Source organism: Rhizobium sp. C4 (assembly GCF_021026315.1).
Taxonomy (GTDB): Bacteria; Pseudomonadota; Alphaproteobacteria; order Rhizobiales; family Rhizobiaceae; genus Ensifer_A.
In genome coordinates this window covers 566,098-621,793 of the sequence record NZ_JAJNCX010000001.1, presented here as the reverse complement: position 1 = coordinate 621,793, position 55,696 = coordinate 566,098, and the positions used below count along the sequence as shown (strand labels likewise).

Below are 55,696 nucleotides of genomic sequence, written 5' to 3'. Positions count from 1 at the left end.
AAAGCGCATGGACGGGATGCGCTGGCGCGATGCCGTCATCGGCGGCCTCGTCACAGGCTCCTATCTGAGCGTCGTGCTGGTGCTGCACACGCTGGTGCATTCGGTCGTCACAACGATCCTCGTCGCCGTTGCCGGCTTCGCCTATCTCATGGCGTCGCGCATCAAGCCCTGGCCGGCGCTCACCTGGATGATGGGCCTTGCCGGCGTTGTCGTGCTCGCCCGCATCGCCTGGCAACCAAGCCTTGTCGGCGACATGACGCTGTCGAAGACGCCCTTCTTCAACCAGCTTCTGCCGGGCTATGGCATTCCGGCCCTGCTGGCCGGTCTCGGCGCCTATATGATCAAGGACGGACCTTCGATCCGGGCGCGCAATTTCCTGCAGGCGCTCGCCAGCCTTCTCGGCCTGATGACGGTGGCGATCCTGACGCGCCATGCGCTGAATGGCGGGTCGCTGGCCGGCAACGATCCGACGCTCGGCGAACAGTCGATCTATACGCTGATCGCCGTTGGCGGTTCGGCCGTGCTGATGACGCTCGACATGAAGAGCCCGTCGCCGGTCTTCAGGGCAGGCTCGATGATCGTCGGCACGATCTCGCTTCTGTCGGCACTCTTCGCGCATCTGATGACGCTGAACCCTTACTTTACCGGCGAGCTCACCGGCGAATGGCCCTTCTTCAACCTGCTGCTGCTCGGCTATCTCCTGCCGGCGCTCGGTTATTTCGGGCTGGCTTACTATGCGCGCGGCAAGCGGCCGGAGCCTTATGTCTACGGCCTTGCTGCCGGGGGCGCGGTCATGGCCTTTGCCTGGGTGACGCTTTCCGTCCGCCGGCTGTGGCAGGGGCCCGGGCTTGCTGACTGGAAGGGCTTCGAACAGGGCGAAATGTATGCCTATTCCGTCGTCTGGCTGATCCTTGGTGTCGGGCTGCTGGTCGCCGGCTCGCGCTTCCAGGCGAAGAGCCTGCGTCTGGCGTCTGCCGTGCTGGTCTTCGCCTCGGTGCTCAAGGTCTTCCTCATCGACATGTCGAACCTCGAAGGCATCTTCCGTGCAGCCTCATTCATCGGGCTCGGCGCGGTGCTGATCGGCATCGGGCTCTTCTATCAGAAGGTGCTGCGGACCATGGAAAAGCCGGCTGTCGGAAACGGGCCGGAGACCGGCCAGGAAGGCGGCCCAGAAATCGGCCAAGAAACCGGGTTGTCAGCGGAGGCGCCGGGCGATACCTCTTCCTGACACCCCTCAGGAGAGACCATGTCCAGCCTTGCCGATGCCTTCAAGCCGCATGAGAGCCTTGCGGCCCAACTGATTCCATATGCATGCGAATCCGATGATGGTTCGCACGATATCGCCCATATCCTGCGCGTCTTCCGCAATGCCATGCGCATCCATGCGGAAGAGGGCGGCAACGGCGCCGTGCTGGCGGCGGCTGTGCTGCTGCATGATTGCGTGTCGGTGGAAAAGAACTCGCCGCTGCGCAGCCAGGCCTCGCGGCTGGCGGCCGAAAAGGCCTCCGGCCTTCTGGCGGACCTGAGCTGGCAGGCGGACGAGATCGCCGCCGTGGCGCACGCGATCACCACGCATTCCTTCTCCGCCGGCATCACGCCGGAGAGCATCGAGGCGAAGATCCTGCAGGATGCCGACCGGCTGGATGCGATCGGCGCGATTGGCGTAGCGCGCTGCTTCTATATCGGCGGGCGGATGAATTCCGGCCTGCATGACGTGGCCGACCCGGGGGCCGAGACGCGCGAGCTCGACGACAAGCGCTTTGCCATCGACCATTTCCCGATCAAGCTCTTCAAGCTGGCGGATGGCTTCCAGACCGTAACAGGCCGCCGCATGGCTGCCGAGCGCCACGACCGCCTTGTTGCCTTCTACAATGACTTCCTCGAGGAGATTGCCTGATGCGCATCGAAAGCATGCATATCTATCCGGTGAAGAGCATGCGCGGCATTCCGGTCGAGCGCACGATCCTCACCGCCTCCGGCCTGCTGGGTGACCGCCGCTTCATGGTCGTGGACCCGGACGGGCAATTCATCACCCAGCGTGAATGCCCGCTGCTGGCGCAGATCCAGCCGCTGCCGCAGGCGGGCTATCTGCTGCTGCGCAAGGGCGACGAAGAGGCCATGGTGGCGATCCCCTCCGGTCCGCGCATGAAGGTCGCCGTCTGGCGCTCCATTGTCGATGTTGCCGTGGCAGCTGATAGCGTCAATGAAACGCTGTCGCGCTGGATTGGCCGCGACGCGAAGCTGGTCTTTGCCGATGCGCAGGCGGAGCGCGTCGCCAATCCCGAATGGGCGGGCGAGGACGTGCCCATGGGATTTGCCGATGGCTATCCCGTTCTCGTGACGACGACCGGCTCGCTCGCCGCCTTGAATCGCTATCTCACCGAACAGGGCCAGGTCCCTGTCGGCATGGACCGTTTCCGCCCCAACATCGTCATCGACTGCGAGGACGAATGGGCAGAGGATATGTGGAGCGCGATCGAGATTGGCGGCGAGCGGCTCGATCTCGTCAAGCCCTGCGAGCGCTGCGTGATGACGACGCAGGATCAGCGGACGGGCGAGCAGGGCAAGGGCGATCCCATGCCGGCGATGCGCCAGCTGCATTTTTCCACCGACCGCCGCGCGCCCGGACCGATCTTCGGCTGGAACGCGGTTCCGCGCGGCCAGGTTGAGTTGCGTGCGGGCGACAAGGTCGCGGTCGTGGAGACCCGCGGCGAGGCGTGGCCCTTCAAGCTGCGGTGAATCGTTTCATTCCGCGCGGGCCGGTCTGCGAGGCCCGCAAGGCCGCTCGCGGCTGCGAAAAAAAAGCTCCATATCCGGTGTGCGCCGCAATAAAGAAGTATGGCGATTTGGAGATTCTGATTTCCCTAATTATGGCAGGCGGAACAGAATTTGTCTTCAATCCGTAATATTCGCAGATGGAAAAAATTTTATTCTAAATTTCACATTGGACCCGTTGACGAAAGCGGGGTCGAATCCTACCTTTTGGCCACGCAAGTCGGAGTGGTTCGGAAGAGCCCTTGAGCGGCTTGCGGACCGTGATCCTGAGGGGCCGGTCAAGCCGTTTGGAGGAATGTATGGTGTTCGACAACAACGTTCGTGATGTTCTCTCCTGGCGTGTATCCCGCGTGACGATGATCTCTGGCGCGAGGTGTCGCCAGCTTTGCCGCCAGCTTTGCCGAATGTGACCCGGGTCGCCCGGTTCGTCTGCAATTCAATTCGCAAATGAAGACTTGAGATCAAGCAGCGTTCTGCTGCGGGAGAATACCTATGAACAAGCAGGTCATTGAGCACGCCGGTATTCCGGTGGGGATCGTGATTCCCGATGGTGATGCGATGAAGTTCATCGCCGTCAAATTCCCGGTCATCGATCTGGATGGAGCCCGCTATCGCGACGCCGAAGAGGCACGCCGGGCCATCCGTCGCCACATCGAAAAGAGCCCCGCCGCTTACATGTAAGCGACGGGTTCCACAGATCATGTCACGCAAGGTCGATCGCCCGAAAGGGCGGTCGGCCTTCTTGTTTGCAAAGCAGCTGTTCGATGATTGGCAATTTTTGACAACGCGTGTAGAATGCGCACACGTCAACCTTTCGAGGTCATGTCATGCCCACGATGAATGTCTCCCTCACCCCCGAATTCGTCCGCTTCATCGAAGGCGAAGTGGAAAGCGGTGCATATGCCTCCGCCAGCGAAGTGGTGCGCGATGCGCTCAGGCTGCTGCAGACGGGGCGGGAGGAGCGGGCGCTCCGGCTGGCGCAGTTGAGAAGTGCCGTTGAGTCGGGTCTCGGCCAGATGGAGCGGGGCGAGTTCTCGACGCGCTCGCTCGATGACATCTTCAACGACGTGGCTTCCGAGGTAGAGCGTTGACGATCCGCCTAACCCGTGACGCGGACGCGGATATCGCCGATATCCTCCGCTACACGCGCGACGAATTCGGCCTCCCCCAGACAGCAAGATACAGGGACTTCATTCGGCGCGCCTTCGGGATGATCGATGATGATCCGATGCGGCCGGGAAGCCGCGTGCTGGAGCAGTTCGGTCCCCATGTGCGCATGTTTCATCTCGGCAGCGCCGCCGGGCGCAGGAGTGGTGCGGCGCATATCGTGGTCTACCATATCGGCGAGCAAAGCGGACAGGGATGGAGGATCACGGTGCTACGCATCCTGCACGAACGCATGGAGCCTGACCGCCACCTGAGCGACCTGCCGTAACCGTCGCGCCTATTCCCCGAAGCTGAACACGAATGGCTTTTCGCCGACAAATTCGGCCCCGCGACCGATCGCCCGGACGGCCTCGACAAGCCGGCCTTCGCGGCTGAGAAGTCCATCCGCGATTTCGATCAGCCGTGTGTTGGGGCTCGCCTGGGGCGAGGCAGCGCGCAGCGTGCGGGTAAGCTCCGCATCATCGAGATCGGGCCGGACGGCGAGGGCTGCAATGAGGGCCGCCGCCGGCGAGCGCGAGACGCCATACCAGCAGTGAACGAGAAGCGGCGCGGACTGGTCCCAGCCGCGCGCGAAGTCGATGATCGCCGCCACATGCTCTTCCTGCGGATGCACGAGGCCGCGCGCCGGGTTTGCCACATCGTTGACGCCGAGCTTCAGATGCCGGCTGGCATCGATCACGCCGGGGCGGTGGAAATGCTGGTTCTCGGCCAGCAGCGAGATCATTTCCCGCGCCTTCATCTTCACGGCGACTTCGGCGATGCGGGAGAGGGGGGAAACGGCAATTACCGGCACGGGTCTGGCCTCACTTGCCGCGCATTGCGCAGATCGCCTCGAAGCGCGCGGCAAACAGCGTCTGCGCCTCCGTGGCGGGCAGCGGATCGAGGATCAGCATGTCGGCGGTGATGTCGCGCGGCTGACCGAAGAACCTGCGCGCTTCCTCGGAGGTGAAGCCGGCAAGCGTCGTCGCCTCGAAATAGGCCGACACGGTATCTGCCTTTTTGATGGCCGCCTTCAAAGGACGCGCGGTCTCCGCCGGCAGGCCGAAGGCCATGTGGATGGCGCCCTCCAGCCGCTTTTCCACCACCTTGTAGCCGCCGCCGACTACCGCCTTGAACGGCGAGATCATGTCGCCGATTACATATTCCGGCGCGTCATGCAGCAGAGCCGTCAGCAGCTCGTCGGCGCTGGCCGCCCTGTTCTGCCGATGGAAAATGGCTTCGACGCAGAGCGAATGCTGCGCCACCGAAAACGCATGAGCGCCGCGCGTCTGCCCGTTCCAGCGCGCCATGCGGGCAAGCCCGTGCGCAATGTCGACAAGTTCCACGTCGAGCGGCGAGGGGTCTAGCAGGTCGAGTCTCCGACCCGAAAGCATGCGCTGCCAGGCGCGAACATCCTTCTCCGCCGCCAAGGCTCAGTCCTCGCTCTCGGCCGTGATGAATTCGAGGCCGGACCAGGCTGGAAGCGTCACCGTCACCGGCGTCTCGCCGGCAAGGATCGGTGTTCCTGCAGCGAGCGCTGCACCTGCGCGGTCGATGCGGATGATGGCAAGCCCGGTCCGGCCCGTGACCGTGCCGAGCGCGCCGATGACCTTTCCGCCGGTGCGGATCTCGGTTCCGGTGGCGGGGAGCGTCGTGTCGGACGAAACCGTCACCAAGCGCCGCCGTGCGGTGGAGCGATGCTGCATGCGCGACACCACTTCCTGGCCGACATAGCAGCCCTTCTTGAAGGAGACGCCGCCGGATTTGTCGAAAAGGATATCGTGCGGAAAGGCGTCCTGCAGGGCAAAGTCCGCGCCCGCTTCCGGAACGCCGGCCTCTGCCCGCAGCGCATCGTATCCGTCAGGCGCGCCGCTGCCGCCGGGCAGGCGATAGAGATCGATGCCGGCCTTGGCGAAGCGCAGGTCTTTGACCGAGCCTGCCAGCTGTGCCTCGGCCCAGACGACGGTTGCGCCGGTCTCGGCCGGTTTGCCGATATCGACCTTGGCGCGCAGCTTGTACATGGTGAGGCGCTTGACCAGCGTATCCACCATCTCGGCATCCGTCTCGATCAGAAAGCCGTCGTCCGTCTTCGAGATCATGAAGAAGAACATGATCTTGCCCTGCGGCGTCAGGAGAGCGCCGGGCGCGGCCGCGCCCGCTTCAAGATGGTCGAGATCGGTGGTGATCAGCCCTTGCAGGAAGTCGGAAGCCTCAGGCCCCGAGACTGCGATCCAGCCGCGTGTCGCAAGGAACGCGCGGGCCATGTCAGTTGCCGGACAGGAACTGCTTCAACTTGCCATCGGCAGCAATGCCCACGCGATAGAAATTGTAGCTGCCATATTCCTGCATGTCGGCGAAGTCGCCGGCGGTGACGAGACGCATCAGGTCGACCTTCTCGGCCGGTGTCAGCGCGGTCAGCTGCTTTTCGGTGAAATAGGGCCAGACATACATGTCGTTGGCCGTGCCGGCACCGACATGGGCGTAGCCGGTCGACAGCACGTCGAGCATGATGGAGAGCACTTCCAGCCCATCGCCATCGCCCGACATGTCCTTGAGTGCCGATTCGGGGTCGGCATTGGTGTTGTCGGGGCCGAGATCGGCCTGGCTGGCCTTGAGAAGGGCGGCAACCTTCTTCACGTCGCCAGCGCTTGCGGCGTCAACGATCTCCTGGCGCGTCTTCTGCACGGCGGCGGGTGCCTTGGTGATGTCGAATGAAATCTCGGCCGGCACCTTGCTCTTGGATGCGTCAGCGCCCGCGGCGGGGGCCGTGCTGGAGGCGGCCGGCTTGTTGTCGGTTGCGGCAGGTGCTGCCGGTGCAGTGGCTGCCGGCGCGTTGGCGGCCGGCGGCGTCTGCTGGAGATCGCTCAGCGCATAGGCGGGGGCGCCAAGCGCCAGCCATGCGGGGACGAGTGCTGCTGCGAGAGAGGACTTGAGAATACGGGAGCGTCGTGTGCGACCGGATGCGATCTGCATGGGAATGTCCTATCTGAATCGAGGCCTTCTGGGAGCGTAAGGCCCTTGTATGTTATCGCCGGATTGTTGCTGCGCTATTGCAGCGTGCGCTCGGGCGAGAATTCGCCGGCAAGCATGCGCTCGCGCAAATTCTCCAGCAGGGCTTCCGCACCGCTTTCGCCAAGCAGCCGTACCGTCTCGCGCATGGCAAGAGCGATGGCGGCGTCGGCGATGATTTCCGGCTCGATGCCGTCTGCCATGCCATCTGCCCAGGCCTCGTTCTGATACTCGAGCGCTGCCTGCATTTTTTCGTGGACGATCATGTCGTCAAGTTCGGAAAGGCTTTGTTCCATTTCGCAGTCCCTGGCGGCAGGGTGCATTCCTTACCGCTCTCTTAACAACATTAGCAGCCTTTTTCCTATACGACACGGCTTGCCACGAAAAGAGGTGAATTATTCGTTAATTTCCATATCTCGTGGTAATTTCGGTCGCGAGTGTTGCTCCTTCGATACGGTATTGCTCCGCCGTTGTGCGCAATTGCGCACTGCAGGTTGTCTGGATCGCCGAGAACGTGCGGTATCCGCGATTATAGGCGGCCGTCAGCTTTTCGCGCCGCGCCGGCTCGTCCTTGGCGTCGCTGTCGAGCAGTTGGCCCATCATCGCCTTCCATTGCGGCTCGCTGTCGCGTTCGCACAGGTTGCGGATGAAATCGAGGCTGCCGAGGATCTCCGAAAGCTGCACCAGCTTGTCGTCATAGGGGGCCGGCTTGAATGTCGCGGCAGGCGCCGTCTCGGACTTTTCGGTCTTGATCTGCTGGATCGATCCCGCAGCCAGCAAGGGATGAGGCTGAGAGAGAGCAACAAGGACAATAGCGAAAGACAAACGGCGCTTCATGAGGCCATCTACAACGCCGAATCATGCACTATTGCAAGTTAAATCTCGGGCACCATTGTGCCGAGCCGCCAGACCTCCAGCCGGGCGATGCAATCGGCAACGCTGTCGGGCACGGCAATCGTCGCAAGCTCCGCCGCCGAATACCACCCGGCCTCCAGCGCATCCTCCAGCGCCCTGACATCCCGGATATCCTCGCAGTTCACCAGAAACACCGAGAGGAAAAAGCCGCCGCCGCTCCTGCCGGGGAGTTCATAGGTGGCAAACAGGCGCGGGTTATAAGCCTTCAGGCCGGTTTCCTCCTCCAGTTCCCGCAGCGCCGTTTCGGCCGGCGTTTCGCCGGGCTCGGCCCGTCCGCCCGGAAAGGCGAAGAGGTCCTGCGCCGGCGGATTGGCGCGGCGGATGAGAAGATAACGGTCGCCATCGATGACGATTGCGGAGGAGGCGGGTTTCAATTGTGTAGTCATGCCGCCTATATTGGTCGTCTGGAAGGCGGGCATGCAAGGCCCAGGGAAGCGGAAACATGTGCGGACGATATGCGCTGACAGTTACGGCGGACGAGGTGCTGGAATTCTTCTCGATCGCATTGATCGAAGATTTCCCTGCCCGCTTCAACATTGCGCCGACCCAGCCGATCCTCATCGTTGTGGAAGCGGAAGGCGGCGGCGTGCCGGGCTCCAACCAGCCGAAGCGGCGCGCGATGCTCGCCCGCTGGGGCTTCATGCCCGGCTGGGTCAAGGACCCGCGCGAGTTTCCGCTTCTGGTCAATGCGCGCTCGGAGACGGCCATTGAAAAGGCCTCCTTCCGCGCCGCCATGCGCCACCGCCGCGTTCTCATCCCGGCGTCGGGCTTTTATGAATGGCATCGCCCGGAAAAGGGATCGAAGCAGAAATCGCAGGCCTATTGGGTGCGCCCGAAACACGGCAAGATCGTAGCATTCGCCGGGCTGTTGGAGACCTGGGCCTCCGCCGACGGCTCGGAAGTCGACACCGCCTGCATCCTGACCGCGCCCGCCAACCCGTCCTTCGCGCCGATCCACGACCGCATGCCGGTCGTCATCCCGCCGGAGGAGTTCTCTCGCTGGCTCGACTGCAAGACGCAGGAACCGCGCGACATCGAAGACCTGATGGTGAGCCCGCCGGAAGACATCTTCGAGGCGATACCGGTCTCCGACCGCGTCAACAAGGTCGCCAATACCAGCCCGGACATCCAGGACCGCGTCCAGCCTTCCGCAGACGTCGCCCAACCGAAGCCACCAAAAACCAAGGCCGCCAGACGCGAAAGCGACGGCGGCCAGATGGATTTGTTTTGAAGTCTGCGAACTTTGACAAACTGCGCGCTTCAGGCTAGTATTATCACACTACTCAACCTTGAGAGTGTTGATTCAGTTCGGCATCGATCAGGGTGAAAAGACCGGCCTTGGCCGGTTTTTTCGTATCCGGAGTTTGGGCGTGAGAACCCATTGCTTTGTCGACGGTTACAATCTCTATTACGGTCTGGTTGCCGGCACGCCATATAAGTGGCTCGACCTTCCAGCGCTCTTGCGTCACATCCTGCGTGTTCAAGACCCGGGTTTCGATCTCGTTCAGATTTCCTACTTCACGGCGCCTGTAAAGCCGGCTCTTGCGTCGCGCGGTGAAGCGTCACTTCATGCGCAGCGCGCCTATCTGCGGGCCTTGCTGGCAAAGGGTGTTCTTGTCCACGAAGGGCGGCATCAGCTGGAGCCTGCCCGTGCACCCGCCTTTCAGTCCGATGCGCCGGCATCGCGGCTGAACATGACGGACATCTGGAAGCTGGAAGAAAAAGAGACGGATGTCAGCCTTGCAATCGAGATGTATCGCGCGGCGTCCAGATCAGGGGCGATGCCGGAGGCCGGTATAGAGCAGATTGTCCTCGTCTCCGCCGATACCGATTTTGCCCCCGCTGTTCGGGCGATACGGGAGGATTTTCCAGAAATGCGGCTCGGCCTCATTCTTCCACACCGGGAGACTGCCCATCGCCCGCCGCCGGGCTCGCTGACGGTCAATGCTGATTGGATTCGCCGGCACGTGACGACGAAAGAGCTGTCAGCGCACCAATTTCCCGACCGTGTGGCGACACGCAAGAAGCCGGCGCGAAAGCCCGAATACTGGTGAATTCGCTCCAGTGCAGCCCGGCTTCGCTCCATATGAAAAGAGGGCCGCCCAACCATTCCGTCGGGCAGCCCTGCTTTTGATTGATCATCCCCCGGCGTGATCGCCGCGAGTTGAGCCTCAGGCGACCTTGCCGGCCGTCTTGGCGGGCTGGTCGCCCTTCTTCTTCGGGTCGTTGGCGCACATCAATGCAGCCGCCAGAACGGCCTTCAGGCCGACCGGCTTGTATTGATCGACCAGGTTGATGTTGACGTTGCTCGCGGCCTTGTCAGCCATGGTTGTTTCCTTTGCCCCATTTGGACGTGTTGTTATTGTGCACGTGTCGTTATGTTGCGCGCCCTGTCGCCGCAAATTACGGCGGAAAGACGGCGTGTATTCTACGTCAGTTTCGACTTAAGTAAACTGATCGAAATCAACCCTACATTTCGATCCCGGCGGCAGCTTGACGGAATGAAGGCAAGCGGTAATAAAAGGCGCCATGAAAACGGATCGCTGCATCATCTGCGGAAAGATTATCGACTAGCGCCTCGCTGGTCCGGCCGTTTTCGTCTCTCGAAAGAACAGAGCTCAAAACGCCCGGCCAGCCGGGTGTCTCATCTTATTTTTGCCTTTCGGGAGAAGGACATGGCTGAACAGCCGACCTTGAAATTCTACAATACGCTCGCCCGCGAAAAACAGGTTTTCGAACCCATCGATGCCGAAAACGTGCGGCTCTATGTCTGCGGCCCGACCGTTTACGATTATGCCCATATCGGCAATGCGCGCCCCGCCATCGTCTTCGATGTGCTCTTCAGGCTGCTGCGTCACGTCTATGGGGAAAACCATGTCACCTATGTTCGCAACATCACGGATGTCGACGACAAGATCAACGCACGCGCGCTGCGCGACTTCCCCGATCTCTCCCTGAACGAGGCGATTCGCCGCGTCACCGAGAAAACCGAGACGCAATATGTCGCCGATGTCGCGACCCTCGGCTGCCTGTCCCCGACCGTCCAGCCGCGCGCGACGGAGAATATCGGCGGCATGATCGCGATTGCCCAGTCGCTGATCGACCGCGGTCATGCCTATGTCGCGACCGGTGCTGAGGGCAGGGAAGTGCTCTTCTCGGTTCCGTCGATGGAGGCCTATGGCGAGCTCTCCAAGCGCAAGCTGGAGGACCAGCAGGCCGGCGCCCGCATCGCCGTCGAGGCACACAAGAAGAGCCCTGCCGATTTCGTGCTCTGGAAGGAAAGTGCCGCCGACCAGCCTGGCTGGGACGCCGCGTTCACGGTCGATGGCGAAACCATCTCGATCTACGGCCGCCCCGGCTGGCATATCGAATGCTCCGCCATGTCCGACCGCTTTCTCTGGCAGGAGATCAAGGACCGGCTTTCCCCGAAGGCAAAGGCGCGCCCGCACCAGTTCGACATCCACGGTGGCGGCCTCGACCTGATCTTCCCGCACCACGAAAACGAAATCGCCCAATCCTGCTGCGCCTTCGACACCGGCGTGATGGCGAACATCTGGATGCATAACGGCTTCCTGCAGGTCGAGGGCAAGAAGATGTCCAAGTCCGAGGGCAACTTCGTCACCATCAACGAGCTGCTGGAGACGGAGAAGTTCGGTGGTCGCAAATGGCCGGGCGAGGTGCTGCGGCTGGCCATGCTGATGACGCATTATCGCGAGCCGATCGATTTCAGCGTGAAGAGGTTGGAGGAGGCGGAAGGATTGCTACGCCGCTGGAATGCTATTGCTGACGAAAGCGATGGGAAGCCGCAGGGGATTCATCCGAAGGTCGAAGAAGCGCTTTGCGACGATTTAAATTCGGCTGAATTGATGAAAACTATGCATTTCATGTCGAAGTTTGGTGGGCTCGCGGGGCAAGTCAACAATCGGTACATGGATGAGAGCCTAACATTCTTGGGCTTGAGACTTCCCATTGCCGAATGGGATCGGCGTCATTCCATTGACAGATCATTTGTTGATTCTGATTCAGTCGAGCTTTTGCTTTTTCAGCGTTTGCAGTTCTTGGAAGAGAAGGAATTCAAGAGCGCAGATGCAATCAGGGATGCGCTGGTTGCGAAAGGCATTGAAGTTAAAGATGGAAAAGACCCTGAGACGGGAAAGCGCACAACGACTTGGAGCCGAAAGAAATGACCGGCGAGCGTATCATAACGTGGGAGGTCAAGCGGTGAGGGCCGCCGCGCGCTCCCTCTTCTCCCCTTGGGGAGAAGGTGGCCCGAAGGGTCGGATGAGGGGTTCCCATAACCGCCGTGCCATCCCGACCCCTCATCGCCTCGCGCTGCTCGGCACTTCTCCCCAGGGGGAGAAGAGGGCGCCCGTTGCGCTGGCCGTGATAAGCCGCACCGTCCAGTCCGCAGCACGCTCAGCAGATCCTCGCCACAGGGGCGAGGATGACGGCCACTTGGGCGCTGGAGCGTCACAATGACTGACGCTGATCCGCAACGCGCCCTGACGGCCGGCATCGAAGCGCTGATCGCCATGCGCGCCGAAATGCTGAAAGCCGGTAACGAGGCCGAAGCCGACCGCCTGCGCGATCAACTGGCGTCTCAAGGCATCCAGCTAAAGGATTCAAAGGACAAGACAACCGGGGAGCGGGTGACGACATGGGAAGTGAAGCGCTAGACTATCATTCCGGCGGCTGCCAATGCGGCGCTGTCCGGTTTCGTGCCGGCCATCTCGGGCGGCCGTCGATCTGTCATTGTCGTATGTGCCAGAAGGCGTTCGGGTCGTTCTTCGGCGCCTTCGTGACGGCCGATCAGGCGCATCTGACCTGGACGCGCGGCCAGCCGACCTGGTTCCGCTCGTCCAAGCAGGTGCATCGCGGCTTTTGCGAGAAATGCGGCACGCCGCTGACCTATCGCCACCCGGAAGGCATCGAGCTTGCCATCGGCGCCTTCGACCATCCGGAACTGTTCGAGCCGCAGATCCAGGTCAACCATTCCAAGCGCCTGCCGTGGATCGACCGCCTGTTCGACAAGCCGCCCTTCGAAAGCCCCGGCATGACGGAGTTCTTCGCCGGCATAGACAGCTGGCAGCATCCCGATCACGACACGGAGACATGGCCCGAGGATTGAGGGAGGAGTGCGCATGTCTGACACCATTCATACCGGCGGCTGCCAGTGCGGTGCGATCCGCTTTCGTGTCGAGGGCGACCTGAAGGATGCCTCGATTTGCCATTGCCGCATGTGCCAGAAGGCGTTCGGCGGCTTCTATGCGCCGCTCGCCTCCGTGCGCGGCCTGAACTTCCGCTGGACGCGCGGCGCACCGAAACATTTCCAGTCGTCGAGCGTGGTTCAGCGCGGCTTCTGCGAGGCCTGCGGCACGCCGCTGACCTATGAGGCGCCCGACGGCATGGCAATCGCCATCGGGGCTTTCGATGAGCCCGAACGCATCGTGCCCACCCTGCAATACGGCACGGAGGCCAAGATCTCCTATGTCGATCATCTGCCAGATCTGCCGGGGCATCCGACGGAGGAGGACCTGCCGAATGCGCCCTTCCTCGCCGATCTGAAATCGTTCCAGCATCCGGATCACGACACGGATGAATGGCCGGAGGGGCGGTGAGCGCTTTGCCGTGTGATACCCCCCTCTGTCACTTCGTGACATCTCCCCCGCAAGGGGGGAGATCGGGAGATCGCGGCAACCCTCGATCCGTCTCAGTCGACCTCGCGGAAAGCGGAAGCGCTTATTGTCTCGCGAGGTGTATCCCTCTTGCTCCAATCTCCCCCCTTGCGGGGGAGATGTCACGCAGTGACAGAGGGGGGTACCCCGCGGTACAGCTTTTCCGTTCGATCAGGGGAATGACGGACATGCCGCACGAAAAAATCCCGCCCAAGCTCCGCTCCAACGCCAAATCCATGCGCCGCGTGATGACGGATGCGGAACTGAAGCTCTGGAACGAATTGCGCGCACACCGTCTCATGGGGCTGGGCTTTCGCAGGCAGATGCCGATTGCAGGCTATATCGTCGATTTCGCCTGTCCGTCTGCAAAGCTGATTGTGGAATTGGATGGCTCTCAACACGGCTTGGATGCCGCGATCAATTACGACACCGAGCGGACACGTCGTCTGCAGGCAAATGGCTGGGCGGTGTTGCGCTTCTGGAACGACGATGTGATGAAACACCTGGATGACATATGCCGGCACATTCTGAAAACGGCAGGAGTAAACGCCCTATGACCAACCTCCGCACCCTCTACCCCGAAATTGAACCCTTCGAGACCGGCTTTCTCGACACCGGCGATGGCCACAAGGTCTATTGGGAGCGCGTCGGCACCAAGGGCGCCAAGCCTGCCGTCTTCCTGCATGGCGGACCGGGCGGCGGCTGTGGGCCGAGCCATCGGCGGCTTTTTGATCCGGCGCTTTACGATGTGATCCTCTTCGACCAGCGCGGCTGCGGACGCTCGACGCCGCATGCCAGCATCGACAACAACACGACCTGGCATCTCGTTGCCGATATCGAGCGGCTGCGCGCCGAGATCATGGGCGTCGATACATGGCTGGTCTTTGGCGGCTCCTGGGGCTCGACGCTGGCGCTGGCGTATTCGGAAACCCATCCGAACCGCGTCAGCGAACTGGTCGTGCGCGGCATCTACACGCTGACCAAGGCCGAACTTGACTGGTATTATCAGTTCGGCGTCTCGGAAATGTTCCCCGACAAATGGGAGCGCTTCCTCGCCCCGATCCCGGAAGGCGAGCGCCACGAGATGATGGCCGCCTATCGCCGCCGGCTGACGGGGACCGATCGCGAGGAGCAGGTGCGCGCAGCCCTTGCCTGGAGCACATGGGAAGGCCAGACGATCACGCTTCTGCCCGAACCCTCGACCTCCGACGCCTTCGCCGACCCGGATTTCGCGCTCGCCTTCGCGCGGATTGAAAACCACTATTTCGTCCATGCCGGCTGGATGGATGAGGGGCAATTGCTGCGCGATGCGCATAAGCTTCAAGACATTCCCGGCACCATCGTCCACGGTCGCTACGACATGCCATGCCCGGCCAAATATGCCTGGGGCCTGCACAAGGGCTGGCCGAAGGCGGAATTCTATCTGATCGAGGGGGCAGGGCATGCCTATTCGGAACCGGGCATCCTCGACCGCCTGATCCGCGCTACTGACAAATATGCAGGAAAAGAGTAAATGGCCGCTGGTTCACGCCATCAAACCCAATGGGCCGCACAATTCGCAGTCGCGAGCGAGCTCTGCAAGTTGGGTTGCGATGTCGGTTTCACGATGGGGCACAATACTCCATTGGCGGATTTGTTCGTTCTTTCTCCGGACAGAAAGAAGACATTTCTGATCGATGTCAAAGGCCAGAAGTCGAAAAACTTCTGGCAGATTAAGAAGAAAGAGCCAACTGACAATCTATTTTATGTGCTTGCTTACGTTCCTGCAGGTGCCTCGAATAGGTTTTTTATTTTCAGCCAGAGTCGTTTAAACGAAAAGCTGGATGAATATGAAGTTAGCGGAGTCAGGTTTGATCCCCGGTTTTCGGGGATGAATTGGACGACCGCTTACGCGCAAGAGAACAGATGGGATGTTTTACCCATCGGACTGACCAGTTAGAGAAGCTTACCATGGCAAAAGAACGCATCTACCTCTTCGACACGACCCTTCGCGACGGGCAGCAGACGCCCGGCGTGGATTTTTCCGTCGAGGACAAGATTGCTATTGCCAATATGCTGGATGCCTTCGGCCTTGACTATGTCGAGGGCGGCTATCCGGGGGCGAACCCGACCGACACAGCTTTCTTTTCCAAGAAGCGCACCGGCCGCGCCGGCTTCGTCGCCTTCGGCATGACGAAGCGCGCCGGCGTCTCGGTGTCCAACGATCCGGGGCTCAACGAACTGCTGCGCGCCAAGTCGGACCATATCTGTTTCGTCGCCAAGAGCTGGGACTATCACGTCAAGGTCGCGCTCGGCTGCACGAACGAGGAAAACCTCGAATGCATCACGCTTTCGGTCAAGGCAGCGCTTGAGGCCGGCAAGGGCGCGATGATCGATTGCGAGCATTTCTTCGATGGCTACAAGGCGAACCCGGCTTACGCGCTCGCCTGTGCGAAGACGGCCTATGAGGCTGGCGCGCGCTGGATCGTGCTCTGTGACACCAATGGCGGCACGCAGCCGTCGGAAGTCCGCGAGATCGTCGCCGCCGTGATTGCTGCAGGCGTGCCCGGCGACCGGCTCGGCATCCATGCGCATAACGATACGGGGCAGGCGATCGCCAATTCGCTCGCGGCGGTCGAGGCAGGCGTCCGCCAGATCCAGGGCACGCTGAACGGCATCGGCGAACGCTGCGGCAATGCCAATCTCGTGACCATCATCCCGACGCTTGTCCTGAAGCCGGCCTTCAGCGAGCGCTTCGAAACCTGCATCGACCGCGAGGCGCTGCAGGGTCTGACCAAGCTCAGCCACGATTTCGACGAGCTGCTGAACCGTTCACCCGAAACGCAGGCGCCCTATGTCGGCTCCTCGGCCTTCGCCACCAAGGCCGGCATCCACGCCTCGGCGCTGCTGAAGGACCCGCGCACCTATGAACATGTCGAGCCGGAAACGGTCGGCAACCTGCGCAAGGTCATGGTGTCGGACCAGGGCGGCAAGTCAAATTTCATCAATGCGCTGAAGCGCCGCGGCATCGAGGTCGGCAAGGACGATCCGCGCCTCGATACGCTGATCACCATCGTGAAGGAGCGCGAGGCGACCGGCTATGCCTATGAGGGCGCGGATGCGAGCTTCGAACTGCTGGCGCGGCGCACGCTCGGCTCCGTGCCGGACTTCTTCCAGGTCGACAGTTTCCGCGTCATGGTCGAGCGCCGCTTCGACGCCAATGGTCATTTGAAGACCGTGTCGGAAGCCGTTGTGAAGACGGTCATCGACGGCCAAACGGTCATGTCGGTGGCCGAAGGCCACGGCCCGGTCAACGCGCTTGATATCGCCATCCGCAAGGATCTCGGCCGCTACCAGCCGGAAATCGCCGATCTCGAACTGGTGGACTACAAGGTCCGTATCCTCAATGGCGGCACCGAAGCCATCACCCGCGTCCTCATCGAATCCGCCGACGATACTGGCGCCAGATGGTGGACTGTCGGCGTCTCGGACAACATCATCGACGCGTCGTTTCAGGCGCTGATGGATAGTATTGTCTACAAGTTGATGAAGAACCGGGAATTGGCCGGGAAGGTCGCGGCGGAGTGACCCCTTTCCCCTGAGGAGAAGGTGGCCGATCACTATTGCACGGAAAAATTGTTCCGGCATAATCTTGAGAGACTTTAGACGTAACGCGTTTCTGTTCTCAGGAGGCTGATATGTGCGATCAGGCCGATATCGCAGCCGCAGATCGCGTGAAGGCCGATATCGCTGCCGGCCGCGACGAACTCGTGCCCGCCGAATTCGCCAACCGCCTGATCGCCGGTGAAAACCCGATCCGCGTCTACCGTGCCCTGCGTGGTCTTTCCGCCCGCGATTTGGCGGAAAAGGCCGAGATCAGCGCGCCTTATCTGTCCGAGATCGAAAGTGGCAAGAAGGACGGCAGTTTGGCTGCGATGCGGCGGATTGCGCACGCGCTGAATGTCGATCTGGATGATCTTGTCTGAGACTGTGCAGCGAGCCTTTGGTCGCACAATGGGCAGAATGCGGGCTATTGCCGCGGCGTGATTGGATCGCTCAAACCCCATGGCAGGTTACTGCCCTTCGCCTTCAGGCTCTTCACATATTCCCCAACCTGATCTGGCGCAAACCATTGTACACTCGCCAGATAGCGACCGGAATCCAAAGGAATTTGGAGTGGGAACGGCTGCATCGGCCAAGAGATGTCAAGAACGGGAACCTTGCTCTTTCCGACGAGCTTGAAAGTGGATCGCGTGGCCGATATTGGCGCACGTTCCTGTTCCGCCTTGCCCGCGCTGCAGGCATTGTGAACGATCTCTGTACCGTCGAGATAGACCGTTGTTGTCGTGCGTGAGAGGGACGCCGTAGTTCCCGCAAACAGCCCTACCGCCAAGGGAAAGAGGAGGATATAGGGGCTGGTCCCTTTCGGGGCCCGGAGCAGCACGAGAAGCAACAGAGCGAGTCCCACCAGCGGGCCGATCCAGAAATGGGAGAATGCGATGCTCACACAGGTTTCGCTGGCCTGCTCGCTGGCATAGAGTATTGTATGCATTCTGGATCCGTCCGATGCGATATTGTGAACGCGAGTGTATGCGCTTGATCAGGCGCAATACATCCCCTCTCTCTACTATTACGGGAATTTAATTTTGCGCCTTCACCAAGGTGGCGTAGCGTTTGTAGCGTGAAGCAGGCTTGTTGAGGACCGGGTGTTGGAGACGATCAAGGACGATCAATCGACCATCTGGGTTCCCGGCAGCCCCACGCTGACCAAGACAACAAATATCCCGCCCGTTGCTGTCACCTTGCCGGCCGTTTACGGTGTGTCCGGTTCGGGAAAGGCGAGATGGATAATGGCATTACCTGCCAATATCATGTTGATTTTGATTATCGTTTCGGGCGCACCGAATTGGCCGTCACTCCTGACATCGGAAAATCTAGGCCCTATCGGGGGCGTGCTCCTGATCTTAGGATTTATCTTTCTCCTTTCCGGCATTGTCGTGTCTGCATATTCCTTGTTGTGGAACATGCATTGCGCCAAGAATTACCCTTCGAGTGTGCTCACGATAAGCCGGCAGGGCATTCTCGATTTGCGGGTCTCCGACGGTATCATCGAATGGGGCGATGTTTTGCGCGCGGGAGTGAGCCACGCAAACCGTGGGGGCACTTCGGTCGCGCTTTACATGCGGCCCGGCTTCGAGGGCGTTTTGAAGGGACCACAGGCCCTCCGCCGGATTATCATTCCTCGGGCGAAAGCGACCCTCATCACGATTGAAATCACATCGCTTTCGGGCGACAGAAACGCGCTGGTGGAGGTCATCCTGCTGCTGGCGAAACAAGCCAATCAACCGCTCAAGGTCGCTTGAAGTTCTCCCTCACTTCGGCAACGCCCGATAAAGCCCGCCCGGCTCGTCGTCCGCAATCATCCACAACGCCCCGTCCGGCCCTTCCTCCACATCCCTGACGCGGAAGCCCACATCCCAGCGCTCCGCCGGCTTTGCGCCGCCGTTGCCGTCGAAGGTGATGCGGGAGAGGGTCATGCTGCCCAGCCCACCGGCCAGCGCTGAGCCTTTCCAGTTCTTGAAGAGGTCGCCGCGATAGAAGACGAGGTCGCTGGGGGCGATGACGGGGGTCCAGTAGATGACGGGTTTTGTGAGGTCCGGGCGTGTGTCGGGGCTGGGGATCTGAACGCCGTTGTAGTTCGTCGAATAGGAGACGAGCGGCCAGCCGTAGTTTTTGCCCGGCTCGATGAGGTTCAGTTCGTCGCCGCCGCGCGGGCCATGTTCGAGACCCCAGAGCCGGCCATCGGGCGAGAAGGCGAGGCCGTAAGGGTTGCGATGGCCAAGCGTCCAGATTTCGGCGGGGTAGGGGTTCTTGTCGGGGAATGTGTAGCGGCTGACGACGGGGGCCTTCTTCGCCGCTTCGGTATCACGCGGCGGGGCGATGAGCGGCACGCTCTTCGCGCCTTCGCGCGTCTCGAACGGATTGCCGGGGGCTGCCTTGCCATCCAGCGTCAGGCGCAGAACCTTGCCAAGCGGCAGATCCATGTCCTGCGCCGGCGTCATGCGCTGGCGTTCGCCCACCGCCAGAAACAGGTATTTCCCGTCCGGAGAAAAGGCGACCGCGCCGCCGAACTGTCCGCCATGGCCCTTCGGCATGTCGCGCCAGATGACATTGAGGTCCTTGAGCGCCGGAGTGTCGTCTTCGCTCAACGTGGCGCGCGCCAGTGCCAGGCTGGAGCCGCCGTCGCCGGGCTCGGAATAGGTGATGTAAACGCCGCGATCCTGTTCGAAGGTCGGCGAGAGATAGACGCCGAGCAATCCGCCCTGTCCCTCATATTCCACCTTCGGCACGCCGCGAACTTCCGCCTTCTGGCCCTTCTGTGTGGCGATCCAGAGCCTGCCGGGCTTTTCCGTCACCAGCATGCGCCCGTCGGGCAGGAAGGCGATCTTCCACGGATAATCGAACTGGGTGACCCTGGAGAGCTTGAACGGCGGATCGGCGCTTTCCTTCACCGTCGCGCCATTGACCTGCGCAAGGGCCGCTAGGGGCGCTCCCGAGGCGGCAAGGATGGTGAGGGTCATCGCTGCGGCGGTCAACGTCGTCTTCATGCCATCCTCCAGATATATGTCCTCAGCATATGGGGCCGCATGTCGCCGGTTTCCACCCCGACGACACCAAAGGGCGGGATAACACTTCACCAGAATGAATTGGTCGATTGCGATCCATCCGCCTAGAAAAAGTAAACCCCCACTTAAATTCGAGCGCTTCGCATGTCTTCCACCCCCGCCTCCGGTCTCCAGTCCGGCGACAGCCCCAAGGGCTTTGCCTTTGCCCTTGCGGCCTATTTTCTCTGGGGCTTCCTGCCGCTGTTCATGAAGGCGATCTCGCATATTCCGGCGCCCGAGATCATTGCACACCGCATCATCTGGTCGATCCCGGTGGCCGGTGCAGTGCTGATTGCCACGGGCCGCACGGCGGATCTGAAGGTGGCGCTGAAGTCGCCGCGCACGCTGATGATGGCGGCGCTCACGGCCTCGATCATCACGATCAACTGGGGCATCTATGTCTGGTCGATCGCGGCGGGCAGGGCACTGGAATCGGCGCTCGGCTATTACATCAACCCGCTCTTCTCGGTTTTTCTCGGCGCGGTCCTGCTGCGCGAAAAGCTCTCGCCTTCGCAATGGGTGGCGATCGGCCTTGCCGTCTGCGCGGTGGCCATCCTGACGGTCGAGGCCGGCGGTCTGCCCTGGGTGTCGCTGGGGCTTGCCGTCTCCTGGGGCTTCTATGCCTTCTTCCGCAAGACGCTGCCGGTCGGCCCGAACCAGGGCTTCCTTCTGGAAGTCATGCTGCTGTCCATTCCGGCGATCGCCTATATCGGCTATGTCGAAACCCAAGGTCAGGGCCATTTCGGCGATACCGGTTATGCCGATGTGCTCTGGCTGCTCGCCTGCGGTCTCGTCACCGCCGTGCCGCTGATCCTCTATGCCAACGGCGCGAAGCTTCTGCGGCTGACGACGATCGGCATCATGCAATATATCGCCCCGACGATGATCTTCATCATCGCCATCTTCGTCTTCAAGGAGCCCTTCGGCCTCTCGAAGCTCTTCGCCTTTGCCTTCATCTGGGCAGCGCTCCTCGTCTTCACCTGGCCGATGCTCCGGGCGCTGATCGCGCGCAAGCCGGCAACGCAGGCCTGAGCCGATGCCTATCCATGAAGTGGCCGCCCTTGCCGGCGCGTTTATGTGGGCCGTGACCGGCATCCTCGCCACCTTGCCTGTTAGCCATCTCGGTGCCTACACCTTCTCGCGCTACCGCATGACCGCGGTGCTCGGCATGCTGATCATCTACCTGACGGCCACGGGCAAATGGCACGGGCTGGAAGGCTGGCAGGTCGCCCCGGTCCTGCTCTCGGGCCTTGCCGGCATCTTCATCGGCGATGTCCTGCTGTTCGCGACACTTGCCCGCATGGGCCCGCGCCGCACCTCCATCCTCTTTGCCATGCACGCGCCGCTCTCCATCCTGCTCGGCTGGCTGTTTCTCGGCGAAGCGCTGACCCCGCTCGCGCTGACAGGCGCAGGCGTGGCCTTTGCCGGCGTGCTGCTGGCCATCGTCTTCGGCAAGCGCCGCGCGCAGCTGCATCAATGGGAAAGCATCAAGGGTCCGCTCTGGCAGGGCGTCGCGCTCGGGCTGCTGGCCGCTGCGGGGCAGGCGACGGGCTCGATCCTCGCCAGACCCGTTATGGAAACGGGCATCGACCCGTTCCTCATCTCCTTCTACCGTGTCGGCATCTCCATCATCGCCTTCAACCTCTTCCGCCTTGCGCCGCTGGAGATGGTCGTGCCGAAAGGCCCGCTGACGCCGAAAATCGCCGCCTACACCGCCTTTGTCGGCTTTATCGGCATGATGCTCGGCATGACGCTGATCCTCTACGCGCTCGCCGGCGGCAAGGTCGGCATCGTCTCGACGCTCGCCGCCACCGCACCCGCCCTGCAGCTTCCGCTGATCTGGTGGAAGACGAAGGAAGCGCCGGCGCCCGGCGCATGGATGGGAGCGTTTCTGGTGGTCATAGGCAGCGCGCTGATCTTCATGCGGTGACGCCGGGGACATCCTCCAGCGCGAACCAGACCGGAATGCCGCGCTCGCGCGCAATCCGCACATCGTTGTCCGCACCCTTGGAATCCCCGGGAAGCCGCAGCACGCCGTCGCAAAGTTGCAGAAGGCGATGTGCCGTCGGGTGGAAAATCTCCTCGTAAAGCGCATCTCCGACGGTCTTGCCGCCCGCCGCGCGCCAGACCGGCAGGGCAACCCATTCGCCGATCATCGGAATGTGTCCCGCCCGGAAAAGGGCATGGGACGGTGCTTCCAGCCGCTGCAGATTGTCTTCCATCTTCTGCGGGTCGTCCCCGGTTCCGGAACGGTAGGGGCCGGCGATCAGAATCAGCATGTCTCACTCCTTTTGAACTCGTCACGATAAATCTCGATATGGATTGAATATCTCCATAAACGCGATTAAATACGATAAATCGTGATTATTCGTGAAGAGTCAAGACCCATGCTGACGACGGAAAGAAAAGGCCTCATCCTTGAAACGTTGCGTCGAGAAGGCCGCATTGTCGCCAAGACATTCGCGAGCCAGCTTGCGCTTTCGGAGGACACGATCCGCAAGGACCTGCGGGAGATGGCAGCCGAAGGGCTGCTGGCGCGCGTTCATGGCGGCGCGCTGCCGCTCTCCAGCCCCTTGCCGGATTTCGCGGCGAGAACGGGGCTCGCCCATGGCGAGAAGCGCGCGCTTGGCCGGGCCGCCGCTACCCTCATCGAACCGGGCGGCACCGTCTTTTTCGATGGCGGGACGACCAATGCGGAACTCATCCGGGCGCTGCCGGAGACGATCGCCTTCACGGCCATCACGCATAGTCCGACCATCGCCGCCGAATTCGAGCGGCTGAAGAATGTCGAGGTAACGCTGATTGGCGGCCGGCTTTACCGCCATTCCATGGTTGCGGTGGGCACGGATGCCGCACTGGCAATCGGCGCCATCCGGCCGGACCTGTTTTTCATGGGCGCGACAGCGGCGACCGCAGATGCCGGCTTCTCCACGGGCGACGCGGAAGAGGCCTCCATCAAGCGGCTGATCGCGCGGCAATCGCGCGACGTCTGGGTGCTTCTCACGGCCGAAAAGGTCGGGCTGCAGTCGCCGTTTTCGATCATGCCGCTTGCGGAGGCGACGGGCGTCGTTCTCGACGCCGCCGTCACCGAAAGCGAAACGGCTGTTTTTGAACAGGCCGGAGTATTGGTGCGAAAGACCGAAGCCCTCACAGCTTCTCGATGATGTCCTGATCCGCCCCGTTGCCGGACCCTGCGGCGAGGATCGCCGGCACGATGTCTTCGGCGCGGTCGATCACCAGCGGCTGGACGAGGTGGCTGGTGTGGATGAAGCCCTGGCCACGCATGTGGTTGATGAGGCTCAGCATCGGGTCCCAGAAGCCGTTGATATTGGCAAACACCATCGGCTTGCGGTGGCGGCCGAGCTGCGCCCAGGTCATGATCTCGACGATCTCTTCCAGCGTGCCGATGCCGCCGGGCAGCGTCACGAAGGCATCCGCCTCCTCGAACATGCGATGCTTGCGCTGGTGCATGTCCGACGTCACGATGACTTCGGTCAGCGAGGTCAGTTCGTGCTTGGAGGCTTCCTTGTCCATCAGGAATTCGGGAATAATTCCAAGCACCTTTCCACCATGCGACATGGTTCCGGAGGCAACCGCCCCCATGATGCCGCGCATGCCGCCGCCATAGACGAGGCGAAGGCCATGTTCGGCAATCGATTTGCCAAGTGCGCGGCCGGCAGCAAGGTGGGCTGGATCGCGTCCGGGCTGGGAGCCGCAATAGACGCAGATGTTTCGAATCTCGGATCTGTTTTCTGTCATGCCGCGAGCATGGACTTTCGCCGTCCCGCCCGTCAAGAACCGGCCGTCTCGTTAACCGGATTTCGTTGATATACCTTGTGAAACCATGGAGAAGAGTTTAGCTCTTTAACGATGGGGATATGCTGCCCGCAACGTCGGCGCAGGCGCTCGTTTGGAGACAGAAATGCAGAACAATCGCGCCGTCTGGCTCGCGATCCTGGTGCTTGTGATTGCATCGGCCGTCATGATCTTTTTCGTCCTGCCGCAAATCAATGGCGGAAAGGATGTCGCCGGCGATGCGGCAAAGACGGTGCCTGAAACCACCCAGCCAGCCGCGAACACGCCTGCAGGCAGCCCCGTCGACACGGCGAGCAAGGCAACGGGCGCTGCCTCCGGTGCCGAACTCCTGCAGAAGATGAACCGGCTGAAGGCCGATGCGAGTGCCGCCTCCGAGAGCCTGCGCGCGCTCTATGCCAATGGCAAGGTGCCGACGGATGCCGAACTGGCCGATGCCAAGACGAAGCTTCAGGCTGCCCTCAAGGCCATTGCCGACTTCAAGGCCCCGGAAGGCGCTGATGCGACCGTTGGCGGTCTGGTGACCGGCCTTTCGGCCAGCGCCACCAAGGCGCTTTCGGCACTGAAGTCGATGCCCGAGGATGCCGGCAAGGCCGCAGACGCCGCCGCTCAGATTGCCGCTCTCTTCAGCGACAAGACCGCGCGAAATGGGACAACGCCTGCCGCCACGGCACCCAGCAAGCCGGCAGCCCCCGACGCGATTGAAGCGACCCTTCCGAATTTCGACGTGCTGCGCGTCGAAAAGGACGGTTCCACCGTGATTGCCGGCGGCGCGTCGCCGAAGGCCAAGGTCGAGGTTCTCGATGGCGACAAGGTCATCGGCTCGGCCGTCGCCGGCCCGAGCGGCGATTTCGCCATTGCCCTCGACAAGCCGCTGGAGCCGGGCGACCACTCGCTGGTGCTCAGAGCGACCGGCGCGGATGGCAAGACGTCGGCATCGGCCGAAGTCGCCACCGTTTCGGTTCCGAATGGCAAGGACGGCAAGCTGCTCGCCATGGTCACCAAGCCCGGCGAGGCAAGCCGAATTCTGACCAAGCCCGATGCGGACAACAAGGTCGCGCAGGCGACGGACGCCCAGCCTGCCGCCGCAGGTGCTTCGGCAACGACCCTGCCGCCGCTGCCTGACGCTTCGAAGACGCTGGCGAGCAGCGCGCCGGCGGTCCCGGCGGCCCAGCAGGCTCAGACGGCCTCAGCCGATGCCATGCAGAAGCCCGCCGAAGCCGCCGCCATCCGCATCGATGCGGTGGAGATCGAGGGCGACAAGATCTTCGTGGCCGGCAGCACGCGTCCGCAGGCGACCGTTCAGGTCTTTGCCGACGACAAGCTGATCGAAACGACGAAGTCCGCCGACAGCGGCCATTTCGAAGCTGAAAACACCATGCCGCTTTCCACCGGCAATCACATCATCCGGGCCGACCTAATGGATCAGTCCGGGTCGAAGGTCGTCGTTCGCGCCTCGGTTCCGTTCAATCGCCCGGCCGGAGATCAGGTCTCGGTCGTGGCCGATACGGCCAAGCCTGCTGGCAACAATGGCGCAAGTGCCGCCTCGCAGCCCGCCATGGGCCAGCTTGAGCAGCTGCGCGAAGAGGCCGCCAAGGCGCTTGTCCTGCTCAAGGGCCTGTTTGCCGACGGGAAGACGCCGGCAAAGGACCAGCTGGCCGCAGCGCGCTCGGCAACGCAGTTTGCCCTCAAGGCGCTGGCCGATTTCAAGCCCGCTGCCGAAGCCGGCCCCGATGTCGCAGCACTCGCCGCCAAGGTCGGCAAGTCGGCCGCCGATGCGCTGAAGCTCCTGCAGGCAGCAGGCGACGATCCGAAGGGCGTCGGTGCGGCCATCGCCTCGATCGAAGCCGCCGCACGCGAGGCGATGCCGGATGTTGCCAAGCCTGCAGCGCCTGCTGCCCCGGCTGCTGCCGAAACGAGCTCCGCTGCGGCGTCAGCCACGACGACGCAACAGGCCGCCAACGCGCCGGCGACAGCCGCACCGGCCGCCGATCAGCCGAAGTCGATCGAGCAGGCCCCGCTGAAGGAGAGCAAGGACAGCGTCATCATCCGCAAGGGCGACACGCTGTGGCAGATCTCCCGCCGTGTCTATGGCCGTGGCGTGCGCTACACCACGATCTATCTCGCCAACCAGGATCTGATCAACAATCCGAACCGGATTGCACCCGGCCAGGTCTTCGGCGTCCCGGGCAAGATCTCGCAATCGGATGAGGATGCCGAAAAGGCCAATCGCGAGCTTCGCAAGAAGCACTGAATTTAAGTGGGCCTGCGGGATTGCAGGCCGCTACGGTAGACCTTATGTGAAAAGCGCGGTTCCCGGGGATGGGAGCCGCGCTTTCCGCATTCAAAACAGCAAAAATATTCCAGAGCAGTCCCAGGAAAAGTGGGCACCGGTTTTCCGTCCGGGACTGCGACACAGACAGGCAAGCAGTTCCAGGAAAAGTGGGTGCCGGTTTTCCGTCCGGGACTGCGTAAAAACAAACAAACAGGGCAGGGCGCTGCATGGCAGGCGAACAGAAAACCGTCTCGGCGGATGACAGCAATCCGCTGGGGACACTTCGCAATCTCTGGCCCTACATGTGGCCCTCCGAGCGGCCCGACCTGAAGATGCGCGTCGTTTGGGCAACCGTCTTCCTCATCGCCTCCAAGGCGGTACTGATCATGGTGCCCTATCTGTTCAAATGGACGACGGACGCGCTGAACGGCAAGAGTTCGGCGCCAAACTTCCTGCCGCAGATCCTGCTTGGCGCGGTCATGCTGGTGCTGGCCTACAATCTGTTCCGGCTCGTCCAGGCCGGGCTCAACCAGCTGCGCGACGCGCTCTTTGCCAGTGTCGGCCAATATGCCGTGCGCCAGCTCGCTTTCCGCACCTTCGTCCATATGCACCAGCTGTCGCTGCGCTTCCATCTGGAACGCCGCACCGGCGGTCTCTCGCGCATCATCGAGCGCGGCACAAAGGGCATCGAGACGATCGTCCGTTTCACCATCCTCAACTCGATCCCGACGCTGATCGAGTTCCTGCTGACGGCGATCATCTTCTGGTGGGGCTACGGCTTCTCCTATCTCTTCGTCACGGCGATGACCGTGTGGTTCTATATCTGGTTCACCGTGCGGGCCAGCGACTGGCGCATCGCCATCCGCCGCACGATGAACAATTCCGACACCGAGGCGAACACCAAGGCGATCGACTCACTGCTGAACTTCGAGACGGTCAAATATTTCGGCAACGAGGACATGGAGGCCAAGCGCTTCGACGCCTCCATGGAACGCTACGAGAAGGCGGCGACGGAGGTCTGGACATCGCTCGGCTGGCTCAACTTCGGCCAGGCCGTCATCTTCGGCCTCGGCACGGCGGTCATGATGGTCATGTCGGCGATCTCGGTGCAGAACGGCACGCATACGATCGGCGACTTCGTCTTCATCAATGCCATGCTGATGCAGCTTTCCGTGCCGCTGAACTTCATCGGCTTCGTCTACCGCGAAATCCGGCAGGGCCTGACCGATATCGAGCAGATGTTCGAGCTTCTCGACGTCAAGGCCGAAGTCGTCGACAAGCCGGGCGCGGTGGATCTCAAGATCGCGCAGGGCGAGATCGAGTTCGACAATGTGCACTTCGCCTATGATCCGCAGCGCCCGATCCTGAAGGGCATTTCCTTCAAGGTGCCTGCCGGCAAGACCATTGCCGTTGTCGGCCCTTCGGGCGCGGGCAAGTCGACGATCTCGCGGCTGCTCTATCGCTTTTATGACGTGCAGGGCGGGTCGGTGAAGATCGACGGGCAGGATGTCCGCGATGTCACGCAGACGTCGCTGCGCGCCGTCATCGGCATGGTCCCGCAGGACACCGTGCTCTTCAACGACACGATTGCCTACAATATCCGCTATGGCCGCCCCGCCGCCAGCGAGGCAGAGGTCGAGCAGGCGGCGGAAATCGCCCAGGTCGGCAATTTCATCCGCTCGCTGCCGGAGGGTTTCAAGACCATGGTCGGCGAGCGCGGCCTGAAGCTCTCGGGCGGCGAAAAGCAGCGCGTGGCCATTGCCCGCACGATCCTGAAAAGCCCGCCGATCCTGATGCTGGACGAGGCGACCTCCGCGCTCGACACCGGCACCGAACAGGAAATCCAGGCCGCTCTTGACGAGGTCGCCAAGAACCGCACAACGCTCATCATCGCCCACCGCCTGTCGACCGTCATCAATGCCGACGAGATCATCGTGCTCAAGGACGGGGCGATTGCCGAGCGCGGCACGCATGCCGGCCTTCTGGAACAGAAGGGGCTCTACGAGCGCATGTGGAACCGCCAGCGCGAGGCCGTTCAGGCTGAAGCCAAGCTCAAGGAAGTGCGCGAGAGCGACGATCTCGGCGTCGTCATCCGCAAGGAGCCCGCGCGGTGAACGAGGCCCCGGGCATGGCCGTCCAGACAAAGACCGGCCTTTTCGATGGCACGGTCTTCGTCGCCGGGCACTGCACGGGTGCAGTCATCGGCAGCGATGTCGAGCTGAGCTTCTGGGGCGGCGTCAATCCGGCGACCGGGGAGATCATCGACCGCCATCACCCGCTGAGCGGCCAGACGATCGCCGGCCGCATCCTGGCCATTCCCGGCGGACGCGGCTCCTGCACGGGCAGCGCGGTCATTCTCGAACTGATCCTCGGCGGCCATGCGCCCAAGGCGATGATCGTCGAGCGCGCCGATGATATCATCACGCTCGGCGTCATCATCGCCGAGGAGATCTTCGGCAAATCCATTCCCGTCGTCGCGCTTTCTCCGGCGGATTTCCGCTGCGTTCTCGCCGGCGGCCATGCGCGCATCAGCGGTCATCGCGTCGCGCTGGCACCGACGGCAGAGCAATTGCCCGACCTGCCGGACGACGCGGGCGAGGGGGCTGCCGCCGATCCCGATATCACGCTCACCCCGGAAGATCGCGCCACGCTGGAAGGCGCAAAGGGGCCGGCCGTTGCCGCCGCAATGCGGATCATTCTGCGCATGGCCCGCCTGCAGGGGGCGGCTGCGCTGATGGACGTGTCGCGCGTCCATATCGATGGCTGCATCTATACCGGTCCCGGCTCGCTGGCCTTTGCCCAGAAGCTTCGCGACCTTGGCGGCCGCGTGGCGGTTCCGACTACGCTCAATGCCATTTCGGTGGACCATCGCCGCTGGAGATCGCTCAATGTCGATCCCGCCTTCGGCGCGGCGGCGGCGGCCCTCGCCGATGCCTATGTCGACATGGGCGCCGAACCTACCTTCACCTGCGCACCCTATCTGCTTGATGGCGCGCCCGTGCTTGGCGAACAGATCGCCTGGGCGGAATCGAACGCGGTCGTCTATGCCAACAGCGTCATCGGCGCGCGGACCAACAAATACCCCGACTTTCTTGATCTCTGCATCGCGCTGACCGGCCGCGCGCCGCTGAGTGGCCCGCATCTCGAGCCGCAGCGGAGGCCGCAGGTGCTCTTCGACGTGTCCGGCATCGATGGTGCGGACGATGCGCTCTATCCGCTTCTCGGCTATTGCGTCGGCGCCCGTGCCGCCAGCGAGATCCCGCTGGTTGCCGGCCTTGCGGCCCTCAAGCCCGGCGTTGACGACCTGAAGGCATTCGGCGCGGCCTTCGCCACCGTTTCGGCCGCCCCCATGTTTCACATCGCTGGCGTGACGCCGGAGGCGGATGGGCACGACCCGGCAGGTCTCCCGATGATCCGCATCGGCGTGAGCGAACTCGTGCAATCCTGGCAAGAACTGAATGCGGCCGGCGAGGAGCGCATCGATCTCGTCTCGCTCGGAAATCCGCATTTCTCGGCCCGTGAAATCGAGCGGCTGGCCGCCTTGACGGAAGGGCGCCGCAAGCACGAGGCCGTCTCCCTCATCGTCACCTGCGGACGCGCCATGCACGCGCGCGCGGCAGCCACGGGCGCCGTGGCCCGGCTTGAGGCGTTCGGGGTCACGTTCCTCACTGACACCTGCTGGTGCATGATCGAGGAGCCCGTCATTCCGAGAAGCGCCCGCGTCATTATGACGAATTCGGGCAAATATGTCCATTACGGGCCGGGCCTCACAGGACGCAAGTTCCGCTTCGGCAGCCTCGCCGACTGTGTCGAGGCGGCCTGTTCCGGCCTTGCGCCTGCCGCGCTCCCGTCCTGGCTCGGTGGGCCAAACGGTGCATGACCCCGCGCTGACGGTTGCCCTTTGTCCCCGATGGGGCTAGACAATCGCGGTAAAGAGACAGAGGTTGAGACCCATGAATTTGTTCGACACGATCCGCAACACGATCGTCCCGGTGCACAAGGAAGGCTATCCTTTCGTCATCGCCTTCTTCGTGGCGTCGCTGATTCTGGGCTGGATCTGGGAGCCGCTGTTCTGGGTCGGTCTCATTCTCACGCTGTGGTGCGCCTATTTCTTCCGCGATCCCGAGCGCGTCACGCCGCAGGACGAGGATCTGGTGATCTCGCCGGCTGATGGCCGCGTGTCCTCCATCGGCATGTATTCCCCGCCGGCCGAACTTGGCCTCGGCGTCGAACCACGCCTGCGCATCACTGTCTTCATGAATGTCTTCAACTGCCATGTGAACCGCGCCCCGATGCGCGGCCGCATCCGCGAGGTCGTCTATCGCGAGGGCCAGTTCCTCAATGCCGAGCTCGACAAGGCCAGCGAAGACAACGAGCGCAACGGCCTGATCATCGAAACCAAGCATGGCGATCTCGGCGTCGTGCAGATCGCCGGCCTTGTCGCCCGCCGCATTCTCTGCTGGTCGACGGCCGGCGAAAATCTCGAAGCCGGCGAGCGCTTCGGCCTCATCCGCTTCGGTTCACGCCTCGATGTGTTCCTGCCGGAAGGTGCGGTCGCCCGCGTCTCGCTCGGCCAGACGGCGATTGCCGGCGAAACGGTTCTGGCCGAATTCGGCACGGGCCGCGGCCCCGTCGTCAGCCGTCGCACGTAAGGATCAGCCCATGGCGGAACATGCGCCGGACGTGACCACACCCAAGAGCTCCGATGCAGCCCGTGGTCCACGGCTGAAGGAAATCCCGCTGCGCCTGATGGTGCCGAACCTGATCACGGTTCTGGCCATCTGCGCTGGCCTGACGGGCATCCGCTATGCCATCGAGTTCCGCTATGAAATGGCGGTTCAGATGGTGCTGATTGCCGCCTTCCTCGACGGCATCGACGGACGCATTGCGCGGATGATGAAGGCGACGTCGAAATTCGGCGCGCAGATGGATTCGCTTGCCGACATCATCAATTTCGGCGTCGCGCCGGCGATGGTGCTTTACATTTTCGTGCTGGATCAGGCCCGTTCGCTCGGCTGGATCGCAGCGCTCATCTACACGATCGCCGCCGGTCTTCGCCTCGCACGCTTCAACGTCATGTCCGAGCGCGACATCAAGGCGCCCTGGCAATCGTCCTATTTCGTCGGCGTGCCGGCGCCTGCCGGCGCCTTCCTCGTGCTGCTGCCGGTCTATGTCAGCTTCCTCGGCGTCGCGCCGAACAACACGATGGCGCTGTTTTCCGCCGCCTATACGCTGCTGATTGCCGCCCTTCTCATCAGCCGCGTGCCGGTCTGGTCCGGCAAGACGGGTGGCGGCGTTCCGCGCAACTACATGATGCCCATCATCCTCGGTGTCGTCCTGCTGGTCGCAACCCTCAGCGTCTACCCGTGGCAGACGCTGTCGGCGGCCGTCGTGGTCTATCTCCTGAGCCTGCCCTTCGGCGCCCGCGCCTGGCAGCGTAAATATGGTGATGGCGCGTTCTCCGCCCCGGAAGAGGGCGATATTCACGCCTTCTATCCGCAGGACGATCACAAGGAGTGATCGGCGGTTCGGCGATGCCCCCTCACTTCGGCAGCATCGACCCCGTTTCCACAAACCGCTGATGCCATGACAGCGCCTCCGAAAGGATGTTCGGCGCGTGGAGGCCGTAGGAGGTCTTGAGCGCGCGGTGGTAGTAGTCCTCCAGCATCGGCCGATAGGCCGGGTGCGCGCAGTTGGCGATGACCAGTTCGGCGCGCTGCTTGGGGCTGAGGCCGCGAAGATCCGCCAGCCCCTGTTCCGTCACGATGACATGGACATCCTGGTTGATGTGGTCGACATGCGAGACCTGCGGGACGATGGCCGAGATCGCGCCCTTCTTGGCGGTCGAATGCGTCATGAAGATCGAGAGATAGGCGTTGCGGGCGAAGTCGCCCGAGCCGCCGATGCCGTTCTGGATGCGCGAGCCCATGACATGGGTCGAGTTCACATTGCCGTAGATATCGGCCTCGATCAGCCCGTTCATGGCGATGCAGCCGAGCCGGCGGACGAGTTCGGGATGGTTGGAGATTTCCTGCGGGCGAAGGATCAGCTTGTGGCGATAGCGCTCCGCCTCGTTGTTCAGCCGCTCGGCGGCCTCGGGGCTCAGGGAGAAGGCCGTGGCGGAGGCCATGCGCAGCTTGCCGGCATCGAGGAGATCGAGCATGCCGTCCTGGATGACCTCGGTAAAGGCCGTCAGGTTTTCATAGGGCGCATCCATCAGCCCGGCGAGAACGGCATTGGTGACATTGCCGACGCCTGACTGCAGCGGCAGCAGGTTCTTCGTCAGCCGCCCCATCTTCACCTCATGGGCGAAGAATTCGAGGAGATGGCCGGCGATCGCACGCGCGACGTCATCCGGCGCGGCAAAGGGCGCGTTGCGGTCGGGCGCGTCGGTCTCGACAATGGCGATGATCTTCTCGCGGTCGACGCGGAAATGCGGCTGGCCGATGCGGTCGTCGGGGCGCACCAGCGGGATCGGCACGCGATGCGGCGGCAGCGCCGTGCCGTAATAGATGTCATGCATCCCGTTGAGCGCCTCGCTCTGCCAGCGGTTGACCTCGAGGATGATCTTGTCGGCACGGTCGAGCCACGTCTTGTTGTTGCCGATGGAGGAGGAGGGGATGAGCGCTCCTTCGTTGGTGATGCCGGAGACCTCTACGAGCGCGATGTCCAGATTGCCCAGGAAACCCTCCCAGACCAGCGGCGCGACCTGGCTCAGGTGAATGTCGAAATAGTTCATCTGGCCGTTGTTGATCTTCTCGCGGGCGATCGGGTCGGAATTGTAGGGCAGGCGGAATTCGATCGCGTCCGCCTTGGCAAGCGCCCCGTCGAGCTCCGGGCCGGTGGATGCGCCGCTCCACACCTTGATCTTGAACGGCGAGCCTGCGGCATGCGCGGCTTCGATGCGTCTGGCCAGCGCCAGCGGCACGCTCTTGGGATAGCCTGAACCGGTGAAGCCGCTCATGCCGACCGTGGCGCCCGAGGGGATGAGGGCGGCAGCGTCTTCGGCGCTCATGATGCGGTTGATCAGTGTTTGGTCCTGGATACGGCTCTTCGAAGACATGCATGCTCCTTGTCCAGCGCCTTGCGGCACATGACGAATCAACAAAAATCGGCCGCGCCGTGTAAGTGCGCGTCAGGACAAGGAAAAATCGATTTTTTGGCTTTTTGTCTTTGACTTAACGCAAGTGCGAAAGGAAAACGGCGCAGCCGCGAAGCGGATGCGCCGAACCCGTAGCTTGACCCGAAGGAGAACGCCCGTGCGAGCGCCTGTCAGTCCGGCATATGATACGTCAGGAACCGCTTCTCGCGCACCGAATAGAGCCGGCCGGTCTCGGTCATCGCCGGATCGGTGAGCGGCAGGATCGCCCTGGCGACGTCGGAGGGATGCGGCAGCGAATCCGGATCTTCGCCCGGCATGGCCTGCGCGCGCATCGCGGTGCGGGTCGCGCCCGGGTCGACGGCATTGACGCGGAGCGTGAAATTCTGCTGCTCGCCCGCCCATGTCCGCGCCAGCGCCTCGACGGCGGCCTTGGAGGCGGAGTAGGGACCCCAGAACGGCCGGCACTTGTGGGCAGCGCCCGAGGAGAGAATGACGGCGCGTCCGGCGTCCGACTTCGTCAGCAGCGGCTCGACCGAGCGGATCAGCCGCCATGTCGCCGTGACGTTCAGCAGCATGACCTTCTCGAACACCTTGGCCTCGACATGGCCGATCGGCGAGATGACGCCGAGAATGCCGGCATTGGCCACCAGCACGTCGAGCTTGCCCCAGCGATCGTGGATCGCCTGGCCGAGCGCGTCGATGGCGTTCATGTCGGCGAGGTCGAAGGGCACGAGCGTCGCACCTTCGCCCGTCTCCCGCTTGATCGCATCATCCAGCTCTTCGAGCCCGCCGGTCGTGCGCGCGCAGGCAATGACATGCGCGCCGGCCTTGGCAAGCTCGATGGCCGTGAAATAGCCGATCCCCCGCGATGCGCCGGTGACCAGCGCGACACGACCGTCCAGAATTCCCCCCATGATCGTCTAACCTCAACCGTTGCTGGCCAGCAGCGAGAGGCTGCGGATCTTGGAATCGACTTCCTGGTCCATCAGGCGGGTCGGATACTCGCCGCTGAAGCAGGCGTCGCAGAACTGCGGACATTCCGCATTGCGCTGCGGTTCGCGCACGGCGCGGTAGAGCCCGTCGATGGTGAGGAAGCCGAGCGAATCCACCTTGATGAAATCGGCCATGTCCTCGATCGACATGCGCGAGGCGAGCAGCTTCGCCTTTTCCGGCGTGTCGACGCCGTAGAAGCAGGGCGACATGGTCGGCGGAGAGGCAATGCGCATATGCACTTCCTTCGCACCCGCGTCGCGCACCAGCTGCACGATCTTCTGCGAGGTCGTGCCGCGCACGATCGAATCGTCGACCAGCACGACACGCTTGCCTTCGATCATCTTGCGGTTCGGATTGTGCTTCAGCTTGACGCCCATGTGGCGGATCGACTGCGACGGCTGGATGAAGGTCCGGCCGACATAGTGATTGCGGATGATGCCGAGCTCGAAGGGAATGCCGGATGCCTGCGCAAAGCCGATGGCGGCGGGAACGCCGGAATCCGGCACGGGGACCACGATATCGGCGTCGCAGGGGCTTTCCAGCGCCAGCTCTTCACCGATGCGCTTGCGCACGTCATAGACGTTGCGGCCTTCCAGATTGGAATCCGGACGGGCGAAATAGACATATTCGAAGATGCAGAAACGGGTCGGCACCGGGGCGAAGGGGAAATGGCTTTCAATGCCCTTGCCGGTAATGACCACGACTTCGCCAGCCTTGATGTCGCGGACATAGCGCGCGCCGATGATGTCGAGCGCGCAGGTCTCGGAGGCGAGAATGTAGGAACCGTCGAGATCGCCGAGCACGAGCGGGCGAATGCCCAGCGGGTCGCGCGCGCCGATCAGCTTCTTCTCGGACAGGCCGACGAGCGAATAGGCGCCTTCCACCTGCTTCAGCGCATCGATGAAGCGGTCGAGGAAATCCTTGCCCTCGCTCATGGCGATGAGATGCAGGAAGGTTTCGGTATCCGAGGTCGAGGAGAAGATCGCGCCACGCTTCTGCAACGCCTTTTGCACGGTCAGCGCATTGGTCAGGTTGCCGTTGTGCGCAATGGCAAAGCCGCCGCCGTCATATTCGGCATAGAAGGGCTGGACGTTGCGCATGCCGCCGCCGCCGGTCGTGGCATAGCGGGTATGGCCGATGGCGCGATTGCCGGGCAGGCGCTCGAGCACCGAGGTCTTGGTGAACGTATCGCCGATCAGGCCGGCATGGCGTTCCACATAGAACTGCTTGCCGTCATAGGAAACGATACCTGCCGCTTCCTGGCCGCGATGCTGGAGCGCATGCAGGCCGAGCGTGCAGAGCGAGGCGGCTTCCGACTTGCCGAAAATGCCGAACACGCCGCATTCGTCGCGGAATGCGTCTGCCTCCGGGCTGTCGTCGTCTACCATGGCCTCATGTTCAAGATGGTTCATTCCGTTTGCTCCTCGGCAAAATCATTTGCGGCCCCGTTCGGGGGCCGCAGGCAGATTTATCCGTTTGTGCCGTTTTTCCGCGGCGCCTTGGTTGTGTCAGGCGCCTTTGTTGCATCGGGCGTCTTCGCATCTGTCGGCGCTGCATTGTCGGGCGCAGTGCCGTCGTCATTGGCAGCACCGTCATCCGGCGCTTCTTCATTGGCCTTCTGAGGCATGACACCCTTCAGGCGCTCAAGCAGCGTCGCATCGATATTGTCTGGCATCATGGCGATCAGCCGGTTGCCCAGATTGTCGATCAGCGGCTTCGACTTGGCGTTCGAGATCCAGTCCGGACGCTTGGTCGGCTCGACCAGCCAGTTGAAGAACATCATGGCGACGACGACGATCAGAACGCCACGCGCTGCCCCGAAGAGGAAGCCGAGCGTGCGATCCAGCGCGCCGATGCGGCTGTCGATGATGAAATCCGCAATCTTCATCGTGATATAGGAAAGCAGGATGAGCGCGACAAGGAAGACGACACCCGCAGAACCGGCGAGAGCCACCGTCTTGGAGCTCGTATATTGCTGCGCATAGGGCAGCACGAAGGGATAGAGCTTGTAGGCGGCGTACGCCGAGCCTGCCCAGCTGGCGACCGAGAGCACCTCGCGCGAGAAACCACGCACCATGGCAAGGACAGCCGAGAACAGCGCCACGCCAAGCACGATGCCGTCGAGAAGCGTAATGGGCATTGAGTGTCACTCCACCTTTCAAGAACCACGGACCTTCGCGATGCCGTGGCCCGTTTCCCCATGAGACCGCTTCCGGCGGTCTTATTCTTCGTCCTGGTCCTGCCTGGCCTTCAGCTTCGAGCCCGCAATGCGCGCCACGAGATCCGGCAGGCTCTCGATTTCCGTCCACTGGCCGCCCGCGCCCTTGAGTGCGTCGCCCGAGACCGGCAGAACGGCCTTCGTAAATCCCAACTTCTCGGCTTCTTTGAGGCGCTGCGCGGCCTGCGCAACGGGTCTCACGGCGCCTGAGAGGCTGACTTCGCCGAAATAGACGCAATCGGGCGGAAGGGCAATACCGGCAAGCGATGAAACCAGTGCGGAAGCCACAGCCAGATCGGCTGCGGGCTCGGAAATGCGATATCCGCCGGCGACATTGAGATAGACATCGTGCTGTCCGAGCCGCACGCCACAATGGGCCTCCAGCACCGCGAGAATCATCGAGAGCCGCGCCGAATCCCAGCCGACGACGGCACGCCGCGCCGTACCAAGCGAGGTGGGCGCGACGAGCGCCTGGATTTCCACCAGAACGGGGCGCGTCCCTTCCATGCCGGCAAAGACAGCAGCACCCGGCGATTTCGCATTGCGTTCGCTTAAGAAAAGCGCCGAGGGATTGGAGACTTCGCGCAAGCCCTTGTCGGACATTTCGAAGACGCCGATCTCGTCGGTCGGCCCGAAGCGGTTCTTGACGGTGCGCAGAATCCGGTAGTCATGGCCGCGATCGCCCTCGAAATAGAGAACCGCATCGACCATGTGCTCGACGACGCGGGGACCGGCGATCTGACCTTCCTTGGTGACGTGGCCGACGAGAACGATGGCCGCGCCCGTCTGCTTGGCAAAGCGAATCATCGCCTGCGCGCCGACGCGCACCTGCGTCACCGTGCCGGGGGCCGAATCGGCGGTGTCTGACCAGAGCGTCTGGATCGAATCGATGATCGCAAGGTCCGGCCGCTTGCCGCTGTCGGCCAGCGTCGCCAGAATATCCTCGACATTGGTCTCGGCAGCGAGCAGCACGTCGGTCTTGTCGGCGCCCAGCCGCTGCGCGCGCAGCCGGATCTGGGCGACGGCCTCTTCGCCCGAGACATAGATGACCTTCTGTCCGCGCCGCGACAGGGCTGCCGCCGCCTGCATCAGGACCGTCGACTTGCCGATGCCGGGATCGCCGCCGACCAGCACGGCCGAGCCGCGCACGAAGCCGCCACCCGTTACGCGGTCAAGCTCGGAAATGCCGGTCTCGATGCGGGGCGCTTCCTCGATCTCGCCGGACAGCGCGGTCAGAGCGACGACGCGACCCTTCTTCGGCACCTTGCCCGGCCCGCCGCCAATGCCGCCCGTCGGGTCGTCTTCGATGATCGTGTTCCACTCGCCGCAGCCTTCGCATTTGCCGGCCCAGCGGGAGTGAACGGTGCCGCAATTCTGGCAGACAAATTGTGCGCGTGCTTTGGCCATCATCAACCCCGGAACAAAAGTAGAATCAAGGGCTCTATTTAGCGACCCCGCGCCGCCGCTGCAATCGCCGCAGGCCCTTTCCCTCGCGATCAATCGCCATCCGTTCACGCTTGTACAAATCTGCCATTTGCCACATACTCGTCGGTATGTCGCCAGCCCGGGAGGAGTACCATGGCCGTCGAAACAAGCTACCGCATTTGTCCGCTCTGCGAGGCCTGCTGCGGCCTCGAGGTTGCGCATGAGGATGGACGCGTTGTCTCGGTGCGTGGCGCGGAGAACGACCCGTTTTCGCAGGGCTATATCTGTCCGAAAGGCGTGGCGCTGGCCGATCTGCATGACGATCCGGACCGTCTGCGCATGCCGATGATCAAGCGCAACGGACGTTTCGAGGAGGCGTCCTGGGACGAGGCCTTCGCCGAGATCGAGCGTGGCCTGATGCCGGTGATCGAGACGCACGGGCGCGAGGCGGTGGGCGCGGTGCTCGGCAATCCGGCGTCGCATCGCTATGGCATCAACCTGTTCTCGCAGCGCCTCTTGAGAGCGCTCGGTACGCCGAACATCTTCTCGTCCTCCACCGTCGACCAGATGCCCAAGCACCGCGCCGTTGGCGAGATGTTTGGCAGCTGGATGAGCATTGCCGTGCCGGACATCACCCGCACGGACCTCCTTGTCATCCTCGGTGCGAACCCCATGGCCTCCAATGGCAGCCTCTGGACGGTGCCGGATTTCCGCGGCAAGGCGAGGGCGCTTCGGGCGCGCGGCGGGCGCATGGTGACCATCGACCCACGCCGCACCGAAACGGCGAAGGTCTCGGACGAACATCTCTTCATCCGCCCCGGCGGGGATGTCTTCCTGCTGCTCGGTCTCGTCAACACGCTGTTTGCCGAAGGTCTGGTGAAGACAGGCCGGCTTGGCGATTACCTGAACGGCCTTGCTGACCTGAAAGCGGCCGTCGCGCCTTATGACGCCGGGCGCATGGCACCGCGTTGCGGCATTGCGGCGGAGGATATCCGCAGGCTGGCTCGTGACCTTGCCAACACGGAGCGCGCCGCCCTCTATGGCCGCATCGGCACCTGCGTTCAGGGCTTCGGCACGCTGAACTCATGGCTGATCGACGTCGTCAACATCCTCACCGGCCATATGGACGAGCCGGGCGGCATGATGTTCCCGAAGGCCGCAGCCTTTGCGGCCAACACCAAGGGCGCGCCGGGCTCCGGCCGCGGCATCAAGGTTGGCCGCAGGACCATGAAATCCGGCCCGGTTCCGGAAATCATGAGCGAGTTTCCGGTGAGCACCATCGCCGACGAAATCACCCGGGCGGGCGACAAGGGCATCCGCGCGATGATCTCGGTGGCCGCCAATCCGATCCTCTCCGCGCCGAACGGCGAGAAGTTGTCGAAGGCGCTGGAGACGCTCGACTTCATGGTCAGCCTCGACATCTACATCAACGAGACGACCTGCCACGCCAATGTGATCCTGCCCGGCACCTCGCCGCTGGAAGACAGCCACTGGGACGTGCTCTTCAGCCAGTTTGCCTGGCGCAACACGGCGCGCTATTCGCCCGCCACCTTCGAGATCGAGGAGGGGCGGCTGTCGGAATGGCAGGCGATCATGCGCTTCACCGGCCTCGTCCAGGGCAGGGGGCCGAATGTCGACCCGCAGGCGCTCGATGACGAGATGACCCGAGCGGAAGTCGAAAAGCTCGCCGGCCCGATGACGGACCAGCTCATGCAGCTGGTCTCCGGTCTCAGGGGGCCGGACCGCCTTGTCGAACTGGAGCTGCGCAGCGGCCCCTATGGCGACGGCTTCGGCCGCAAGCCGGAAGGGCTGACGCTCGCCAAGGTCAAGGCAACGCGCTACGGCATCGATCTCGGCCTTCACGAGCCACGCATTCCGGAAATCCTGCGCACGCCCTCCGGCCGGATCGAACTCGCGCCGGCGGATTTCATTGCCGATCTCGCCCGTGTCGATGCAGCACTCGACGAGCCTGCCTCCGATCTCGTCCTCATCGGCCGCCGCGATGTGCGCACCAACAACAGCTGGATGCACAATCTGCCGACGCTCGCCAAGGGGCCGAACCGCTGCAAGCTGCTGGTCCATCCGGCGGATGCCGCGCGCTACGGCCTTGCCAATGGCGCGCTGGCGGAGGTGACGGGCAACGGGACCAGCCTTCTGGTGCCGGTCGAGATCAGCGACGACATGATGCCGGGCGTTGTCAGCCTGCCGCATGGCTGGGGGCACAATGCTGATGGCGCAAGACTGGGGCTGGCCGCGCGCAACCCAGGCGTCAACGTCAATGCTCTCATTCCTGAAGACACGCGCGATCCGCTTTCGGGCAACTCGGTGCTGAATGGTGTGGCGATTTCGCTGAAGACGGTGGCCGTGCCGGTCATCGAGGCCGCGGAATAGGCCTCACGCGGGGGGCTTACTTGAATTTGCCGAAGACCGGCTTCTTCGGATGCCGGCTGGTGCTCGGAGTGGGCGCCTGTGTCGTCTCCGTCTCGTCGACGGCGTTGCGGGCGTCATAGAGATCGACGCGCTGCTTGCGCACGACGTCTGTCGGGATGCGCGGGCCAGTAAAGCGCACGCCGTAGAGGTCGCCCTTGTGCCAGACCTTCTCGCACTCGACCTTGAAACTGTCGAGTTCGACGAAAAGCGTGAAATTCGACGGCACGATCCAGCCCAGATTGAATTCGATCTTGGCGCCGGTTTCGCTGAGGTCGCGGACGACACAGGGAACGGCGCTGTGCTCCTGGTTGAAGGCCGCATGCGCGCCCTTGAAGACACGCATGCGCCGGGGACGCTCCATGGGATCGTCTGTCGGCGGGGGCGGTGTCTTGTCTTCGGAGTCCATCGGCATGCCGTTTCGTGCAGGAATGCGCCATCGAGTTCGCATGATACCTATTCGAACACATATATATTGAAAATGTGTTTCAGAAACGGTTCAGGAACGAATATTGCCAGCAATATTAGAGTCTTGCCTTACGTGAAGCGATGCGCCTCAGCGGCATTTACCCGTCGATATAGGCCCGCTGGTAGCGATTGCCGAGGCTGGTCAGCAGCTCGTAGCCGATTGTTCCGGCCGCGCGCGCGGCATCGTCCAGAAGGATGTTCTCGCCGAAGAGCTCGATATAGTCGCCGGCGCGGATATCGCCTTCCGGAACATCGGTGACGTCGAAGATCGTCAGGTCCATGGTGATCCGGCCTGCGACCGGCACGCGGCGCCCGGCAACGAAGCCGAAGCCGCCCTGCCGGATGTTCTCCCGCAACGGGATGCCGCTGCCGGAAAGGGCGCGGTGGTAGCCGTCGGCATAACCCGTCGACACGATGGCGAGACGGCTGTCGCGCGTCAGCACATGGGTCGCGCCGTAGGACACCGGTTCGCCGGCCCTGGCGTGGCGGATCTGCAGGATGCGGGTCTCGGCGGTGACGACCGGCCGGGACGGGTTCCTGACGCCATCCAGCGCCTCGCCGCCATAGATGCCGATGCCGGGGCGCGTCAGGTCGAAATGGTAGTCCGGCCCGAGATGGATGCCGGGCGAATTCGCAAGGCTTGATTCAACGCCTTCATAGGCCGCGGCAACGGTTTGAAAAGACTCAAGCTGCTTGCGGTTGAGCGGATGCGACGGGTCACTGCCGCAGGCCAGATGGCTCAGCATCAGAACCGGCGAGAAGCTTGCCGGCCGCGTCGGATCGCCCGCCAGCGCCAGCGCTTCCTCGACCGAAAGCCCGAGCCGGTTCATGCCGGTATCGACCATCAGCGCGCAGGGGCGCTCCTCGTCGAAGGCCACCGCATTCGTCCAGCAGGCGATCTGCTCTTCGGAGACGAGGACCGGAACGAGATCGTGGCTGAAGCACTGAGCTTCGACGCCCGGCCAGACGCCTGCTAGCACGAAGATGCGCGCCTCGGGCGCAAACTGCCGCGCCAGCATGCCTTCGTCCGGCGTCGCCACGAACATGTCGCGGCAGCCGGCATCGTAGAGGGCAGGCACGACGGCCTCGATGCCGAGACCATAGCCGTCACCCTTGACGGCCGCGCCCGCGCGCGCCTTTCCCGACGCCTTGGCCAGCATGCGCCAGTTGTCGGCAAGCGCGCCAAGGTCGATCGTCAGGCGTGAAGGGGCCGCCTCGAAAGGCGTGAACATGAGGTCGTCGTCGAATTCGTCGGTCATGCCGCAAGGCTTACTATCTCGCACCTGCGAAGGCAATCGCGTCGGATGCATGTCGCACAGGTGCGTGCCGCATTTTTGCGCTCACAGCATGCCGAGAAATTGCTTCAGTTCGGCGGTCTGCGGATTGGAGAAGACCTCCTCCGGCGGGCCGATTTCGTGAACGCGGCCCTGATGCATGAAAACGACGCGCGAGCAGACGTCGCGGGCGAATTTCATCTCATGCGTCACCATGATCAGCGTCATGCCTTCGGCGGCAAGCTCGCGTACCACGGCCAGCACTTCCTGCACCAGTTCCGGGTCCAGCGCCGAGGTGATCTCGTCGCAAAGAAGCGCGATCGGCTCCATGGCAAGCGCGCGGGCGATCGCCACGCGCTGCTGCTGGCCGCCCGAAAGCTCGTCCGGATAGGCATCGAACTTGTGTCCGAGACCGACCCGGTCGAGCATCTTGCGCGCCATGGTCTCGGCTTCCGCCTTGCCGGTCTTCTTCACCACGGTCTGCGAGACCATGACATTGCCGCCGACGGTGAGATGCGGAAAGAGGTTGAACTGCTGGAAGATCATCCCGACCTTCAGCCGAAGGGCCCTGAGATGCAGCTCGTCGGGGAGAAGCTGTGCGCCGGCAACGGCAATCGAGCCGGCATTGATCGTCTCCAGCCCGTTGATGCAGCGAAGCAGCGTGGATTTGCCCGAACCGCTCTTGCCGATGATGGCGATGACTTCGCCGGGCTGGACATCGAGATTGATCCCCTTCAGCACCTCGTTGTCGCCGAAGGCTTTGCGGACTTCAGTGATTTCGATGAGCGACATTCAGTTTCCTTTCGAGCACCTGGGCGCTCTTCGACAGCGGCCAGCACAGGGCGAAATAGATCAGCGCCACGAACCCGTAGACCGTGAAGGGCTGGAAGGTGGCGTTGGTGACGATGGTTCCGGCCTTCGACAGTTCGACGAAGCCGATGATGGAGGTGAGCGCGGTGCCTTTGACGACCTGCACGGAGAAGCCGACGGTCGGCGGCACGGCAATGCGGATCGCCTGCGGCAGGATGATGTGGCGCATCTGTTGCAGATAGCCCATGCCGAGGCTGGCCGAGGCCTCCCATTGCCCCTTGGCGACGGCATCGACGCAGCCGCGCCAGATTTCCATCAGGAAGGCCGCACTCCAGCAGACGAGCGCGAGACCGGCGGCCAGCCAGGCCGGCACATCGACGCCGAAAAGCCCGAGGCCGAAAAAGGCGAGGAAGAGCTGCATGAGCAGCGGCGTGCCCTGGAAGAGCTCGACATAATAGCGTGCGAATGCGCGGGCGGCCGAGACCTTGCCGATCCGCATGAAGAGCAGGAGCGTGCCGAGCAGGCCGCCGCCGATGAAGGAGACGAGCGAGAGCACGACGGTCCAGCGCGCGGCGAGCAGCAGGTTGCGCAGGATGTCCCAGGTGGAAAAGTCGCTCATGCGCGCCTCCGTCTCGGGAAGATGATCACGCCGATGCCGCGCATGGCGGCGCGCAGGAGGACCGCGAGCGCCAGGTAGACGACCGTCGTCAGCAGATACGCTTCAAACGCCCGAAAGGTGCGCGACTGGATGAAGTTGGACGCGAAGGTCAGGTCTTCCGCCGCAATCTGCGACACGACGGCCGAGCCCAGCATGACGATGATCACCTGCGAGGACAGCGCCGGCCAGATGCGTTGTAGCGACGGAAAAAGGATGACATGGCGGAAGGTCTGGATCGGCGACATGGCAAGGCTCGCCCCCGCCTCGAACTGCCCGCGCGGCGTCGCCTGGATGCCGGCGCGGATGATCTCGGCGCTATAGGCTCCGAGATTGATCACCATGGCGATATTGGCGGCCAGCAGCTCGTTCATGTGAACGCCGATGGAGGGCAGGCCGAAGAAGATGAAGAAGAGCTGGATCATGAAGGGCGTGTTGCGGATCAGCTCCACATAGGCACCGACAATGGGCTTCAGCCAGTTGGGCCCGAGCGCGCGGCCCCAGGCGCAGAAAGTGCCGAGCGTCAGCCCCACCAGCCCGCCGACAACCGTCAGCTCGACCGTGATCGCCAGCCCCTTGAGGATCACGCCCGAATAGTCGGGGATCCAGGAAAAATCGAAATGGTAGGCCAAGCCTCACCTCATGCCGGCCGAGCGCCGGTATCACCAAGACAGAAGAGAAAGAGAGGCGGGCCGGCCCGGGAGAAAATCGGGAGGAGGGCCGACCCGCATGCGCCGATCAGAGATCGGCAGGAAGCGGGGCCTTCAGCCACTTTTCGGCGATCTTGTTCAGCGAACCGTCCTTCTTGGCCTCCGCGATGATCGCGTTCAGCTTTTCGAGAAGGGCGGGCTCGTCCTTGTTGAGACCGACGAAGCAGGGCGAGTTCTTGATGAGGAACTTCATTTCCGGCTTCTTCGGCGGGTTCTTGGCGATGATCGCGGCGGCAACGACGTTGCCGGTGGCAACCGCATCGACCTGGCCCGAGAGGAAGGCGGAGATCGTGCCGTTATTGTCCTCATAGCGCTTGATCGTCGCGTCAGCAGGCGCAACCTTGGTCAGTTCCAGATCCTCGACGGCACCGCGCGTGACGGCAATCGTCTTGCCCGAAAGGTCGGCTGCCGACTTGATGGCGGCGTCAGCCGGCGCGAAGACGCCGTTATAGAAGGGCGCATAGGCTGAGGAGAAGTCGATGACTTTTTCGCGGTCCGGGTTCTTGCCGAGGCTCGAAATGACGAGATCGACCTTCTTGGTCTGGAGATAGGGAATGCGGTTGGCGCTGGTGACCGGCACGAGTTCGACCTTCACGCCAAGCTTTTCGGCAATCAGCTTCGCCATGTCGATGTCATAGCCCTGCGGGGCCATGTCCGCACCGACGCTGCCGAACGGCGGGAAGTCCTGCGGGACGGCCACTTTCAGCGTGCCGCTCTTGGTGATGTCGGCCAGCGCATCGGCATGGGCGGCGCCCGTCAGTGCTGCGGTGGCTGCAAACGTTGCGGCGGCGATGGCGATGAATTGTCTTCTGAGCATGGTCACTCCTTGTTGTGATCTGCTCAGCGAAATGCAAGCACCATGCCATGAGAGGCAGATGCGGACAAAACAGGCGTCGCCCCATCAAAGACTGACGTTTGCCAGTTTTATGCCGAAAGATGCAGCACCCCGTGCATCGTGGTTATGCAGACGGAGCAACAGATGGTCCGAGCGGTCAGAACTCTTCCCAGTCCTGCTGCTTGGCTGCGGTCGCGGTGCGCGAGTAAGCCGGCCGGGAGGGGGGAGCAGCCGGTCGGCGGACAGGAGCCGCGGCCGGTCGTGTCGTGACGGCCGCCCGGATTGCAGGGCGCGGCGCATGACTGCCTGCGGCAGTGCCGGTGCGGAACTGCGACAGCATGCTCACCAGGTTGGAGATCTCGTCGTTCAGACACTGGATGGAGGCGGTGGTCTCTTCGGCCATCGCGGCATTCTGCTGCGTGCCGCCTTCCATGCGGTCGACGACGCCATTGATGTCGCGGATGCTGCGTGCCTGTTCGCCGGTCGCGGTGGCGATGGCATCCACATGGCAATCGATGATGGCGATCTGGCTGGCGATATTGGTGAGCGCACGGCCCGTCTCGTCAACGAGCGAAACGCCGGTGCGCACATTTTCACCCGACGCCCCGACCAGTGCCTTGATTTCCTTGGCGGCATTGGCCGAGCGCTGCGCCAGTTCGCGAACCTCCTGGGCAACGACGGCAAAGCCCTTGCCCGCGTCGCCGGCACGCGCGGCTTCGACGCCGGCATTCAGCGCCAGCAGGTTGGTCTGGAAGGCGATCTCGTCGATGACCCCGATGATATTGCCGATTTCGGCGGAGGATTGCTCGATCCGCCCCATGGCGTCGATGGCGCGGGTGACGATGCTGGAGGACTGCTCGGCCTCGCGACGCGTCGCGTTCACCACCCGGCCGGCTTCCTCGGCGCGCATGGAGGCGGCTGAGGCGGCCTCGGTCACCTGGTTCAGCGAGTTTGCCGTCTCCTCGATGGCGGCGGCCTGCTGCTCTGCACGCTGCGAGAAATTGCGCGCGGCATCCGTGATTTCGCCGGTGGCGGCGCTCACCGCATCGGCTGTCGCCTGTGCGGCATGGAAGGCGTTGCGCAGCTTCTTGAGCGCCTGATTGAAGAGAAGCCGTGTCCCGTCGACGGTCGGGAACAGCGTCTCCTTGATGTCTGCCATGAGATCGCCTTCGGACAGCGTGCGGATCGCGCCATCGAGCCTGGCAATCGAGTTGATCCGGTATGTGGTGTCGTCGGCAAATTGCAGAATTTTCTCAGGCTGCCCGTCCTCAGCAGGGATGCGGTAGAAGCTGCTCTGAAGGAACAGAATGTCTCCCGTCTTGCTCACCTGCCTGACAAGCTGCGAGACCCGGGCCTCCTGCGCCACCCGCTGCCAGAACTGCGCATGCGCGCCGCTCTTGATCTCCTGCGGATCGGCAAGCCGCGCCGCCGACATCGTCTTCAGTTCCGCGAGGCTGTAGCCGGTCACCGCAACATAGAGCGGGCTTGCATCCAGAAGCTTGCCATCGCTGGCGAAGACCGCAACCGCCTGCACGTTCCAGATGACGTCAAAGGCGCTGCCATAGGGTGCTGTTTCCGGCGCGGCAGGCTCGACAGTCACCAGCCGCTGCCCGGCCTTCGAGCCGGCAACACGCAGCACGACATCATGGCCGTTGAGAGTGGCGTTGATCTGCCCGGTCTTTGCCGTGGCAAGCGCGGACGAAGTTTCCTGCGCGCCTCGGGACAGCAGCCGGGGCAGGGTCTCGCCTGTGGCGGAACATCCGGCAAGGTCTGCAAATGCGTCGTTCGCCCAGATGATCCTGCCGCTGTCATCCACGACGGCGAGGGCTGCGAGATTGCTCAGATCGCCGATCTGTCTTGGAACTGCCGGACCGAAAAGACGACTTGCAAACGACATGATTGTACGACCTCCCGCAATTGCTATGCCCGCTAACAATTAGTCAAACATGGTTAATTCTTCATGAGGAGGAATGGGGATGTCGTAAGCCGCCACGCGAGCACGCGGCGGCAGCAGGCGGGGCGGGACCGGCAGGCTTCAGGGCGGCGGGGCACCGTCGGAGTTTCGCTCCTGAGGGGCGATGATGCGCTCCGCGATCCAGTGGACGATCGCGCCGATCACGCCGCCGAGGATAACCTCGCTGCCGCGCGCATAGCCGGCCACGACGAGCGAAGTCCCGGGTTCGAGCGAGAAGAAGACGATCGGGGCCGTCCACATCGCCACCTTCAGGTCCGGCCAGCGTCTGACAAGCGCGGCACAGATGGCGACGCTGAGCCCCATCTGTACGGCGATGTCCCAGCCGAGCGTCGTGGTGAATGTGCCGGCGGCAACCGCCACGACAATGCCGACAATCGTACCGGCGAAGCGCCAGAGCATGGCATTGCGGGTCTGGAACAGCTTCTCCTGCGAAACCACGATCGCCGAAACGGCAGCCCAGACCGGATGTGTCAGCCCGAAGACGGATGAGGCCAGCATGTAGGCGAGGGTGGCCGCGCCCGAGCAGCGCAGGACGAAGGCAATGTCACGGATGGTCACGCTGAGGCTCATGGTCGTTCCCGGTGCTTTGCCTCCCGCCCTGATTTAATCGCCAGCGGCGCGGCAATTCAAGGGACCAAGGCTTGCGCAATTCGCCCCTCTGCCATGCCGCCGGCGGGGAGGACGGTGGTGTGCGGAAACGGGTTGCGGCAAGCGCGAGGCACACCTAGTCTGGCACGGGATGAAGAGGAGCGATTGCCATGCCGGCAGAGCCAAGGCGGAACCGCGTGACACCCTTCGGCCGGCTCGAGGCGGTTCCGGCGCGCGGGCAGCTGATGGGCAATCGCGGCGACCTTCGCGACCGGTCCGGCGCGATCGTCCGCGACTGGAAAGTCCCGCGCTGGATTGCCTGCCGGCTCACCCATCCGCGCGGCCTGCTGGTGACCTTTGACAAACCCGGCCGCTACACGCCGCTCTTCTTCGCCGACGAGCCGACGGCGCTGGCCGCCGGCCATCGGCCCTGCGCCGAGTGCCGGCGCGAGGATTACAAGGCCTGGCAGGAGGGCTGGCGTCTTGCCTTCGGCATCAAGCCGTCCTCGGCAGAGATGGATGCTGCACTCCATGCCGCCCGCATCGGACGGGACGGAAGCAAGCGCATGACGCAGGCGCTCATCGGCGATTTGCCCGACGGCGTCATGGTGACGATGGCCGATGCGCCGGCGACACCGCTTCTTCTCTGGAGGCAGCAGCTGCATCCCTGGACCCATGATGGCTACGGTGCACCCCGGCAGGTGGCCCGCTCGGCATCGTGCACCGTCCTGACGCCGTCGCCGTCGGTTGCCGTCCTCGCGGCACTCGCCTCGGCAGGCGCCCCACCGTGGCCGGGCTTTGCGGATCCCCGGCTCTGAACCGAACTGGCGCCTTGCCGGCAGCGCGATCTTCGTCAAATTGTCACACGACCGGCCTAGGACCGGCGCGGGCGCATTGAGGACTCGTGATCCGTGAGGCGTCCGCGATGGTTTCAGGGAAAGGGCCTGTCGATGGAGAAGAATGCGGCAACCGTGATCGAAGGCGCAACGCTGGTCATCGACGGCCGGCTGGAGCGCGCCAGCCTGCGTTTCGAGGCGGGGCGGATCACGGCGATCGACGGTGCGCGCGACGGGGCGATGGTCATCGACGGCCACGGCCTTCTTGTCGGCCCGGCCTTCATCGACATCCACGGCGACGCCTTCGAGCGCCAGATCATGCCGCGTCCGGGCACGATGTTTCCGGTCGACGCAGCGCTTCTTGAAACCGACCGCCAACTGGCCGCCAACGGCATCGCCACCACCTATCACGCCCTGACGCTGAGCTGGGAGCCTGGCCTCCGCTCCGTGGAGATGGGCCGTGCCATCTTCGATGCTCTGACGAGGCTTCAGCCGCGTCTTCTGGTCGAAAACCGCCTGCAGCTGCGCTGGGAAAGCTTCTGCTTCGAGGCGGTGGACCTCATCCGCGATGCCCTGCAGGGTCAATTCACGCCGGCCATCGCCTTCAACGACCACACGTCCATGGCGCTGCTGGATCCGTCCGTCACCATGCAGGAGCGCCCGTTCGAATTCTCGCCCGACTTTCCCGTCGTCGATCTGAAGGACCCGGCCTTTGCCGCGAAGATGGGCGAGCGTGCCAAGCGGGCGAAGATGTCTCTCGATGACATGATTGCGCTGATCGCCTCAATATGGGAGCGCCGTCCGCAGGTGCCGGGCGTGATCGACACCGTCGCGAGCCTCGGCCGCGCCGCCGGAGCCCCGATGCTCTCCCACGATGACAGCCAGACCGAAACGCGCGACTATTTCCGCGGGCAGGGTGCGCGCATCAGCGAATTCCCGATGAACCGCCGGGTGGCGCGTGCCGCCCGCGAAGCCGGCGACGCCATCGTCTTCGGCGCGCCGAATGCCGCGCGTGGCGGCAGCCATCTCGGCAGTTCGCCGGTCGTGGCCGAAATGCTGCGCGAAGGCCTGTGCGATGTGCTCGCCTCGGACTACTATTATCCCGCCATGCTGATCGGTCTGGCGCGGCTCGCCGCCGACGGTGTCGGCACGGTGCCGGGACTGTGGCCGCTCGTCTCCGGCAATCCGGCGCGCGCGCTCGGACTGGATGATCGCGGCTCGATCGAGCTTGGCAAGCGGGCCGACCTCGTGGCCATCGAATGGCCGGAGCAGGGGACGCCCGTCGTGCGTCGTACCTGGGTTGCCGGCCGCACGGCCTATGACACGACGCCGGCCGGCTGATCGCCGCGGACGGTGGGGAGGGGCGGAGAGCGCCCTCCAGGAAAGACAAATGCCCCGGAATGCGTGAACCGCGCTCCGGGGCATTTGCATCAAGCGATCTGGAATGTGCCGCTTCGGCCTAGTGCTCTTCGTATTGCATGAAGCTCGGGTCGGCGAGGTCGGTAAAGCGCGTGAATTCCGACTGGAAGGCGAGCTTGACGGTGCCGGTCGGTCCGTGACGCTGCTTGGCGATGATGACGTCGGCCGTGCCCTTGACCTTGTCCATCAGCGCTTCCCATTCCGGGTACTTCGGGTCGGCCATATCGCGCGGCTCCTGGTTCTTCACGTAATACTCCTCGCGGAACACGAAGAGCACCACGTCGGCGTCCTGCTCGATCGAACCCGATTCACGAAGGTCGGAGAGCTGCGGGCGCTTGTCGTCGCGGCTTTCGACCTGACGGGAGAGCTGGGAGAGCGCGATGATCGGAACATTGAGTTCCTTGCCCAGCGCCTTGAGGCCGGTGGTGATTTCGGTGATTTCCTGCACGCGGTTCTCGCCCGACTTCTTCGCCCCGGTCATGAGCTGAATATAGTCGACCACCAGACAATCGAGGCCGCGCTGGCGCTTCAGGCGACGGGCGCGTGCCGCGAGCTGGGCAATCGAGATACCACCGGTCTGGTCGATGAAGAGCGGCACTTTCTGCATCATCTGGCTGCAGGCGACCAGCTTCTCGAAATCGGCTTCCGTGATGTCACCGCGGCGGATCTTCGAGGACGAGACTTCCGTCTGTTCGGAGATGATACGGGTGGCCAGCTGTTCGGCCGACATTTCGAGCGAGTAGAAGCCGACGACGCCGCCATTCTTCGCCTTGAACGAGCCGTCGGGCAGAACTTCCGGCTCATAGGCTGCGGCGATGTTGTAGGCGATGTTGGTGGCCAGCGACGTCTTGCCCATGCCCGGACGTCCGGCAAGCACGATCAAGTCCGAGCGCTGCAACCCGCCCATCTTGCTGTCGAGCGAGACGATGCCGGTTGAGATACCCGACAGGTGCCCGTCGCGCTCGAAGGCGGCGCCGGCCATGTCGATGGCCAGCGCAACGGCATCGTTGAACGACTGGAAGCCGCCATCGTAGCGGCCGGTTTCGGCCAGTTCGAACAGGCGGCGTTCGGTATCCTCGATCTGCTTTTGCGGCGGCATGTCCAGCGGCGCGTCATAGGCGACATTGACGACTTCCTCGCCGATGCCGATCAGGGCGCGGCGCAGCGCCAGATCGTAGATCGCCCGGCCATAGTCTTCCGCATTGATGATCGACACGGCTTCGACGGCAAGACGCGCCACATATTGCGCGACGGTCATGTCGCCGACGCGGTCGTCGGCGGCCAGAAAGGTCTTGATCGTCACCGGGTTCGCGGTCTTGCCCATGCGGATGATATCGCCGGCGACCTCGAAGATCTTGCGGTGCAGCCCTTCATAGAAATGGGCGGGCTTCAGAAAGTCCGAAACGCGATAGAACGCGTCGTTGTTCATGAGAATGGCGCCCAGCAGCGCCTGCTCGGCCTCAACGTTGTTCGGGGCCTCGCGGTACTGCGGCTCGCCCGGTTTGACCATTTCAAGCTTGCGCGCGGCTTCGTTCATTGTCGGCATCCAATATCTGTCATGCGGAATCTTTATCTCTTACGCCCTCTTCGGAGCGGAGTCGCCCTTATAGATGATTCCCACAGCACGCGTGAACATGGGTGGAAAAGCCATGTTTTTGGATTGACAGTGTTCATTGAGGCGCGCCCGATTCCCCCGGAATTCGCCAGTCCGGGTGGCTCGCATGATAGATCTGCCGCGGCCGGGCGACGGAGTATTAATCAGTTCCCCCTACTATGCCGCGCTATATTGCCTGCCTGCATCCCACTTTTCCGCCGCGAGGTTTGACGTGCCATCGAGAGAACCGGATGATGTTTTCAGGATCCTGGTGTCGGAACTTGCCTACACCGTCATGCCCTCGGTGGTGATCTGCCTGACAATCGCCGTGATCGGCCTGTTTGCCTATGACAGCATTGGAAACATTCAAATTCTGCTGGCCGTAGGCAGCGGCGTCAGCATCTCGATTTCCAAGATTTTCGTCATGCGGGCGCACAAGCGCTTCAACGCGACGAGGCAGGCGACCATTGACGAAGCCGTCAGATGGGAACTGATCCACGCGCTTCATACGTTCATCGCCGCTGCATCGATTTGCTGGCTGGGGTCGTTGATGTTCATCTATCACGACCTCTCCGTGCAGATCCTGGCAACTGCGCTGCTCTATGGATATTGCGCCGGCGTTGCCAGCCGAGTGTCGGTTCGACCCTATATCGCAGCCTCCGCCATCGTGATTGCGTCCGTGCCGCCGACCATCGTGGTCGCGCTGCAGGGCGATACGGCCCACCTGATCCTGGCGACGATCTTTGCCGTCTTCATCGGCGCCGCCATGCAGAGCGTCTGGCATGTCTATCGCATGGCAACCAGACAGATTTCCCTGCGGCTTGAAATCGAGCAGCAGGCCCGCCGCGACCCGCTGACCGGGCTTTGCAACCGCATCGCATTGACCGAGGCGTTCCAGGCGCTGAAGCGGGACGAAGACACGCTGACCTGTGTCCATTGCTTCGACCTCGACGGCTTCAAGACGGTCAACGACCGTTTCGGCCATGCCATTGGCGATGAGCTTCTGGCTGCGATCGGGACGCGGCTGCAGGAGCTTCAAGGCCCCGGCAACATTCCGGTCCGCATCGGCGGGGATGAGTTCGTCATGCTCCAGTCGACGCTCAGCCATCCCGACGATGCGGATGCGCTTGCTGCCAGAATTCTCGGCACGCTCGGCATGCCCTATGTCATCTCCGGCAGGCCCATCACCATCGGCATCAGCCTCGGCTACACGATCGCACCGTCTTCGACAGCCGATCTTGGCGACATGATGCGGTTGGCTGACGCCGCCTCCTACCGCGTGAAGCGGCAGGGCGGTGGGGTGGATCGGGAAATTCCGGCCACGCTGGATCTGAACGCCTATTCTTCCGCCGCCGCATAGAAGCGCTTTGTCCGGCTGCCGCGCGCCCTCTGCCGGCCTAAAGCGCTGCCACTTCCACCTTTTGGCCCCGTCCGAACACATAGACCGCCATGGCAACGCCAAGGACCTGCAGGATTGCGCCGGCGGCCTCGGTGACGGTCGGCAGGCGCTGTTCGTAGATCAGCCCGAAGGCGACGCCGAAGACGGTTTCGGCAATGATCAGCTGCGAGGTCAGCGACAGCGGCACATGCTTTGACGCATAGACCCAGCACCATGTGGCAATCCAGGATGCGGCAAGCCCCATCGAGATCGACCAGGTTGCGAAATTGACGATCTCGCCGGTGGAGGCGGTCGTGAACAGGTCATAGGAGAGGGTCGGAAGCAGCAGAATGGCAGACAGCGCCGAGCCGACGCCCTGAACGCCGGTCCAGTGCAACCCGTCGGGCGCATCCGGCCGGCGCATGACGGCTGCATTGCCGATGCCATAGCCGATCCAGACGATCAGCGCCACGGTCGACCAGAGCACACCCGTCACGACCGAAGTGCCTGCGACGTCGATATGGGCGATGGAGGAGGCATTCGCGACGACGAGCCCGACGACAATCAGACTGAGCGGAAAAGCCAGCGCGCGCCAGGGCAGGGCATTCTCGCGGAAATTCGCGATGATGGGCAACAGGACCGGCATCAGCCCGGTGATCAGCGGCGGGATCACGGCGCCCGCATCCTTCACGGCAAAGGAGACCAGCAGGAAGTAACCCGCATAGCCGACGCTGCCCAGCAGAATGCCGAAGATCCAGAGCCGGAGCGACAATCCTGTCGGGCGGAAGCGGCGATGGAACATCAGAAGAATGCAGGTCACGCCGAAGACGCCGTAGCGCGTGGCGGCGAGGTCGAAGGCGGAAAAGGGCATGACGGCGCGCGGCGCGACGAAGGTCAGGCCCCAGAGCGCACAGGTCGTCAGGCCCGCGAGAATGCCGAGATACATGATGGCACCGGAATTTGGAAAATGGCGCGGACGCCGGACTGATGGGAGGCTCTATAGGCCGGTTCACCGCATATTGCTATTCCATTTGCGCCGCAGCGATAAATTCTGCGCTGCGCCCATTTCCTGGGCATGGCCCCTCATGTAGACAGGGTCTGTCGAACGAGCGCGGAGCAGGGCAATTGATGACACCGAAGGTCAGGCGCGTGGTCTATGTTGCCTCTTACGAGTTCTTCGCCATACTGTCGGTCGGCTTCGCGCTGTCGGTCCTGCTCGGCAAGCCGTTCTTCGACACCGGCAGCTTTGCCCTGATGACCTCGCTGATCGCGGTCGGCTGGAACTATGTCTACACCACCGGCTTCGAATGGTGGGAGGAACGGCAGACGGTGAAGGGCCGCTCGAAGCGTCGCCGCGCGGCGCATGCTATCGGCTTCGAGACAGGACTGCTGGCGCTCTTCATCCCGTTCATGAGCTGGTGGCTCGCCATCCCGCTTGCCGAAGCGCTGGTCTACCAGATTTCCTTCGCGCTTTATTTCCTCTGCTACACCTATCTCTTCAACCTCACCTTCGACTCGATCTTCGGCCTGCCGCAATCGGCGCAGTGATCCGACAAAAAGGCCCCGCCGCTGACGGGCGAGGCCGGATGTCGTTTTGGCAGAAGACGGCCTATTCGGCCGCTTCGCGCATATCCGTCCGTTCCGATGCGATCAGCGCGCGTTCCGTGTCGACCATGTAGTCGCGCGTCATCGGCAGGGCGTCGCGGCGCTTGACCAGCTGGAACTGGAAGACATTGAGATCGAGGAAGCGGAAGGCGGCTTCCGACGAGGCGAGGTAGAACTCCCACATCCGGCAGAAGTCCTCGTCATAGAGCTTCGCCGCGTCGTCCCAATGGGCGAGGAACCGGGCGCGCCAGTGCTTCAGCGTTTCGGCATAATGATAGCGCAGGATCTCGATATCCGTCAGCATCAGGCCCGACCGCTCGATGGCGGGCAGCACTTCCGACATGGAGGGGATGTAGCCGCCGGGGAAGATGTATTTCTCGATGAACGGGTTCGTCGCCGATGGCGGCGAGGCCTGGCCGATCGTGTGCATCAGCATCACGCCGTCGTCATCGAGCAGCGCCGCCGCCTTCTCGAAATACTCGTTGAAGCCCTTCTTGCCGACATGTTCGAACATGCCGACCGAGACGATGCGGTCGAACTTGCGGTCGAGATGGCGATAGTCCTTGAGCAGGAATTCCGCCCGGCTGGACAAGCCGTTGGCGACCGACCGCTTGTTGGCGATCGCCCATTGCTCGTCCGACAGCGTGACGCCCGTCACATTTGCCCCGAACGTCCCGGCCAGATAAAGTCCCATCCCGCCCCAGCCGCAGCCGATGTCGAGGGTCGAAAGGCCAGGCCGGTCGAAGTTGAGCTTGGAGGCAATGTGGCGCTTCTTGGCGAATTGCGCTTCTTCCAGCGTCGTTTCCGGGGTCGGGAAATAGGCGCAGGAATATTGCCGGTCGTCATCCAGGAAGAGATCGTAAAGCGCGCCCGAAAGGTCGTAATGGTGCTGCACGTTGCGCCGGGCGCGCATGAAGTCGTTACCGCGCGAGACCAGATGGCCGAAATTGCGCATGGAAAGCGCCAGCCGCGCAAACGAGTTCTTCGTCTCCACGCTGCCGGGCATGTTCGTCAGCGTCACCTTGAGGAAGTCGTAGATCGACCCTTCCAGCATCTGCAGGGAGCCCTGCATGTAGCATTCGCCGAGCTTCAGGGCCGGGTCGAGCATCAGCAGGTTTTCAGTTGCGGCATC

At 62.9% G+C, this 55,696-nt stretch carries 57 protein-coding genes and 2 pseudogenes (2 of these 59 running past the window's edge); 31 read left to right on the top strand and 28 right to left on the bottom strand.

The window, feature by feature from the left end:
• The 6 genes from LQK84_RS03115 to LQK84_RS03090 all read left to right on the top strand — a co-directional run.
• A protein-coding gene (locus LQK84_RS03115) for a DUF2339 domain-containing protein (protein ID WP_230827140.1) crosses the window boundary here: on the top strand, nt 1-1,228 show its final stretch. Its footprint begins 1,679 nt before the window's first position; 1,228 of the gene's 2,907 nt are visible here — the last part of the coding sequence; its start codon lies beyond the left edge, outside the window; the stop codon is at nt 1,226-1,228.
• Between the two features lie 18 nt (nt 1,229-1,246).
• The gene (locus LQK84_RS03110; RefSeq protein WP_230827138.1) at nt 1,247-1,897 is read left to right on the top strand and encodes an HD domain-containing protein; all 651 of its coding nucleotides are present in this window, start codon (nt 1,247-1,249) and stop codon (nt 1,895-1,897) included.
• Nucleotides 1,897-2,739 (top strand): MOSC domain-containing protein, encoded by an 843-nt coding sequence (locus tag LQK84_RS03105; protein WP_230827136.1) that lies wholly within the window; start codon nt 1,897-1,899, stop codon nt 2,737-2,739. The genes LQK84_RS03110 and LQK84_RS03105 overlap by 1 nt, the downstream gene beginning before the upstream one ends.
• A gap of 528 nt (nt 2,740-3,267) precedes the next feature.
• Nucleotides 3,268-3,456, top strand: coding sequence for a hypothetical protein (locus LQK84_RS03100; protein WP_230827134.1), 189 nt, complete (start codon nt 3,268-3,270; stop codon nt 3,454-3,456).
• 146 nt (nt 3,457-3,602) lie between these two features.
• The gene (locus LQK84_RS03095) at nt 3,603-3,866 is read left to right on the top strand and encodes a type II toxin-antitoxin system ParD family antitoxin (RefSeq protein WP_230827133.1); all 264 of its coding nucleotides are present in this window, start codon (nt 3,603-3,605) and stop codon (nt 3,864-3,866) included.
• Nucleotides 3,863-4,210 carry a type II toxin-antitoxin system RelE/ParE family toxin gene (locus LQK84_RS03090; protein ID WP_230827131.1) on the top strand — a complete coding sequence of 116 codons (348 nt, stop codon included), beginning with the start codon at nt 3,863-3,865 and terminating at the stop codon, nt 4,208-4,210. Before LQK84_RS03095 ends, LQK84_RS03090 begins: the two co-directional genes overlap by 4 nt.
• Nucleotides 4,211-4,219: 9 nt before the next feature.
• On the opposite strand, the gene LQK84_RS03085 is transcribed toward LQK84_RS03090, so the two are convergent.
• The 7 genes from LQK84_RS03085 to LQK84_RS03055 all read right to left on the bottom strand — a co-directional run bounded on the left by LQK84_RS03085 (nt 4,220) and on the right by LQK84_RS03055 (nt 8,231).
• Complete coding sequence (locus tag LQK84_RS03085) at nt 4,220-4,735, bottom strand: tyrosine phosphatase family protein (RefSeq protein ID WP_230827129.1); 516 nt, start codon at nt 4,733-4,735, stop codon at nt 4,220-4,222.
• A gap of 10 nt (nt 4,736-4,745) precedes the next feature.
• Nucleotides 4,746-5,315, bottom strand: coding sequence for an HD family hydrolase (locus tag LQK84_RS03080; RefSeq protein ID WP_230827286.1), 570 nt, complete (start codon nt 5,313-5,315; stop codon nt 4,746-4,748).
• Between the two features lie 39 nt (nt 5,316-5,354).
• Nucleotides 5,355-6,185 carry a CAF17-like 4Fe-4S cluster assembly/insertion protein YgfZ gene (gene ygfZ, locus LQK84_RS03075; RefSeq protein WP_230827128.1) on the bottom strand — a complete coding sequence of 277 codons (831 nt, stop codon included), beginning with the start codon at nt 6,183-6,185 and terminating at the stop codon, nt 5,355-5,357.
• Between the two features lies 1 nt (nt 6,186).
• A complete protein-coding gene (locus LQK84_RS03070) occupies nt 6,187-6,894 on the bottom strand; it encodes a hypothetical protein (protein ID WP_230827126.1) in 708 nt (235 codons plus the stop codon).
• Nucleotides 6,895-6,968: 74 nt separating this feature from the next.
• The gene (locus tag LQK84_RS03065; protein WP_230827124.1) at nt 6,969-7,226 is read right to left on the bottom strand and encodes a hypothetical protein; all 258 of its coding nucleotides are present in this window, start codon (nt 7,224-7,226) and stop codon (nt 6,969-6,971) included.
• 106 nt (nt 7,227-7,332) lie between these two features.
• Nucleotides 7,333-7,710: a TIGR02301 family protein gene (locus LQK84_RS03060; protein ID WP_230827123.1), complete on the bottom strand. Its 378-nt coding sequence runs from the start codon at nt 7,708-7,710 to the stop codon at nt 7,333-7,335.
• 95 nt (nt 7,711-7,805) lie between these two features.
• Entirely contained in the window at nt 7,806-8,231 is a 426-nt protein-coding gene (locus tag LQK84_RS03055) for an NUDIX hydrolase (protein ID WP_230827285.1), read from the bottom strand.
• A gap of 56 nt (nt 8,232-8,287) precedes the next feature.
• On the opposite strand from LQK84_RS03055, the gene LQK84_RS03050 reads away from it, so the two are divergent.
• The gene (locus LQK84_RS03050; RefSeq protein ID WP_230827122.1) at nt 8,288-9,076 is read left to right on the top strand and encodes an SOS response-associated peptidase; all 789 of its coding nucleotides are present in this window, start codon (nt 8,288-8,290) and stop codon (nt 9,074-9,076) included.
• A gap of 64 nt (nt 9,077-9,140) precedes the next feature.
• Nucleotides 9,141-9,899 carry an NYN domain-containing protein gene (locus LQK84_RS03045; protein WP_230827121.1) on the top strand — a complete coding sequence of 253 codons (759 nt, stop codon included), beginning with the start codon at nt 9,141-9,143 and terminating at the stop codon, nt 9,897-9,899.
• 117 nt (nt 9,900-10,016) lie between these two features.
• On the opposite strand, the gene LQK84_RS03040 is transcribed toward LQK84_RS03045, so the two are convergent.
• Nucleotides 10,017-10,172 (bottom strand): hypothetical protein, encoded by a 156-nt coding sequence (locus tag LQK84_RS03040; RefSeq protein ID WP_230827119.1) that lies wholly within the window; start codon nt 10,170-10,172, stop codon nt 10,017-10,019.
• A gap of 348 nt (nt 10,173-10,520) precedes the next feature.
• Between LQK84_RS03040 and cysS the strand changes: the two are divergent.
• The 9 genes and pseudogenes from cysS to LQK84_RS02995 form a co-directional block, all read left to right on the top strand.
• Nucleotides 10,521-12,029: pseudogene (gene cysS, locus LQK84_RS03035) on the top strand (cysteine--tRNA ligase); the annotation flags it as partial.
• 330 nt (nt 12,030-12,359) lie between these two features.
• Nucleotides 12,360-12,521 (top strand): annotated as a pseudogene (locus LQK84_RS03030) (CysS/YqeB C-terminal domain-containing protein); the annotation flags it as partial.
• On the top strand, nt 12,503-12,973 hold the full coding sequence (locus LQK84_RS03025) for a GFA family protein (protein WP_230827118.1): 471 nt from the start codon (nt 12,503-12,505) through the stop codon (nt 12,971-12,973). The pseudogene LQK84_RS03030 and the gene LQK84_RS03025, both read left to right, overlap by 19 nt.
• A 13-nt stretch (nt 12,974-12,986) precedes the next feature.
• Nucleotides 12,987-13,463 (top strand): GFA family protein, encoded by a 477-nt coding sequence (locus LQK84_RS03020; protein ID WP_230827116.1) that lies wholly within the window; start codon nt 12,987-12,989, stop codon nt 13,461-13,463.
• 245 nt (nt 13,464-13,708) lie between these two features.
• On the top strand, nt 13,709-14,077 hold the full coding sequence (locus LQK84_RS03015; RefSeq protein ID WP_230827115.1) for an endonuclease domain-containing protein: 369 nt from the start codon (nt 13,709-13,711) through the stop codon (nt 14,075-14,077).
• On the top strand, nt 14,074-15,033 hold the full coding sequence (gene pip / locus LQK84_RS03010; protein WP_230827113.1) for a prolyl aminopeptidase: 960 nt from the start codon (nt 14,074-14,076) through the stop codon (nt 15,031-15,033). Before LQK84_RS03015 ends, pip begins: the two co-directional genes overlap by 4 nt.
• Nucleotides 15,034-15,459 carry a hypothetical protein gene (locus LQK84_RS03005; RefSeq protein WP_230827112.1) on the top strand — a complete coding sequence of 142 codons (426 nt, stop codon included), beginning with the start codon at nt 15,034-15,036 and terminating at the stop codon, nt 15,457-15,459.
• 11 nt (nt 15,460-15,470) lie between these two features.
• On the top strand, nt 15,471-17,087 hold the full coding sequence (gene cimA, locus LQK84_RS03000) for a citramalate synthase (RefSeq protein WP_230827111.1): 1,617 nt from the start codon (nt 15,471-15,473) through the stop codon (nt 17,085-17,087).
• A 110-nt stretch (nt 17,088-17,197) separates the two neighbouring features.
• Nucleotides 17,198-17,485 (top strand): helix-turn-helix transcriptional regulator, encoded by a 288-nt coding sequence (locus LQK84_RS02995; RefSeq protein ID WP_230827110.1) that lies wholly within the window; start codon nt 17,198-17,200, stop codon nt 17,483-17,485.
• 44 nt (nt 17,486-17,529) lie between these two features.
• Here the strand turns inward: LQK84_RS02995 and LQK84_RS02990 are convergent, their stop codons facing one another.
• The gene (locus LQK84_RS02990; protein WP_230827109.1) at nt 17,530-18,051 is read right to left on the bottom strand and encodes a hypothetical protein; all 522 of its coding nucleotides are present in this window, start codon (nt 18,049-18,051) and stop codon (nt 17,530-17,532) included.
• Between the two features lie 157 nt (nt 18,052-18,208).
• Between LQK84_RS02990 and LQK84_RS02985 the strand changes: the two genes are divergently transcribed.
• Nucleotides 18,209-18,862: a hypothetical protein gene (locus LQK84_RS02985; protein WP_230827107.1), complete on the top strand. Its 654-nt coding sequence runs from the start codon at nt 18,209-18,211 to the stop codon at nt 18,860-18,862.
• 9 nt (nt 18,863-18,871) lie between these two features.
• Here the strand turns inward: LQK84_RS02985 and LQK84_RS02980 are convergent, their stop codons facing one another.
• Nucleotides 18,872-20,107, bottom strand: coding sequence for a PQQ-dependent sugar dehydrogenase (locus LQK84_RS02980; protein WP_230827106.1), 1,236 nt, complete (start codon nt 20,105-20,107; stop codon nt 18,872-18,874).
• A gap of 162 nt (nt 20,108-20,269) precedes the next feature.
• Here LQK84_RS02980 and rarD point away from each other — a divergent pair, with 162 nt between their 5' ends.
• Nucleotides 20,270-21,196 (top strand): EamA family transporter RarD, encoded by a 927-nt coding sequence (gene rarD, locus LQK84_RS02975; RefSeq protein ID WP_230827105.1) that lies wholly within the window; start codon nt 20,270-20,272, stop codon nt 21,194-21,196.
• A gap of 4 nt (nt 21,197-21,200) precedes the next feature.
• Nucleotides 21,201-22,094 (top strand): DMT family transporter, encoded by an 894-nt coding sequence (locus LQK84_RS02970; RefSeq protein WP_230827103.1) that lies wholly within the window; start codon nt 21,201-21,203, stop codon nt 22,092-22,094.
• On the opposite strand, the gene LQK84_RS02965 is transcribed toward LQK84_RS02970, so the two are convergent.
• Nucleotides 22,084-22,443, bottom strand: coding sequence for a DUF4406 domain-containing protein (locus LQK84_RS02965; protein ID WP_230827101.1), 360 nt, complete (start codon nt 22,441-22,443; stop codon nt 22,084-22,086). The genes LQK84_RS02970 and LQK84_RS02965 overlap by 11 nt on opposite strands.
• 108 nt (nt 22,444-22,551) lie before the next feature.
• Between LQK84_RS02965 and LQK84_RS02960 the strand changes: the two genes are divergently transcribed.
• Nucleotides 22,552-23,328: a DeoR/GlpR family DNA-binding transcription regulator gene (locus tag LQK84_RS02960; RefSeq protein WP_230827099.1), complete on the top strand. Its 777-nt coding sequence runs from the start codon at nt 22,552-22,554 to the stop codon at nt 23,326-23,328.
• Here the strand turns inward: LQK84_RS02960 and LQK84_RS02955 are convergent.
• A complete protein-coding gene (locus LQK84_RS02955) occupies nt 23,312-23,923 on the bottom strand; it encodes a TIGR00730 family Rossman fold protein (RefSeq protein WP_230827097.1) in 612 nt (203 codons plus the stop codon). The two genes, LQK84_RS02960 and LQK84_RS02955, sit on opposite strands and share 17 nt — an antisense overlap.
• Nucleotides 23,924-24,086: 163 nt before the next feature.
• Here LQK84_RS02955 and LQK84_RS02950 point away from each other — a divergent pair, with 163 nt between their 5' ends.
• From LQK84_RS02950 to pssA, 5 genes are all read left to right on the top strand, one after another.
• A complete protein-coding gene (locus tag LQK84_RS02950) occupies nt 24,087-26,231 on the top strand; it encodes a LysM peptidoglycan-binding domain-containing protein (protein WP_230827096.1) in 2,145 nt (714 codons plus the stop codon).
• Between the two features lie 248 nt (nt 26,232-26,479).
• Nucleotides 26,480-28,366: an ABCB family ABC transporter ATP-binding protein/permease gene (locus LQK84_RS02945; RefSeq protein WP_230827095.1), complete on the top strand. Its 1,887-nt coding sequence runs from the start codon at nt 26,480-26,482 to the stop codon at nt 28,364-28,366.
• A gap of 14 nt (nt 28,367-28,380) precedes the next feature.
• Nucleotides 28,381-30,132, top strand: a complete 1,752-nt coding sequence (gene lhpI, locus LQK84_RS02940; RefSeq protein WP_230827094.1) for a cis-3-hydroxy-L-proline dehydratase — start codon at nt 28,381-28,383, stop codon at nt 30,130-30,132.
• Between the two features lie 73 nt (nt 30,133-30,205).
• Nucleotides 30,206-30,904, top strand: a complete 699-nt coding sequence (locus LQK84_RS02935) for a phosphatidylserine decarboxylase (protein ID WP_230827093.1) — start codon at nt 30,206-30,208, stop codon at nt 30,902-30,904.
• A gap of 10 nt (nt 30,905-30,914) precedes the next feature.
• Complete coding sequence (gene pssA / locus LQK84_RS02930; protein WP_230827091.1) at nt 30,915-31,772, top strand: CDP-diacylglycerol--serine O-phosphatidyltransferase; 858 nt, start codon at nt 30,915-30,917, stop codon at nt 31,770-31,772.
• Nucleotides 31,773-31,794: 22 nt separating this feature from the next.
• On the opposite strand, the gene LQK84_RS02925 is transcribed toward pssA, so the two are convergent.
• From LQK84_RS02925 to radA, 5 genes are all read right to left on the bottom strand, one after another.
• Complete coding sequence (locus LQK84_RS02925; protein ID WP_230827090.1) at nt 31,795-33,315, bottom strand: acetyl-CoA hydrolase/transferase family protein; 1,521 nt, start codon at nt 33,313-33,315, stop codon at nt 31,795-31,797.
• Between the two features lie 209 nt (nt 33,316-33,524).
• Nucleotides 33,525-34,268, bottom strand: a complete 744-nt coding sequence (locus LQK84_RS02920; RefSeq protein WP_230827088.1) for an SDR family NAD(P)-dependent oxidoreductase — start codon at nt 34,266-34,268, stop codon at nt 33,525-33,527.
• A gap of 12 nt (nt 34,269-34,280) precedes the next feature.
• Nucleotides 34,281-35,735, bottom strand: a complete 1,455-nt coding sequence (gene purF, locus LQK84_RS02915) for an amidophosphoribosyltransferase (RefSeq protein ID WP_230827283.1) — start codon at nt 35,733-35,735, stop codon at nt 34,281-34,283.
• Nucleotides 35,736-35,815: 80 nt separating this feature from the next.
• Nucleotides 35,816-36,487: a CvpA family protein gene (locus LQK84_RS02910; RefSeq protein WP_230827087.1), complete on the bottom strand. Its 672-nt coding sequence runs from the start codon at nt 36,485-36,487 to the stop codon at nt 35,816-35,818.
• An 81-nt stretch (nt 36,488-36,568) separates the two neighbouring features.
• Nucleotides 36,569-37,972, bottom strand: coding sequence for a DNA repair protein RadA (radA, locus tag LQK84_RS02905; protein WP_230827086.1), 1,404 nt, complete (start codon nt 37,970-37,972; stop codon nt 36,569-36,571).
• A gap of 171 nt (nt 37,973-38,143) precedes the next feature.
• On the opposite strand from radA, the gene LQK84_RS02900 reads away from it, so the two are divergent.
• Entirely contained in the window at nt 38,144-40,381 is a 2,238-nt protein-coding gene (locus LQK84_RS02900; RefSeq protein ID WP_230827085.1) for a molybdopterin-dependent oxidoreductase, read from the top strand.
• A 16-nt stretch (nt 40,382-40,397) separates the two neighbouring features.
• On the opposite strand, the gene LQK84_RS02895 is transcribed toward LQK84_RS02900, so the two are convergent.
• The 8 genes from LQK84_RS02895 to LQK84_RS02860 all read right to left on the bottom strand — a co-directional run bounded on the left by LQK84_RS02895 (nt 40,398) and on the right by LQK84_RS02860 (nt 47,714).
• Nucleotides 40,398-40,832 carry a PilZ domain-containing protein gene (locus LQK84_RS02895; protein ID WP_230827084.1) on the bottom strand — a complete coding sequence of 145 codons (435 nt, stop codon included), beginning with the start codon at nt 40,830-40,832 and terminating at the stop codon, nt 40,398-40,400.
• Nucleotides 40,833-40,983: 151 nt separating this feature from the next.
• A complete protein-coding gene (gene alr, locus LQK84_RS02890; protein WP_230827082.1) occupies nt 40,984-42,144 on the bottom strand; it encodes an alanine racemase in 1,161 nt (386 codons plus the stop codon).
• A gap of 81 nt (nt 42,145-42,225) precedes the next feature.
• Nucleotides 42,226-42,951: an amino acid ABC transporter ATP-binding protein gene (locus tag LQK84_RS02885; protein ID WP_230827081.1), complete on the bottom strand. Its 726-nt coding sequence runs from the start codon at nt 42,949-42,951 to the stop codon at nt 42,226-42,228.
• Nucleotides 42,929-43,588, bottom strand: coding sequence for an amino acid ABC transporter permease (locus LQK84_RS02880; RefSeq protein ID WP_230827080.1), 660 nt, complete (start codon nt 43,586-43,588; stop codon nt 42,929-42,931). Before LQK84_RS02880 ends, LQK84_RS02885 begins: the two co-directional genes overlap by 23 nt.
• Nucleotides 43,585-44,256, bottom strand: a complete 672-nt coding sequence (locus LQK84_RS02875; protein WP_230827079.1) for an amino acid ABC transporter permease — start codon at nt 44,254-44,256, stop codon at nt 43,585-43,587. The genes LQK84_RS02880 and LQK84_RS02875 overlap by 4 nt, the downstream gene beginning before the upstream one ends.
• Nucleotides 44,257-44,362: 106 nt before the next feature.
• Nucleotides 44,363-45,151, bottom strand: a complete 789-nt coding sequence (locus tag LQK84_RS02870) for a transporter substrate-binding domain-containing protein (protein ID WP_230827078.1) — start codon at nt 45,149-45,151, stop codon at nt 44,363-44,365.
• A gap of 175 nt (nt 45,152-45,326) precedes the next feature.
• Nucleotides 45,327-47,066 carry a methyl-accepting chemotaxis protein gene (locus LQK84_RS02865; protein ID WP_230827077.1) on the bottom strand — a complete coding sequence of 580 codons (1,740 nt, stop codon included), beginning with the start codon at nt 47,064-47,066 and terminating at the stop codon, nt 45,327-45,329.
• Between the two features lie 138 nt (nt 47,067-47,204).
• Nucleotides 47,205-47,714 carry an FUSC family protein gene (locus LQK84_RS02860; protein ID WP_230827076.1) on the bottom strand — a complete coding sequence of 170 codons (510 nt, stop codon included), beginning with the start codon at nt 47,712-47,714 and terminating at the stop codon, nt 47,205-47,207.
• 188 nt (nt 47,715-47,902) lie between these two features.
• Between LQK84_RS02860 and LQK84_RS02855 the strand changes: the two genes are divergently transcribed.
• Nucleotides 47,903-48,550, top strand: coding sequence for a hypothetical protein (locus LQK84_RS02855; protein WP_230827075.1), 648 nt, complete (start codon nt 47,903-47,905; stop codon nt 48,548-48,550).
• Nucleotides 48,551-48,682: 132 nt separating this feature from the next.
• Complete coding sequence (locus tag LQK84_RS02850; protein WP_230827073.1) at nt 48,683-49,909, top strand: alpha-D-ribose 1-methylphosphonate 5-triphosphate diphosphatase; 1,227 nt, start codon at nt 48,683-48,685, stop codon at nt 49,907-49,909.
• Between the two features lie 118 nt (nt 49,910-50,027).
• On the opposite strand, the gene LQK84_RS02845 is transcribed toward LQK84_RS02850, so the two are convergent.
• Entirely contained in the window at nt 50,028-51,524 is a 1,497-nt protein-coding gene (locus LQK84_RS02845; protein ID WP_230827072.1) for a replicative DNA helicase, read from the bottom strand.
• A 289-nt stretch (nt 51,525-51,813) separates the two neighbouring features.
• Here LQK84_RS02845 and LQK84_RS25200 point away from each other — a divergent pair, with 289 nt between their 5' ends.
• Complete coding sequence (locus tag LQK84_RS25200) at nt 51,814-52,941, top strand: GGDEF domain-containing protein (protein WP_230827071.1); 1,128 nt, start codon at nt 51,814-51,816, stop codon at nt 52,939-52,941.
• Between the two features lie 37 nt (nt 52,942-52,978).
• On the opposite strand, the gene LQK84_RS02835 is transcribed toward LQK84_RS25200, so the two are convergent.
• Nucleotides 52,979-53,905, bottom strand: coding sequence for a DMT family transporter (locus tag LQK84_RS02835; RefSeq protein WP_230827070.1), 927 nt, complete (start codon nt 53,903-53,905; stop codon nt 52,979-52,981).
• Nucleotides 53,906-54,087: 182 nt separating this feature from the next.
• Here LQK84_RS02835 and LQK84_RS02830 point away from each other — a divergent pair, with 182 nt between their 5' ends.
• The gene (locus LQK84_RS02830) at nt 54,088-54,507 is read left to right on the top strand and encodes a PACE efflux transporter (RefSeq protein WP_230827069.1); all 420 of its coding nucleotides are present in this window, start codon (nt 54,088-54,090) and stop codon (nt 54,505-54,507) included.
• Nucleotides 54,508-54,568: 61 nt separating this feature from the next.
• On the opposite strand, the gene LQK84_RS02825 is transcribed toward LQK84_RS02830, so the two are convergent.
• Nucleotides 54,569-55,696 carry the 3' portion of an SAM-dependent methyltransferase gene (locus LQK84_RS02825; RefSeq protein ID WP_230827067.1) on the bottom strand. 129 nt of this gene lie beyond the right edge of the window, so only the last 1,128 of its 1,257 coding nucleotides appear in the window; the start codon falls outside the window, past its right edge; its stop codon occupies nt 54,569-54,571.

Bases quoted from the DNA above. Each gene is read 5' to 3' on its own strand.
- LQK84_RS03110 (WP_230827138.1), top strand. From the start codon at position 1,247: ATGTCCAGCCTTGCCGATGCCTTCAAGCCGCATGAGAGCCTTGCGGCC.
- LQK84_RS03105 (WP_230827136.1), top strand. From the start codon at position 1,897: ATGCGCATCGAAAGCATGCATATCTATCCGGTGAAGAGCATGCGCGGC.
- LQK84_RS03100 (WP_230827134.1), top strand. From the start codon at position 3,268: ATGAACAAGCAGGTCATTGAGCACGCCGGTATTCCGGTGGGGATCGTG.
- LQK84_RS03095 (WP_230827133.1), top strand. From the start codon at position 3,603: ATGCCCACGATGAATGTCTCCCTCACCCCCGAATTCGTCCGCTTCATC.
- LQK84_RS03080 (WP_230827286.1), bottom strand. From the start codon at position 5,315: ATGCTTTCGGGTCGGAGACTCGACCTGCTAGACCCCTCGCCGCTCGAC.
- ygfZ (WP_230827128.1), bottom strand. From the start codon at position 6,185: ATGGCCCGCGCGTTCCTTGCGACACGCGGCTGGATCGCAGTCTCGGGG.
- LQK84_RS03070 (WP_230827126.1), bottom strand. From the start codon at position 6,894: ATGCAGATCGCATCCGGTCGCACACGACGCTCCCGTATTCTCAAGTCC.
- LQK84_RS03065 (WP_230827124.1), bottom strand. From the start codon at position 7,226: ATGGAACAAAGCCTTTCCGAACTTGACGACATGATCGTCCACGAAAAA.
- LQK84_RS03055 (WP_230827285.1), bottom strand. From the start codon at position 8,231: ATGACTACACAATTGAAACCCGCCTCCTCCGCAATCGTCATCGATGGC.
- LQK84_RS03050 (WP_230827122.1), top strand. From the start codon at position 8,288: ATGTGCGGACGATATGCGCTGACAGTTACGGCGGACGAGGTGCTGGAA.
- LQK84_RS03040 (WP_230827119.1), bottom strand. From the start codon at position 10,172: ATGGCTGACAAGGCCGCGAGCAACGTCAACATCAACCTGGTCGATCAA.
- LQK84_RS03025 (WP_230827118.1), top strand. From the start codon at position 12,503: ATGGGAAGTGAAGCGCTAGACTATCATTCCGGCGGCTGCCAATGCGGC.
- LQK84_RS03020 (WP_230827116.1), top strand. From the start codon at position 12,987: ATGTCTGACACCATTCATACCGGCGGCTGCCAGTGCGGTGCGATCCGC.
- LQK84_RS03015 (WP_230827115.1), top strand. From the start codon at position 13,709: ATGCCGCACGAAAAAATCCCGCCCAAGCTCCGCTCCAACGCCAAATCC.
- pip (WP_230827113.1), top strand. From the start codon at position 14,074: ATGACCAACCTCCGCACCCTCTACCCCGAAATTGAACCCTTCGAGACC.
- LQK84_RS03005 (WP_230827112.1), top strand. From the start codon at position 15,034: ATGGCCGCTGGTTCACGCCATCAAACCCAATGGGCCGCACAATTCGCA.
- cimA (WP_230827111.1), top strand. From the start codon at position 15,471: ATGGCAAAAGAACGCATCTACCTCTTCGACACGACCCTTCGCGACGGG.
- LQK84_RS02995 (WP_230827110.1), top strand. From the start codon at position 17,198: ATGTGCGATCAGGCCGATATCGCAGCCGCAGATCGCGTGAAGGCCGAT.
- LQK84_RS02990 (WP_230827109.1), bottom strand. From the start codon at position 18,051: ATGCATACAATACTCTATGCCAGCGAGCAGGCCAGCGAAACCTGTGTG.
- LQK84_RS02980 (WP_230827106.1), bottom strand. From the start codon at position 20,107: ATGAAGACGACGTTGACCGCCGCAGCGATGACCCTCACCATCCTTGCC.
- rarD (WP_230827105.1), top strand. From the start codon at position 20,270: ATGTCTTCCACCCCCGCCTCCGGTCTCCAGTCCGGCGACAGCCCCAAG.
- LQK84_RS02970 (WP_230827103.1), top strand. From the start codon at position 21,201: ATGCCTATCCATGAAGTGGCCGCCCTTGCCGGCGCGTTTATGTGGGCC.
- LQK84_RS02965 (WP_230827101.1), bottom strand. From the start codon at position 22,443: ATGCTGATTCTGATCGCCGGCCCCTACCGTTCCGGAACCGGGGACGAC.
- LQK84_RS02960 (WP_230827099.1), top strand. From the start codon at position 22,552: ATGCTGACGACGGAAAGAAAAGGCCTCATCCTTGAAACGTTGCGTCGA.
- LQK84_RS02955 (WP_230827097.1), bottom strand. From the start codon at position 23,923: ATGACAGAAAACAGATCCGAGATTCGAAACATCTGCGTCTATTGCGGC.
- LQK84_RS02950 (WP_230827096.1), top strand. From the start codon at position 24,087: ATGCAGAACAATCGCGCCGTCTGGCTCGCGATCCTGGTGCTTGTGATT.
- LQK84_RS02945 (WP_230827095.1), top strand. From the start codon at position 26,480: ATGGCAGGCGAACAGAAAACCGTCTCGGCGGATGACAGCAATCCGCTG.
- lhpI (WP_230827094.1), top strand. From the start codon at position 28,381: ATGGCCGTCCAGACAAAGACCGGCCTTTTCGATGGCACGGTCTTCGTC.
- LQK84_RS02935 (WP_230827093.1), top strand. From the start codon at position 30,206: ATGAATTTGTTCGACACGATCCGCAACACGATCGTCCCGGTGCACAAG.
- pssA (WP_230827091.1), top strand. From the start codon at position 30,915: ATGGCGGAACATGCGCCGGACGTGACCACACCCAAGAGCTCCGATGCA.
- LQK84_RS02925 (WP_230827090.1), bottom strand. From the start codon at position 33,315: ATGTCTTCGAAGAGCCGTATCCAGGACCAAACACTGATCAACCGCATC.
- LQK84_RS02920 (WP_230827088.1), bottom strand. From the start codon at position 34,268: ATGGGGGGAATTCTGGACGGTCGTGTCGCGCTGGTCACCGGCGCATCG.
- purF (WP_230827283.1), bottom strand. From the start codon at position 35,735: ATGGTAGACGACGACAGCCCGGAGGCAGACGCATTCCGCGACGAATGC.
- LQK84_RS02910 (WP_230827087.1), bottom strand. From the start codon at position 36,487: ATGCCCATTACGCTTCTCGACGGCATCGTGCTTGGCGTGGCGCTGTTC.
- radA (WP_230827086.1), bottom strand. From the start codon at position 37,972: ATGGCCAAAGCACGCGCACAATTTGTCTGCCAGAATTGCGGCACCGTT.
- LQK84_RS02900 (WP_230827085.1), top strand. From the start codon at position 38,144: ATGGCCGTCGAAACAAGCTACCGCATTTGTCCGCTCTGCGAGGCCTGC.
- LQK84_RS02895 (WP_230827084.1), bottom strand. From the start codon at position 40,832: ATGCCGATGGACTCCGAAGACAAGACACCGCCCCCGCCGACAGACGAT.
- alr (WP_230827082.1), bottom strand. From the start codon at position 42,144: ATGACCGACGAATTCGACGACGACCTCATGTTCACGCCTTTCGAGGCG.
- LQK84_RS02885 (WP_230827081.1), bottom strand. From the start codon at position 42,951: ATGTCGCTCATCGAAATCACTGAAGTCCGCAAAGCCTTCGGCGACAAC.
- LQK84_RS02880 (WP_230827080.1), bottom strand. From the start codon at position 43,588: ATGAGCGACTTTTCCACCTGGGACATCCTGCGCAACCTGCTGCTCGCC.
- LQK84_RS02870 (WP_230827078.1), bottom strand. From the start codon at position 45,151: ATGCTCAGAAGACAATTCATCGCCATCGCCGCCGCAACGTTTGCAGCC.
- LQK84_RS02865 (WP_230827077.1), bottom strand. From the start codon at position 47,066: ATGTCGTTTGCAAGTCGTCTTTTCGGTCCGGCAGTTCCAAGACAGATC.
- LQK84_RS02860 (WP_230827076.1), bottom strand. From the start codon at position 47,714: ATGAGCCTCAGCGTGACCATCCGTGACATTGCCTTCGTCCTGCGCTGC.
- LQK84_RS02855 (WP_230827075.1), top strand. From the start codon at position 47,903: ATGCCGGCAGAGCCAAGGCGGAACCGCGTGACACCCTTCGGCCGGCTC.
- LQK84_RS02850 (WP_230827073.1), top strand. From the start codon at position 48,683: ATGGAGAAGAATGCGGCAACCGTGATCGAAGGCGCAACGCTGGTCATC.
- LQK84_RS02845 (WP_230827072.1), bottom strand. From the start codon at position 51,524: ATGAACGAAGCCGCGCGCAAGCTTGAAATGGTCAAACCGGGCGAGCCG.
- LQK84_RS02835 (WP_230827070.1), bottom strand. From the start codon at position 53,905: ATGTATCTCGGCATTCTCGCGGGCCTGACGACCTGTGCGCTCTGGGGC.
- LQK84_RS02830 (WP_230827069.1), top strand. From the start codon at position 54,088: ATGACACCGAAGGTCAGGCGCGTGGTCTATGTTGCCTCTTACGAGTTC.